This window comes from Nitratireductor kimnyeongensis (assembly GCF_019891395.1).
In the GTDB taxonomy this organism is placed as follows: domain Bacteria; phylum Pseudomonadota; class Alphaproteobacteria; order Rhizobiales; family Rhizobiaceae; genus Nitratireductor; species Nitratireductor kimnyeongensis.
In genome coordinates this window covers 111917-168712 of record NZ_CP078144.1, presented here as the reverse complement: position 1 = coordinate 168712, position 56796 = coordinate 111917, and the positions used below count along the sequence as shown (strand labels likewise).

Genomic DNA, 56796 nt, shown 5'->3' with positions numbered 1-56796 from the left:
AGAACTCGCCAGCAATGACCGTGTACGCCAGTCCTATCTGGGGGTAGCGGCATGAGCCAGTATCTGTTTCAGCAGATTATCAACGGGCTGGCGCTTGGCAGTCTCTACGCCCTTGTCGCCATCGGCTTTTCGATGATCTACGGCATCGTTCGGCTGATCAATTTCGCCCATGGCGATCTCGTGATGATCGGTGCTTTCTCTACTCTGGCACTCGTAACCGCCGGTGTGCCCTGGCCGCTGATTCTCGTTTTCGTTCTCGCAATCGGCGCCATCGCCGGCATGACCATTGAAACCATCGTCTTCCGCCCAATACGCGGCTCGAGCCAGGTGACGGGCTTTATCGCGACCCTCGCAGTCTCCATTGCCATTCAAAACAGCGCGCTGATGATCCTCTCTGGGCAGCCGAGGAATTTCCTCTTCCCCGCCTTCATGCGTCAGCGGGTGGGTTTCGGCGGTGTGAACGCATCGCTGACGGACATCGCCATCATCGTTCTGACGCTTTTTCTCATCGGCGGCCTGTTCCTCGTGGTCTATCGAACGCGGCTCGGGAGAGCGATGCGCGCAACCGCCGAGAACCTGACGGCAGCCCGTCTGATGGGCGTTGCGGTGAACCGAACCATCCTCGCAGCCTTCGCCATTGGCAGCGCGCTTGCCGCTGTTTCGGGCCTTTTCTGGGGTGGCAAATTCGGGCAGATCGATCCGCTTCTCGGCTTCGTGCCGGGCCTCAAGGCTTTTGTCGCCTGCGTGATTGGCGGTGTCGGATCGATCGGCGGAGCAATGATGGGCGGGTATATTCTCGGTCTTTCGGAAGTTCTGTTCGTCGGCCTTCTGCCGCAGGAATTCTCCGGCTATCGGGATACATTCGTCTTCCTGCTTTTGATCGTGATCCTGCTGGTTCGCCCCTCCGGCCTGTTCGTTCGCCAGACCGAGGAGCGCGCCTGACATGCAGACCAGCCCGCAGACCACATCCGTGACGGAAACCGCATCGGCTCCGGCAACGCCCCGCAGCGGCTTCGTTGCTGCCATTGTGACCGTCATTGCAGCCGCTGCGGCTGTCTGGGCCGCGCAGCAGGGGCTGAACAGTTATCTCGTCACACTGCTCGCGCTTCTGTTCATCAATGCGGCGCTCGCCGTCTCCCTGACACTGACCAATGGTCTCACCGGACTGTTCTCGCTCGGGCATCCCGCGTTTATGACGATTGGAGCCTATGTGGCCGCGATTCTGACCTTCTCTGCGCGGCGCAAGGGATCGATGCTGCCGGGACTGCCCGACTGGCTGGCTTCGACGGAACTTTCCATGTTCCCTGCCCTGCTGATCGCGGGCCTGGTCGGTGGACTGGTGGCGCTGGCCATCGGCTGGGCCGTGTTGCGTCTCAAGGGGCACTATCTCGCGGTTGCAACGCTGGGGCTCATCATCGTTGTGCAGGGTCTCGCCACCAATTGGGATGGCATCACGCGTGGCGGCGCGGGCCTCAGTGGCCTGCCGCGTCATGTGAACATCTGGTGGGCGCTGGGCTTCCTTGTCATCGTTGTCGCGATCACTTGGCGGATCAAATATTCCTCGCTCGGACGTGCGATGATGGCGGTGCGGGAGAATGAGCTCGCTGCCTCCTGCAGCGGCATCAATGCCGCGCGATTGAAGATCCTTGCCTTTGTGATCGGTGCCGTCATGGCGGCCATGGCAGGCGCTTTGCTGGCCCATCTCATCAGTGTGGTCACACCGAAAACCTATTCCGTCCTGCTTGCTTTCAACATCGTGGTGATGGTCGTGATCGGCGGATCGGGCAGCATCACCGGGGCAGTGGTTGCGGCAACGGCCATCACGGTTCTCTCCGAGGCGCTGCGCCCGGTGGAAGAAAGCATCGGCCTCTATGGCATGAGCCAGGTCATCGTCGCGCTCTGCTTGATCGTTGTTCTCTATCTCAAGCCGGGCGGGTTGTTCGGTAGCGGCGAACCCGCTTTCGTGCGGCGCCTCTTCAGCGGAAGGAAAACGCAATGAGCGCACCGCGCCAAAGGGATGTTTACGAGACGCGGGCGCAGCCGCTGCGCCCGGAGCGCGTCGGACTTCTGGTCATCGATGTCCAGAACTGGGTGATGGACGAGGCAAACCGCCAGCCGCGCCCCGAGTTCTACGACGCTGCCCGGAGTCAGGTCATTCCCAACATTGCAAGGCTCATAGATGCGTCCCGCACCCATGGCGTTGAAGTGATCTACACGGTGATGGAGAACTTCACCGAAGACGGACGCGACCGCAGTCTCGACTACAAGCTGTCGAACTTCTTCATTCCCAAGGGATCGTTGGATGCAAAGGTGATCGATGAGGTTGCCCCGCAAGGCGACGAGATGGTCATACCCAAAACCTCCTCGAGCCTCTTCAACTCGACAAACTTCGAGTATCTGATCCGCAATATAGGGCTCGACACGATCACCGTGACGGGGTTCCTGACCGATCAGTGTGTGGACCATACAATCCGCGACGGTGCCGATCGCGGTTTTCACATGATCTGCGTTTCCGATGGTTGCGCGACCGACACGCAGGCGCGGCATGACGCGGCGCTCAACGCGTTCAAGGGCTATTGCCGCATGGAGACCACGGACAGCCTGATTGCCGCGATGAAACGCGATTTCGCCTGAATTCGGCCGGCATTACACGCCCGTGCTAAAGGGGAGATGCTCTACACCTCCCCCCGCACGCCCGAGCCTCAATAGGCCTGCCGATACTTCGCGCATTGGTCTTCGGGCGAAAGTTCTTTCATCAGCTCTGCCTCGAACCGCTTGTGTGCGAGATAAGCCGAAACCAGCTCCTCCCCGAAAAGCGGACGTAACGCCGCCTCGCCTTCGAAGAGGTCGAGCGCGGCCTGCAGAGATTGCGGCAATCTGACAACGCCCAGCGCCTGCCGGTCGCTTTCCGTCATATGCTGGGGCGGCTTGCGACAGACCTGAGGCTCGGGCAAGCCTGCATCCAGGCCGTGAAGGCCGGCGGCCACCAGCGCGCCCAGCACCATGTAGGGGCTGGCCGCCGCATCCGCCGCACGGAATTCGAAATGGAACTGCTTTGCGATGTCGACGCCCGCGCCGGGAAACACGGGGCATATGCGCAGGCCGGCCTCGCGGTCGCGCTCGCCCAGATTGTTATAAGCCGCACTCCAGCGATCCGGCGTCAGGCGCAGATAGGAAATGGTCGAAGCAGCGGTTACCGCCGTGATAGCGGGCATCAGCGAGAGGATACCCGACAGGAAGCTGGCCGCTTTTGCAGAGACCGCATTCGGGGCTGAAGCATCGTGGTTGACCGGCGCGCCGCTCTCGGCGTCGAGGAGGCCGAAATGAATGTGAACGCCATTGCCCACGGCATCCGGTCGCAGGATCGGGGTGAAGCTGGCCCGGTGACCGAAATGCTGGGCGACGGCCCGCGCAATCTCGCGCACGGCGATAGCGTGATCGGCCGAGCGTTCATCATCGGCCGGCCCGACCGTTACTTCGTATTGCATGGGCCCATATTCAGGCATGAACGTGTCGATCTCCAGACCCGCTTCCTTGAGTGCACCCAGATAAGTCTCGGCAAACTGCCCCTGGCGGCGGAAGGAATCGAGCGCGTAGCTCGCATTCGGGCGCTCCTCCATGCCTTCCAGCATGAATTCGTGCTCGAAAGCCGCCTTGATCCGCAGCCCGTGCCGCTCCTCCAATTCACGCAGCATCCGCTTGAGAAATCCCCTCGGACACACACTCCAAGCCGTGCCATCCAGGTTCATGATGTCGCCCATCATGAAGTGGCTGGCAGCTGCATCCGGGCCGAAATCGACACGTACACGCGTGGCCGGGTCGGGGGTAAGCACCGTATCGCCATAAGGTCCCCAGGGCGTCGGCGCGATCGGGCCATGCGCGGTGATCATGCAGTTGGTGGGCGTCCAGCCGATCCCCTTGCGCAGCCGCGTGTCCAGATCCGAAGCCGGGAACCCCTTGCCCCGGACCTGTCCGGCCAGATCCGCGGTGCACAACATGATGATTTCTTCGCGTTTCATCGAACCCCTCATTTCCGTTTTGATTTGCCCCGTTCCTCACCGAACGTGCCTTCCGCAAGCCTGCTCCGCAGATCCTCGAGTGTCTCGAAGCGTGTGCGACCGGCTGTGTCCGCCTTGCTTGCCGCGGCGCCCACGAGCGCTTCGGCAACCCCCATTCCGACGGTCAGGACGTCGAAGATCGACGGCGATTCCACCGGAAAGGTCAAAACGAGGTCAGCCGAACGGGCGGCCGGCGATTGCCAGATATCGGTCAGGAGAATGACTATGGCGCCGCGCTTGGACGCAGCATGGGTGAACTGCACCACATCGTCTTGGTATCGGCGCACATCCAGCACCACCAGAACGCTGCCCCTGCCCATGTCGAGCAGGAACTGCGGCCAGGTCTGCGTCTGACCGCTGACCGGGTGAACGCGTCCACGTATTGCCGAAAGCAAATCGCCCATATAACGCGCCACATGGGAGGAATAACGTCCGCCAAGCAAATGGATGTCGCGCTTGGGGTCTGCCAGCAGAGCTGCCGCCCTATCGAATTCCTTTTCCGGAATGAGGTCGGGCAGGCTGCTGAAATACTCGGCCATCCGATCACTGGTGCGCGCTAGATACGATTTGTCGGTGGCCTCGTCGCGCACCTTCCGCTCCCCGAAACGGAGAAGCGGCGATTGCAGGCTCTCTTCTATATGGCTTCGCAACGCTTCCTGAAATTCCGCATAGACGGGAAAGCCAAGACGCTTGACCAGACGCAGGACCGTTGCCGTGCTGACACCGCTCTGTTCGGCAAATTCGGCAACCGTGGTCAGGCCGGCCATCGGATAATTGGCGATTAGGTGCCGGGCGGCGCGCGCTTCGCGGCTGCTGAGTTCGGGCAGGGCCCGCCGCAGATCCTCCAACACGTTCATAGCCGCCGCTCCGCTTCCCTTTGCGCATTTCTCGAATGTATCAAATCAGACAAAATTGCCATTTGGAAGAAAAAATGTATCATTCGATTGACGTTCTCCAATTGCAGAGTCATGCTGTTGACCAACGCATGAGCCTTCCCGGGGTACCTTGCGTCAGAGGGTGAAATTCAACAAGAAGCAGGGAGATTGCCATGAAACACTTGATTGCCGCATCGGTGGCCTTTGCCACCGCCATGGCCGCTGGCATGAGCGCCGCCAACGCGCAGGAAACCATCAAGATCGGCGCGCTTTACAACGTGACCGGCGGTATGTCGTCACTCGACGGTCCATCGCTCAAGGGCGCGCAACTCGCCGTCAAGCAGATCAATGCCGATGGCGGTCTTCTGGGTCAGCAGATCGAGTTGATCGCGCCGGACGGAAAGACGGATCAGCAGGAAACGGCGAAGGCTGCACAGCGCCTCATTTCAGAGGGCGTGGTGGCCGGCATCGGCGAGTCCGACACCACTTTCGTCATGGCCGGTGCACCGCTGTTCCAGGAAGCAGGCATCCCGTTCGTCACGTCTGGCGCAACACATCCCGAGCTTCCCCAGTGGGTTGGCGATTACATGTTCATGGCGCCGTTCGGCGACGATGATCAGTCATACGCCATTGCCGACTATGCCTATGACAAGCTCGGCGCCCGCAAGGTCGCGGTCTGGACCGACAATTCCATGGACTTCACCAAGGCGCTCAGCAAGTTCTTCGTCGAGCGCTTTGAAGAGCGCGGCGGTGAGATCATCGGCACAGACAGCTTCATGATGGGCGACACGGATTTCTCCGCGCAGATCGCGCGTCTTGCCTCCATCGATCCCGCACCCGATGCGGTTTTCGTTTCGGCGATCCCGTCTGAGGCCGGCCTCTCTGTCAAGCAGATCCGCGAGCAGGGCATCACCATGCCGATCGTGTCCGGTGATGGTTTCGATACCGAACTGGTGTCCACCGTACCTGGACCGGAGCTTGCCAATGATGTCTATTTCTCCACCCACACCTATCGTGCCGATGACCGCGAAGAGGTGAAGAAGTTCATCGCCGACTACAAGGCCGAATACGGGATTGACCCCGAAAACGCATTTGCTCCGCTAGGCTATGACGCACTGATGCTGGTCGCGGACGCGATCCGCCGGGCCGAGTCTGCAGAGCCGGCTAAGATCCGCGACGCTCTTGCCGAGACGCGCGGCTTCAAGGGTGTGACAGGCGAGATCAGCTACACGCGCGAGACCATGGTGCCGCCGAAGCCGGTATCGCTCATCAGCGTGCAAAATGGCAAATACTCGGTCGAGGAAATCTGGGAACCCGAGACCAACTGATCCAGCTAGGGGCAGCGGGAGAGCGGGGCTTCGGCCCCGCTTTTTCGTGGTGCTTTATGCGGCAGCCCCCTGCCGCCCCCTCTCGGAGCGCTTCTGAACAAACAACATCGGGCAGGCAAACTGGCCTTACCCGCCCTGCTCTCCCAAACGCAGCCGAGCTAACGCTTCAAGAATGCATTGCTGAACCAGGTCGAGACATCCGGCATTTCCTTAAGGCGCTTACCATCTGGATCGCGCATTACACCGGCTTCGAACATGAATTTCGTGATGTTGCCAAACATGTCGGCGTCGATCAGCCCCACCGGCTCGCCTTCGTCCTGAAGATAGCCGCCATCCACGATGGCCTTCATCGAGGCCCGCACCAGTTCGGGATTGGAGAGCATGCCGCCAGTTTCGGCGATCAGCATCTCCGCTGCTTCCTCCGGGTTTTCAGCGGCAAATGCGTAGCCGCGCTGTGCGGCCTGCACAAAAGCTTCAGCGATCTGGGCATTGTCCTTTAGCCAGGTGCCATTTGCCCCCAGATAGGTGGTGTGCTGATCGGGCACGCCATAATCGGCATACCGAAATGCGCGCTGCGGCCGGTTGAGAAGCACCGAGTTCACCCCCTCCCATGTGCTCACCTCAAGCGTGAAATCCACCGTCCCATTGGCAAGCGCCTCATAGGCAGACGTGCCGAGCGTGACGGTCTCGAACTCACCCTTGCCACCATCGTTCTGGATGATCGTTGAGATGAGCGCCTGCTCCCATGCGCTACCAAAACCCGCATAGGTCATGCCATCGAGGTCGGCAGGACGCTGAATGTTCTCACGCTCCCCATTGAAGACCAGGCGACCCGTCTCATGCTGCATGACCGCCATGACCACCGTTAGGTCGGCACCCGTAGCGCGCTGGCTGTAGAACCCGACGGAGCTCAGAATGCCGAGTTCAGCGACACCCGTCGCCACCAGCGTGCCAGACGAGGTATCCGTGTAAGGGAGAATCTCCACATCGAGGCCGGCTTCGTTGAACCAGCCCTTCGCCTGCGCAACATACAGCCCCACATGGTTGGTATTGGGCGTCCAGTCCAGCGCAACACTCAAGCGTTCCTGCGCCATTGCAGGCAGTGCCAGCGCGCCCAGCATCAGGGCGGCGGCTATCAGGCGTTTCATCGTCATTCTCCTGTCTGATTGAGCAAGGTGTGCAAAAGCTCTTCTTCCTGCGCGCGCGCTTCGGCCGGCAGAGCCGAACCGAGGCGCGGGCGCGGGGCGCGGATAACCACTTCCGAAATCACGCGGGCAGGACGACGCGACAGCACATAGATGCGGTCGGAAAGCGCCACCGCCTCCCGCACATCGTGCGTGACAAGCAGCGTGGTCCAGCGGGCAGCACGCCAACGGTCTTCCAGCCAGCGCTGCATCTGCGCGCGCGTCAGCGCATCGAGCGCGCCGAAGGGTTCGTCCAGAAGCTGAATGGGCCGCGCCTGTATGACCGTTCGCAGCAATGCAGCCCTCTGGCGCATCCCGCCCGAAAGTTCTGCCGGATACCGCTCCTCGAAACCCGCCAGTCCGAATTCGGCAAAGAGCGGCAGTGCTCGTGCGCGCGCTTCGGTGCGCGACACGCCCTGCACCTCAAGCCCGAGGATCACATTGTCGATGATGCGCCGCCACGGCATCAGCGCATCGCGCTGCGGCATGAAGGCGAAGGTCCTGCCGTCGCGTTTCAGCGCTGACCCATCCAGCATGATTGCCCCACGATCGGGTTCAAGCGCGCCGGTGAGCAGGCGAAACAGCGTCGATTTGCCGGCACCCGAGGGGCCGAGAATGGAAACGAACTCCCCCTGCCCCACCGACAGAGACACATCGTCTAGAACCTCTGTCTCACCAATCCTGACACCCACATTGCACAGTTCCAGAGCGCTCATTGTCCCTGCCCCGCTTCCCGCCAGCGCAGCAACACCCGCTGCAGCAAGGCGGACACGCCGAAGAGAAGCAGCGTCAGCGTCGAACTCACGACCACGGCTGCCAGCATGAGATCGGGACGAAAACTGTTCTTGGCATTGAGAATGACGATCCCAAGTCCGGCACGCGCGCCGACATATTCGGAAAATATCGCCGCCACCACCGCATAGGTGATGGAGATTCTGAGGCCTGCAAAGAAATAGGGCATCGCGGAGGGAAACCGCGCTGCGCGAAACACCTTCCAGCGCGATGCCCCCATGGAACGCATCAGCGTTTCGATCTCGGGATCGGTTGATTCATAACCGTCCACCAGTGCGACCAGCATCGGAAAGAAGGTGACAAGCGCAACGAGCAGGATTTTCGGCGTGAGCCCGAAGCCAAACCACAACACCGCCAGCGGTGCGATCGCCACCAGCGGCAAGGTCTGGCTCACCACGAAAATCGGGAACAGCGCGCGCCGCGCTTTCGGCAGAAAATCGAGCGCAACCGACAGCACAAACGCGATACTGACGGAGAACGCGAAACCCGTCAGCGTGGCACTCAGGGTCGGAAGCGTGTTGTCCCACAGCAGCGCCCGGTTCGTCCCCATCTGTTCCACGACACGTGAGGGCGCCGGCAGGACAAGCGGCGATATGCCCGACAGCCGGACGTAGACTTCCCAAAGGACGATGGAAGCGGCAACACTTCCGAGCGCGGGCAGACCGCCTATCAACCGTCCACCCGCCGAGCGGGGTAGACTATTCGGCATGGGGTCAGGCCGTGGAAGGGCTGTTGGCGGAAACTGTCAGGTCAATCGTAACATGGCCTTCGGGCGGGCCGAAGCTGCAGAACGCCTGTTCCAGGGTTGCAAAAACCGGACCCGCATCTCCCTTGAGGCGCGAACAGAAATTCTTCGAGCGGTCGAAGACGCCGCTCGCCTTCAGGAAGTCGATGCAGCCCATGATCTCCGCCATGTGGTCGCCGGCACCCATGACATAGAGTGAGAACTGCGCGCGTGCGATCTCCGACATGGTTTTGGCATCAGCCACCGCCGCAAGTGCGGCCTTCTGTCGGTCGGCAAGCGGTTCGGAAGGGTTGGCCAGAGCCGAAGTCGCGCAGATCGGATCATCCGGCTCTCCGGGACAGCCGCGCGAAAGCGTGGTGCGCATGACGACGTGATGCCGCGTGGATGCGGCAGCGACATAGAAATCGCGCAGGGCCGGAAAGAGCACTTCAGGCGGGCCGACAACCAAAGTCGAGATGTCGTCGGTTTCGATCCGCAAACGATCGCGCCAGGGGTCGAACGCAGAGAGCGACGACATGATGACATCAACGAAATCGTCGGTCATCGGATAAAGGGAAAGCTGCGCACCTGCGAACATGATCGTCCTCCTTGCTCCGCTGGCATTACCCAGATCAGCTTCTAGGGCCCGAAGGTTTGCACCTTCATCTCAGCCGCGGCCACGCGGCACCCCTGTGGATGTCGGGTACGAACCAAATCCCGTCTCGGAAAGCAAGCTGAATATTCAGGAAACGATGTTGCAGCAGAAAATTACCCGGCTATCCACAGGCGGTTACAGGCCGAAAATCCGGAATGATGAACGGCCAGAGAGTTCGCGCACCGCCCCAAAATGCTCAAGCCGCTCGAAGAGCCGCTTCGACGCCCAGCGGGAAAGATTGCATCCGGGCGCCGAGGCTGGCAGGGCATCTTCATCGAGCAGATGCTGCACGACCGTCCCCGCTCCCTTGGTGCGCAGTTTCGGAAGAACCGAAACAAGTGTATCGGCGCGGCGCGAGATGTCACCCGCTGATCGGAGCGCGCCTTCTGTACCGCGAACGAGCGCCAGGCACACCGCGCCTGAGAATTCGGCATCAGACGGGTCGATCCTCCCCCTGTCTCCACCCGCTCGGAAAGCTCGTCCGTAGCGTTCTGCCATAAGCAACGGAACAGGACGAGGCCAGCCCAGCATTGCTGCGATCAGCCCGTCAGCGAGCGCCCAAGCCAGCGGCTCGGCGTCCGCGCGCTCCCTCATTATCCGCTGTACGAGCTCCGCTGCCGCAAAGGGTGCTGCCCGCCCCGACTGAAGTACCGATTCCGCGTGATCGGCCACAACCTCGATCCCTGCGTCATTGCCCAGTCCGAGCAGGCCCGCAACTTCCGCAATTGAAGACGACGACACCGCAAAACGACGCGATGCCAATCGCCGATGGGCAAGGAAAATCTTGCCGGCAGGCCCCGGGTCATCTCCGACCGACGTCAGAAGCACGGCATCGCGCAGCCCCACTTCACTCTCACCGCGCCCCATAAGCCTCGATGCCGCCGCCGCACATTTCAAGGCCTGACGCGCGCGCCAGCAGCCCGACCACGCCGGTTCGCTGCGCACCAGATCATCCAGCGTCTTGAGCGCGATGCCTGCCGCAAACGCAGCATCACTCAAATGTGGATTGGCCGTGCGTGGCATTGTCCACTGGGGCAGGAAAAGGTTCGAGGGCGGTGCAGACGAAGACGGATCCATGTTCGGAACATAGGCGCTGTGTGCGGTTTATGCCAGACATCTCGCATAAAACCGCACAGCTTGTCATTTTAATATAATGTCCGATAAGATTGCATTATCGGACATCAAAAAAACAAGCCGAAATGACCTCTGATAACGAGCAAACTCCGCAAAGACACCGCTTGGAGAAGCCTGCAGCATCTGAGGAGCCTTTGGACTCGGAATCTCTCCCTTCAGAGGATACCGGTATTGGGTTAAAATCCCCCGAACCCGCCGCAGACAGTTCAGACCTGCCTGACATTCTCGACCTTGTGCTTGCGATGGATGAAGAGAGTCACTCCCCTCTATCGCCATCCTCAATCGATCCCCTCGTGGAAACCGCACGCAATTATGCCCGTGCGGCCCGATCCGAAGCCACGCAGCGCGCTTATGCGGCCGATTGGCGCCACTTCTCATCCTGGTGCCGCCGCTCCGGCTATTCTCCCCTTCCCGCTGACCCACGTGTGGTCGGCCTCTATCTCTCTGCCTGTGCTTCCGACAATCCGCGTCCGACAGTATCTACTCTGGAACGAAGGCTCTCCGGCCTGTCCCAGAGTTATTCCCAGCGCGGAGACAGGCTCGACCGCAAGGATCCACACATCGCCGAGGTCTTTGCCGGCATTCGCCGCAGGCATGGCCGCCCGCCCGTACAGAAAGAAGCTCTTCTTGCCGAAGACATCCTGGCCATGATCGAGACACTTTCCAACGATCTGCGCGGCTTGAGGGACAGGGCCATCCTGCTTGTTGGCTTCGCCGGCGGTCTGCGCCGTTCCGAGATTGTCGGGCTCGATCCCGGCCCCGACCAGACCGAGGATGGCAGTGGCTGGGTGGAGATCTTCGACAAGGGCGCCCTGATCACCCTGCGCGGCAAGACGGGCTGGCGCGAAGTTGAGATCGGGCGCGGCTCGGCCGACCGCTCCTGCCCCGTGGAGGCGCTGAAGACGTGGATGCGGCACGGGCGCATCGCCCACGGCCCGCTCTTCCGCGGGATTCGCGGCCAGAGCACGGTTGAGGGAAGCCGGCTTAATGACAGGCATATTGCCCGCCTGGTAAAACGCGCCGCATTCGATGCGGGCCTGCGCCCCGACCTTCCCGAAAAGGAGCGGGAGAAGCTGTTCTCCGGCCACTCCCTGCGGGCTGGCCTCGCCTCTTCAGCGGAAGTGGATGAGCGTTTCGTCCAGAAGCAGCTCGGCCACACGAGTGCGGAAATGACCCGCCGCTATCAGCGACGGCGCGACCGGTTTCGTGTCAACCTTACCAAGGCGAGCGGTCTCTGATCGATCAGCAACGTGAATCGGTTGCCGGCAATCGATTCACGAAATGCGTTGGACGCACACGCCCCTTCCAGGCAACCGTCACGGCATGGCTATCCACCCGCATCAATGCTCCCTGAGACGCGTCGATCCCGCCCGCAACATGGCGCGCTATTACACGCTTTCCGTCGAGCCGACACTGTTCGGTGATGCCGCGCTTGTCCGGCAATGGGGACGGATCGGCACGCGCGGGCAGTTCAAGATCAATCTTTTCGACAACACCAAGTCGGCAGAAGCCGCGCTCCTGCGGCTGAAGAAAATCAAGGAGCGCCGCGGATATCGCTGACTAAAGCCAGGATGCAGCATCCTTTGGCAGCCGGTGCTCGGGGTCGGTGACGGAAAGAACCGGCCTCCCCTCCCCGTTCCATTGCCACAGCGCCACACAGCTTCCGCCGGGTGACATGTAGGACGGGTAAATGACCCCGTGAAAGCCTTTTTCCATAAGGGTTTCGCGCACACGATGTGTTTCTGGCACACGGCCGTCATCCATTTCGGCCCGCCACTCGCATTGATGAATCTCAGTCGAAACGCCGTGAACCGCCATCACCGCGGCGTTGGTCAAATCCGCCAGCCGTGCTTCAGAGAGTGTCAGCTGCGCAATAAGCGCAGGATGCTGCACAAAGCCCTGATTATACTCGGCCCAGGCTGTTGAAAGCTCGCGCGCAGCATAGATCGCCTCAGCTCCAACCGGGTTCCAGCGCCCACCAAACCGTGCTGCCCCCTTGCCTGAAAGGGGTGCGTGGGCCCAGCGCGGAACATAGGCGCGCCAAAGGGTTTCGGTCCGTAGATTCTCAGGCATAAACGCCGGCGCGCACCGCTTCGAGATAGGTGAGAACCTTGTCGGCCTTGCCCTCGCCGACCAGATCATAGGCGGTCTTGCCCGCCCAGCCCGGGATCGGCTGGTGTTTGAACCAGATCACCGCTCGGTGCTCGTTGCCCGCCATCTCCGTGGCCATGGCGAGAATCCGCACGACGGGGCTCAAGGCCTGATCCACCTTGCGCTGGCCGGATTTCGCCGTCAGCGTGTTGCGCGCCACACCAATTAGTCGGGATAGCTCGACCATGGTCACGCCAAGCAATTCCGAAACCCGGCGGGCGGAAAGAAAGGGGGCTTTTTCGTCGGCAAAATGCTCCGCCGCGAAATCAAAATCCGTCGCTGCCATCACATGTGCCTCCATAACTCGACACAATATTGAACGCCAATTGAGCACATTGCAATAAATTTGTGCGCAAAAAATGGCTCCCAGAATTCTCCAGAACGCCTATTTTTCGGCCAAAACCGCCTTTTGACGCGCTGAAATCAGCGCATTCAGCATCGGTTTTACCGAAAACGCGCCCGAATTCGCCCGCTCCGTCAGCCGTCTGAGATAGCCGCCGGGCGAGCGAATGACCTCCGCGCGTTCCAGCATCGCCGCAATCGTGATTGCCGCATTGATGTCGCCCATTTGGGCGCGCGCCTCCGCCCAGGCATCGGGTGAAACCCCGAGCATGGAGCGCACGGTTTCTGCCGCCTTCATCAGGTCCCGCCAATCCGAGAGACCGCCCGGCGCATAATCGCGCATCTGGGGGCAGGCAGAGGTCACCGTTTCAAACCCGACCGATGGCTTCTGGCCGCTTCCTTCGGCTTCCCGCTTTCCGCGCCCTCCTCTTTGGCCGGATACACCATCGTGATCGCTTCCAACCGCCGATTTGGTTTCAAGGTTGGGCGGCATCGGCCCCGCTTCAACCTTTTCTTGGTATGTTTCAATTTGGGAGTCTGTGTTTGAATTATGAATATGGCGCTCATTTTGACTGTCATTGGCGCTCATATTTGTATTTTCATTAACCATAAGCTCTGCATCGCGGGTCTGCAGTTCCGCTTCGCTGAGGCCTTCCAGATAGGCTTTTTCAACGTCAGTGCGCAGCGCCAGGAGGGCGTCGCGGCGGGCCTTGAGCGTTTCCCAGTCGGTGTTGCGGCCAAGCCGGCCGGAAAGAGCGGCCAGGCGCTCGGCATAAGGTCCGAAGCAACGCCCCCTGCCCTCTTCAGCGGCAGCCTCGACGATCGCAGCAATGTCGCGCAGATGGATCGTGATTTCGCTTCTGAGCGCCCTGATGGCACGCGCCAGACGTCGTGCCTCGGCCGCATGGGTCTCGATCTCGGAAGCCCGCATGACGAGTGGCGCAAGATCGAAACCGAAGGCCTCCTCGATCTGACCCTCTTCGCTGCGCCGCGCATAGCGCTTACCATTGGCACTGTCGCGCCGCAGGATGAGCCCGGCCTTTACGAGCGCCGCCAAATGCCGCCGCAGCGTCGCCGGCGCCATGCCGCGGGCTCGGAGGGAAAGCTCAGTATTCGAGGGAAACACCACCAGATCGCCGGCTGGATCGAGCTGGCGTTCGATGCTGAAGCTTGCGAGCGCCTCCAGCACCACAATCGTTCTGTCCGAAAGCCCGAGCACCAGCCGCGCTTCGGTCACGGCGCGCAGCAATTGCCACTTGTCTACAGCATTCTGTCCTGATGCCTGGGCATGTTCAGCGCCGGTATCCAGCGCCTTGCGCGCTCGCCGCACCTGTTCATTGACCAGAAATTGGGCACGCGCCAACCCCTTCCCGCCGAATGGCGAGATTGCAAATCTATCCGTCATTGTCTTACCTTGCTTCAGGCAAGAAAAAGACGCTCACCGAAACGTTCCGATGCTTGACTTTGCACGACGGAAGTGATTCTTTCAGATTGCTACATCGAAAGGGGCTTCCGGAATGGCAACGTTCTGGGGGCCTTTTTTCTTGCGGTTTTTCCTCTAGCTCAGTCCTCTTTGCTCCACATGATCCGGCCTGTGGGCCGGGATGACGTCGCCGCCATGGGCGGCTGATCGGTTATTTCTCTTGTGACCGCTCCTTGTCGAAGCGCTCGGCAAGCTCCGGCAAATGCTCGGCCAGATAGTCCGCGAAGCCCGGAAGGGCCTTGTCGTCGAAATCGAATCGCGGCTTCGCGCCGAGTGTGACCCGCGCCAGTGTGCGCCCCTTCCCGTCCTCGATGGCGCGAACCTTCTCCGCCTTCTTGCCACGCGCTGCAGCGCGCTTGGCCAGCCGCTCATAGAGCCTGCGAAAACGCTCGTCGGAATCGGCAGCCCGAAACGCTACAGAGGTAATTTCATCCTGGGCGATGACGACCGCCGCCTCGCGCTTCAAGAACTCTGCCAAAGCCATCCAGCGCGGCCGGCCGGCCTTCGGAGCGGGGCCAATGGCATTGGCGATCTGCGCGGGGACGGCCTCGGCCACCTGAAGCAGACGGGTCATCTCGGCCTTGTGCAGGGACAATGCACGCTGGACGACGCCGCGATCGAAGCCATGACGCATCAATGCATCGGCGAAAAAGGCCCGCTCGATGAAGGAGAGATTGCGCCGCTCCGTGTTTTCCTTGCCTTGCGCGAGCACCAGCTCATCATCGTTGAGCGTGCGCACGATGGCCTGAACCGGACGCTTGAGGCGCGCGGCTGCCCGAACGCGGCGATGGCCATAGGCTACCTGAAAGCGTCCGCTCTCTGTCGGGTGAGGGCGCAGAAGAACCGGCACCTGCTGGCCGTTTTCGCGCACGCTCTCCACCAATGCGTTGAAATCCTCGTCGCCGTCATCCTCACGGCTCAGGCGATCCCGCACCAGCGAGGGATCGATCAGCTCCGGATCGACCTCGACAATGCGCTCCCCCTTGGCAAGGCTTTCACGAATGGCGCGCGCATCTTCCACTTCGCGTGTCATCGAAGACAGCGTCAGCCCCATCGCCTTGACGGCTCCTGAGGAGCTGCGCGGCGGTGGGTCAGACTTCACCGGAGAAGGGGCGGATTTCGCCTCCGGTGCGCGTGGCGCCGGCTTGCTTTCCGGAACAGGCGAGGGCGCCTCGCCCTCTCCCGATCCGCCAAACAGCGCTTTCAGATGGTCCTTGCGCTTGCTCATGCGGCGTCTCCCGCCACATTGCGGCCCCAGGCCGCTTCCACCAGCGCCTCGACCTCGGCGTTGACAGATGTCAACGCTTCCATCGCGCGGTCATAGGTGGACCGTGTGAAATTGTCCCGGCCGACTTCGTAAAGCGTCTGCTTGGTAAGACCGGCGTCGGAAATTGCCGTCGACTTCACCATGGGAGCCGTCAAAACCCGCTCGCCGAACTGTGACCGCAGGAAGCCCACGATCTGGGTCTGCGGTCCATCATTGGGCTCATAGCGCGTGACGAGGTAGCGCAGGAAATCGAAGTTCAGCGAACCGCCGGCCTCCCGCACCACAGAAAGCAGATCCGCCGTCATGTAAAGAAACTGGCTCATGGAGGCGACATCGAGCATCTGCGGATGCACGGTGACGATCACAGAGGTGGACGCGCAGAGCGCAGAAAGGGTGAGGAAGCCGAGCTGCGGCGGGCAATCGATCACCACCACATCATAATCATCGGCGACCGAGGCGAGGGCGGACTGGATGCGAGCAAAGAAGAAATCGTCCGCACCGCCGCCTGCCTGACGCTCGGCCAAGACGCGCGGGGTCGTGTGTTCGAACTCATGCAGTTCCAGATTGCCGGGCACCAGATCGAGCCCGTCGAAATAGGTTCTGCGGATGATTTGGGATAGCGGACGGCGCTCTTCGTCATAGCGGATCGCGCCATAGAGCGTGTCATTGCCGGACAGATCGATTTCCGGCTGATAGCCGAAGAGCGCGGAGAGCGACGCCTGCGGATCGAGATCGACCGCCAGCACGCGATAGCCCGAAAGCGCCAAATGCTGCGCCATGTGGGCGCTTGTCGTGGTCTTGCCCGAACCACCCTTGAAATTGGTGACGGATATGACCTGCAAATGCTCGCGCTCGGGATCACGCCATTTCACATAGGACCGTGCCTTGGCAAGATTGCCCTTGGCGCGCGCCTGTGCCGCAAGATGATGGCGCAGAGCATTGATGTCGGCGAGCGAATAATAGCGCCTGCCGCCCGCGCCGGTTTCCGGTTGCGGCCCCTCTCCGGCAATGGAGAGCTGGCGCAGATAACCATCGGACACGCCGATCAGCTTCGCCGCCTCGCCGCTGGAAAACGTGCGAAGTGTCTTTTGTGCTGCCGGGGGAAAGAGCCGATCGCGCATGACACGCAATTGCTCGGACAGCCGCGCAGCATCCGCCGCGATGGCCTCATCGGCCGCGAGCACGCCCTGCCCGTCCAAGCCCCCCATCGCTGCCTCCGCCGCCTTGTCCAACTCCCGTTCTCCTTCATGGTCGCTGGCGATATCCATGCCGCGCTGCTCCTCGTTCGATCCTGCCGGGCATCGGTTGACAGCTGTCAACCCGGATGCATTCCATTGGCGACGTGCAGCGCGTCATGCTCACTTTGATTGACAGCGCTCCTGCCGATCTGACATCTGCGGAGCCTGACAATCTGCCAGCAACGTAACCCGATTCGCAGCCGCGGGGCGAGAGGCCTACGGCTGGGGGCAAAGATACGCTCAAAAAGCCAACGCACTGCGCTTTCATCAAAAATCGGATATAACCGCAATTTACAGAGCCACATGCCGGTTACGCCGATTCAAGACAATCGCCACCAATGCCGTAACCAATGCCACAGGGAGCCCGGCCAGCGTCAAGAAGTTTTTGGTTAACAAGGAGTTAACGCGCACGAGGCAGCGCGCTCTAATACAGCGCTCCCGATGCAAATAGCCTCACACTTACCGCCACTTAGAGCGAAACGGGGGCCCAACGCCCTGCCAAACGCACACCCAACCGGGCCTTCAGTTTCTTGCCAAGACCGGTATCCAAAAGCCTCATCCGCGCACCGAAGGAGCCCCACGGGGCTGGTTTCGAGAATCAGACGTGGGCCCAAATGTTGCCGTGAGCAGGGTTCTCGAAAGCGCTCAACGAGCACTCTGCACCAGCCCCGGACGGGCCGGTTGGGACTGGAAGAGGCGAGGGGGCCTTCCAAAACCGCGGGCGAAGAGGTTTCCGCGGTTGCGAGTTATAACCGGTTGATTGCGCCGGCGGCCTCGCCGGCGAGTGGCGCGAAGCGACGGCAAAATCCTTCCACATCCCACTCACTCAGGGAACCCGCAATGTGAATGGCGCCCAGCGGCGTTCCGTCGGGCGCGATAAGTGCCGTGGCAATCGCGATCTCGCCCTGGAGAATTTCCTCCAGCGCCAGCGCATAGCCATTCTCACGCGCTTCCTGAACCTTGGCGCGTATCGCGGCAGGATCGGTGATTGTCTTGGGGGTGATCTCGCGGCGCACCGAACGTTCGATGATGTCATCCACTTCCGCGTCGCTCATATGCGCCATGACAGCGCGGCCACCCGACGTGCAGTAGATCGGCACGCTCTGCCCGACCAGCGTGGCGAAAAAGGTCTCGCGCTTGCTCTGAAGGCGCGCGGCATAGACGAGCCTGAGCCCGTCGCGCAGGCTGAGGTCCACACGCTCGCGCACATTGCGACGCAGTTCCATCAACACCGGCGAAGCGCGCGCGACGAGGGGGTTCATCCGCAGATAATCACGTGTGTGATCGAGGATGCGAATGCCCGGTACATAGCCGCGATCATCCGCATCACGGTCTATATAGCCAAGCTGGCGCAGTGTATGGACCACGCGCTGGGCAGCGCTCTTGCCCATGCCGCCGGCAGCGGCGATCTCGTTGAGGGTCAGCGGCTTGCCCGCTTCGTGAAACGTGGACAGCACCTGCATCGCCCGCGCAATGGCCTGAACGAAGAGAGGATCCTCCTCGTCAAGGCGCGTGCTTGGCGGCACACCATACTCCGCCTTCTGAATATCACGCACACACACCTCCGCACGCCGGGCAAAATTTGTTTGACTCCCGAACCGCTGCACATCTATCGTATTAACGATACGAATGTATCGTACAGCGATACCTTGTCCTTCACCCTATCATGCATTTTCAGGCCGTCGACCCGAAAATGCAGACCTGCAAAGCGGGACGTGAAAATGCGACGTTGTATCTGGACCGGCGGTCCGAATGAGGAAGCGGCGACATGACAAAGAGGGTCGCGCTCGCCGGTTTTCTGCACGAGACCAACACGTTCGCGCCCTCACGCGCCACTTATGCAAATTTCGAACAGGGGGGCGGATACCTCCCCATATCGCGCGGCGATGAGATCCTGAAACGCTGTCCGGGTGTCAATCTGGGAATCTCGGGCGCTGTGGCCCATGGGCAGAAGGCGGGCTGGGAACTGGTTCCCATCCTTTGGACCGGGGCGATCCCTTCCGCCCATGTGACGCGCGAGGCGTTTGAGCGCATTGCCGGCGAGATCGTCGACGGCATCGCGGCAGCCGGGCCGCTCGACGGTGTATGCCTCGACCTCCACGGTGCCATGGTGGCCGAGCATCTGGATGACGGGGAGGGGGAACTGATCGCCCGTGTGCGCACGGTGGTGGGACCGGATGTCCCGATCGCCGTCAGTCTCGACCTGCACGGGAATACAAGCCAGCTTATGGTGGACGAGGCCGATCTTCTCATCGCCTTCCGCACCTATCCACATGTGGACATGGCCGAGACGGGAAGGCGCGCCGCCGAGGGGCTCGACCGGCTGATGGCGCGCGACAGACCCTTTGCGCATGCCTTCCGGAAGTTGCCCTATCTGACCTCCATTCCATGGCAATGCACCTTCATCGAGCCGGCAAAAAGCCTCTACGAGCACGTGGCGGCTCTCGAAACGGGCGATGTTGCGAGCGTTTCCTACTGGATGGGTTTTCCTGCCGCCGATATCCCGGACTGCGGACAGACAGTGATCGCCTATGCCGAGACGCAGGCAGTGGCGGACCGGGCGGCAGATCGGCTCTATCAGAGCATCATGGACGCGGAAGCGGCCTTCGCCGGCCGCGCCTTCGACCCCGATGAAGGGGTGCGCGAGGCGATGCGCATTGCACAGACGGCAACGCGGCCGGTGGTCATCGCCGACACGCAGGACAATCCGGGTGCGGGGGGTGATTCCAACACGATGGGCATGCTGCGGGCACTGTTGCGAAACGGTGCGGAACGTGCCGCGATCGGCATGATCGTCGACCCGCAGGCCGCACGCGCTGCCCATGCGGCGGGGGAGGGGGCTGAGATCACCATCCCGCTCGGAGGGCAATCCGGCATTCCCGGCGACGAGCCTTTCAAAGCCCGGTTCCGCGTGGAGAAGCTTTCCAATGGCGACCTGCATGCGACCGGCCCCTATTACGGCGGCACGCATATGAATGTCGGGCCTTCCGCCTGCCTTGCGATCGACGGGGTGAAAATCGTCGTGGCCACGCACAAGGCGCAGATGGCGGATCTTGCCATGTATCGTTTCGTCGGCATCGAACCGACGGAAATGGCCATTCTGGTCAACAAGAGCTCGGTGCATTTTCGCGCCGATTTCGATCCCATCGCCGAGACGGTTCTGGTGTGTACGGCACCGGGACCGATGCCGCTCGACCCGGCGGACCTGCCGTGGACGAAGCTTGCCGAGGGAATGCGCCTATCGCCCAACGGCCCGGCCTTTCGCCGGACGACAGGGGAAGCGCTGGCGATGGGAGGATAGCGGGAGACAAATCAGGCGCGGCAGGAGAACCGCGTTCAAGACGTTACGACGACCGAAACTTCATTCTCAACAATAAGAGGGAACATCATGTCGCGTCTTCAGGATAGACTTCAGCACTTAAGGAACCACGCTCGTGGCGTGTCGCTTGGCCTTGTCGCCGGCGCCGCACTGATGGCCGGACTTGGCACCACCACACCAGCACTTTCGCAGGACAAGACGATCACCGCCGTCATGCATTCGGGCCTGCGCGTGCTTGACCCGATCATCACCACCGCCCACATCACCCGCAATCATGGCTATATGGTCTATGACGTGCTGGTGGCGGTGGACGAAAACTTTGCGCCGCAGCCGCAAATGGCCGACTGGACCATTTCCGACGACAATCTCACCTACACGTTCACCTTGCGCGACGGGCTGAAATTCCATGACGGCGCGCCGGTGACCGCGGCCGATGCCGTGGCCTCGCTCCAGCGCTGGGGCAAGCGCGATTCGGGCGGCCAGCTCATCTTCGACGTGACCGAGAGCCTTGAGGCATCCGACGACAAGACCATCGTCTGGAAGCTCAAGACCCCGTTCCCGGCGCTGCTTGACACGGTGGGAAAACAATCGGCCGTGCCGCCCTTCATCATGCCCGAGCGGGTGGCGGGCGGCTCCGCCGACGAGACGATCACCGATTACACGGGCTCCGGCCCCTTCGTGTTCGTGGCGGATGAATATCAGCCGGGCGTTTCCGTTACCTATCGCAAGTTCGAGGATTACGTGCCGCGCGAGGGCGAGGCGAGCTGGATGGCCGGCGGCAAGAACGTGAAGGTCGACGTGGTGAAATGGGTGACGATGCCCGACGCCCAGACCGCGATCAACGCGCTGCTTTCGGGTGAAATCGACTATATCGAGCAGGTGCAGATCGACCTTTTGCCGCTGCTTGAAACCAGCGAGGACGTGACGGTCGAGACACGCGATGATCTGGGTTACCAGACGATCGGGCGCATGAACTTCAAGCACCCGCCCTTCGACAATCCGAAAATCCGCCAGGCGGCGCAGATGGCGCTCAGCCAGGAAGCTGTGCTTGCCACGCTGATCGGCAATCCCGACTACTACAAGGTGTGCGGCGCGATCTTCGGCTGCGGCACGCCGCTGGGCGACGAAGCGGGCTCCGACACGCTGACCTCGGGCGGCGACATCGAGGGCGCGAAGAAGCTGCTTGAAGAGGCGGGCTACGACAACACGCCAATTGTCTTGATGCAGCCGACCGATGTGGTGAGCCTGACGGCACAGCCTGTCGTGGCCGCACAGGCCATGCGCGAGGCCGGCTTCAATGTCGACATGCAGGCGATGGACTGGCAGACGCTCGTCACCCGCCGCGCCAGCCAGTCAAAGCCGTCCGAAGGCGGCTGGAACATCTTCTTCACCAACTGGATGGTGCCGGAAATCAATTCACCGCTCATCAGCCCCATGTTGAACGGCCGTGGCGACGATGCCTGGTTCGGCTGGCCCGAAGACGAGAAGGTGGAGGAATTGCGCGCCGCCTTCATCGCCGCCGACACACCGGAGAAGCAGAAGGAAGTGGCGGTCCAGATCCAGAAGCATACGCTGGAAAACGTCCTCTATGTGCCGCTCGGTCAGTACATCATGCCGCAGGCGCGCAGCAACAAGCTGACCGGGATGATCCCGTCGCCCGTGCCGGTATTCTGGAACATCGAAAAGGCGGAGTGATCGCCTGAAAGACCACCCCGCCTGGTTGCCGGGCGGGGTCACCTCCGGGGCATTCGGGCCTTGCCCGGCGCGTTTCCCTCGATCTCCCTGACGGGGATCGCGCGCCCCGTTTTTTATTCAAAGCGCGTGTCAAAGGACATCACGTTTCGATGTTAGGTTACATCACCAGGCGCATCCTGGCCGTCATCCCGGTCATGACAATCGTCGCCATCTTCGTTTTCCTCCTGCTGCGGCTCACTCCGGGCGACCCGGCGGCAATCATCGCCGGTGACATGGCCACACCCGCGCAGCTTGAACGCATCCGCACATCGCTGGGCCTCGCGGACCCCTTGCACGAACAGTTCATCACATGGGTGGGGTTGCTTCTTCAGGGCGAGCTTGGAACCTCGCTCATTTCCAGCACGCCCGTCACCCAGATGATCGGGCAGCGCATCTGGCCGACGGTCAACATCGCAGTTCTGACGATCCTGCTTTCTGTGCTGATCGCCGTTCCCATGGGGGTGCTCGCCGCCTGGCGGCATCGCACCTGGGTCGACTATGCTGTGATGACCTTCTCGGTTCTGGGCTTTTCCATTCCCGTCTTTGTGATCGGCTACATCTTCATCAAGATCTTCTCGATCGAGATGCGCTGGTTCCCCGTTCAGGGTTATGTCGCGCCATCGGAGGATTTTGGGAAATTCCTCTCCCGCGCCATTCTGCCGTGTCTGACGCTGGCCACCATCTATGTGGCTTTGATCGCACGCATGACGCGCGCCTCCATGCTGGAGGTTCTGGGCGAGGATTACATTCGCACCGCGCGCGCCAAGGGCGTGAAGGAAACGGTGGTTCTTTTCCGCCACGCGCTCGCAAACGCCGCCGTGCCGATCATGACGATCATCGGCACTGGGTTCGCCCTCCTGATCGGCGGCGTGGTGGTGACGGAAAGCGTGTTCAACATTCCCGGCATCGGCCGCCTGACCGTCGATGCCATTCTGGCGCGCGATTATCCCGTCATTCAGGGCATGATCCTTCTGACGAGCGGTCTCTACGTTCTGATCAACCTGCTTATCGACCTTTCCTACACCTTCTTCGATCCGAGGATCCGCTACTGATGGCCGTTTCTCCGCAACCCGCATCCCGCATGCAATGGCTTTTCGGCGCCATTGCCCTGCCGCAAGGCTGGCGTATCGGTGCCGGCCCGATTGTTGCTGCCATCGTGCTTGCCATCATTATTCTTCTGGCAGCTTTCGCGCCGCTGATCGTGCCGCATGATCCCATGGCCATCGACGCCCTCCAACGCCTCAAGGGGCCGAGCGAAACCTATCCGCTCGGCACCGACGCCTATGGCCGCGACGTGCTTTCGCGCGTCATCACGGGCGGACAGGTGTCGCTGTTCATCGGCATTTCGGCGGCGATTGTCAGTGTGCTGATCGGCCTTCTGATCGGCCTTGTCTCCGGCTTTTTCCGGCTGGCGGACGCCATCATCATGCGCATCATGGACAGTCTGATGGCCATTCCCTCCATTCTGCTCGCCATTGCGCTGGTGGCGCTCAACGGGCCGAGCATCTGGTCGGTGATGGGCGCGATCACCATTCCCGAAATCCCGCGCGTGGTGCGGCTGGTGCGCTCGGTGGTGCTATCGGCGCGCGAAGAACCCTATGTGGAAGCGGCTATCGCGCTCGGGTCCTCCATGCCGAAAATCCTGTGGCAGCATTTGATGCCGAACACGCTCGCCCCGCTCATCGTGCAGGGCACCTATATCTGCGCATCGGCCATCCTCACCGAAGCAATCCTGTCCTTTCTGGGGGCTGGTGTTTCGACCGAGATCCCCACATGGGGCAACATCATGGCCGAGGGGCGCGTCTACTTCCAGCTTAAGCCGTCGCTCATCTTCTGGCCCGGCCTCATGCTTTCGCTGTGCATCCTGTCGATCAATCTTTTGGGCGACACCGCGCGCGACATGCTGGACCCGCGCCTCAAGAAGCGGGAGGGGTGACATGAAATTCAAGACCCGCAATTTCGACGATGCTCCAAACGTTCTGGAAATCGAAAACCTGACTGTGCGCCTTTCAGGCAACGAGAAGGCGGCACCCGTGCTTGACAGCGTGTCGCTCACGATCCGGCAAGGCGAGACCGTTTGCCTCGTGGGTGAATCCGGCTCGGGAAAATCCGTCACCTCGCTCTCCGTCATGGGGCTCCTGCCGCGCGGCGCGTTGGAAGCGACCGGCGGGCGGATCGGCCTTGAAGGCAAGAACCTGCTCGAGCTCGGGCCGCAGGCCATGCGCGACATGCGCGCGCAGAAGATCTCCATGATCTTCCAGGAGCCGATGACGGCCCTCAACCCGGTGATGCGCGTGGGGGAACAGATCGAGGAAGTGCTCAACACGCACACCAAACTCTCCGCCCGGGAGAAAAAGGCGCGTGTGCTCGACATCATGAACCAGGTGCATCTGCCGGATGTGGAACGTATCTACCGTTCCTATCCGCACCAGCTTTCCGGCGGCCAGCGACAGCGCATCATGATCGCCATGGCGCTGATCCTCGAACCGCAGCTTCTGATCGCCGACGAGCCGACGACCGCGCTCGACGTGACGACGCAGCAGCAGATCCTGAGCCTGATCGCCGAGTTGCAGGAAAAGCATGGGACCGCCGTGCTCTTCATCACGCATGACATGGGCGTGGTGGCGGAGATTGCCGACACGGTGCATGTGATGAAGCTTGGCCGGATTGTGGAGCAGGCGCCTGTCGAAGAGCTCCTGCGCCGGCCAAGAGAAGAGTACACGCGCGAACTCCTTCAGGCCGTGCCGAGCCTGACCCCGCGTGCCGCGCGAACGGCACCGGGTGGCGCGCCCGTGCTTGCGGTCGACAGGCTGCAAAAGATCTATGGCGCGCATGGGGTCTTCAAGCGCACGGAACCGACGCAAGCGGCAACCGACGTGACCTTCACCATCCCGCGCGGGCGCACCTTGGGCATTGTCGGGGAAAGCGGCTCCGGCAAATCCACCGTTGCGCGCTGCATTATGCGGCTGATCGACCCGACTGAAGGCGAGATCCGGGTGGCTGACCGGGAGATCGCCACACTGTCACGCCGGGCACTAAGGCCGCTGCGCCGCCACATCCAGATCGTGTTTCAGGACCCCTTCCGCTCTCTGAACCCGCGCTGGACGATCGGGCGAAGCCTTGTCGAAGGGCCGCTCAACATGGGAACCGACAAAAAGGCGGCGCTTGAACGCGCCCGTGAACTCTTGAAGCTGGTCGGCCTGCCCGATGATGCGGTGGACCGCTATCCGCACCAGTTCTCGGGCGGCCAGCGCCAGCGTGTCGCCATTGCCCGTGCCATCGCCATGGAGCCGGATGTTCTGGTGGCCGACGAGGCTGTTTCCGCGCTCGATGTTTCCGTACAGGCGCAGGTGCTCGACCTGCTCGACCAGCTTCAGCAGAAACTCGGCATCGCCATTCTGTTCATCACCCATGACCTGCGGGTCGCGGCGCAGATCTGCGACGACGTGGTGGTGATGCAGCATGGCCGCGTGGTCGAGCATGACAGCGCGGCCAATGTGCTTGCCGCGCCAAAACATGCCTATACGCGGGCGCTGATCGAGGCAGCGCCGGGGCGCCAGTGGGACTTTGCCAATTTTCGTGCGCTGGACAATGTGTGAGGCGTGTTTCGTGACCGATGCTGCAGCCGCTCCCGCCTCCGCTCGCCCCTCACCCTTACCCTCTCCCCGCACGCGGGGAGAGGGGGACGTCAGCGCATTTACCTGCTTTCGAACGACTGTGTGCCCGCTTCCCCACCGCGTCCTTCTCCCCGCAGGCGGGGAGAAGGTGCCGGCAGGCGGATGAGGGGCATGCGCCTTGCCCGCCAATTACTGTTCAACACTGGAGACCATCATGCCCGTACTACCCAAAATCGCCGACTATGCGGACGAACTCACCGAGATCCGCCGTGACTTCCACCAGCATCCCGAGATCGGTTTTGAGGAAGTGCGCACATCGGGCATCGTGGCGGAGCTCCTGAAGAAATGGGGCGTAGACGAGATCCACACCGGGCTCGGCAAGACAGGGGTGATCGGGGTCATCAAGGGCAAGAAGGAGGGCGGCCGGACCGTGGGGCTGCGGGCCGACATGGATGCGCTGCCCATGGACGAGATGACCAATCTGCCCTACGCCTCGAAGAACCCCGGCGCGTTCCATGGCTGCGGCCATGACAGCCACACGACCATGCTTCTGGGGGCGGCACGCTATCTGGCCGAGACGCGCGACTTTGCGGGCCGTGCGATCATGATCTTCCAGCCGGCGGAAGAGGGGCTCGGCGGCGCGCGCGCCATGCTGGCGGACGGGTTGTTCGACAAGTTTCCCTGCGACGAAGTCTATGGCATGCACAATAACCCGCTTGCCGAGCCAAACCAGTTCGGCGTCAAGCCGGGGCCGGCCATGGCGGGCGCGACCTTCTTCGACATCACCATCAACGGCGTCGGCAGCCATGGCGCGATGCCGCATCACGCGCGCGACCCGATCGTGATCGCTACGGCGCTGGTGCAGAACCTGCAATCGATCGTCAGCCGCAATGTGCAGCCGACACAGCCGGCGGTGCTTTCGGTGACTCAGATTCATTCCGGCTCGGCTTACAATGTGGTGCCGGACAAGGCGGTGATCTCCGGCACAATCCGCTATTTTTCCGACGAGGTGCGCGACCTGATCCACGACCGGGTGGCCAAGCTCTGTGCCGGATTTGCGGCGAGCTACGAGGTGGAGATCGTGCCGGACCTGCGGCCCGTCTTCGACGTGCTGATGAACGATGCCGATCTCTCGGAAGCCTATCGCGAGGCAGCGGCGGAGATCGTTGGCGAGGAGAACGCGACCATTACCAAGGAATTGGTCACCGGAAGCGAGGATTTCGCCGACATGTTGAAGGCTGTTCCCGGCGCCTATTGCACGCTTGGGCACAAGGGCTCCATTCCCGTTCACAATCCCGGCTTCATCCTCGATGACGACATGCTGCCGGTGGGCGCAAGCATCATGGCGAGGATCATTGAGAGGCGCCTTCCGCTCTGAGCCAGACACGACAACGTTTTCGCTGAAATGCGAAAACGCTCCAACCCGTCATTTTGCGCAATTCAGGACGGAAATCCGGTTTCCAACTTTCCTGGGATTGCTCCAGTTCAGGACACATACCATGAACATCAAAGACCTGCCGTTCGATACGGACACCATGCTCGCAGGGCTCAAACCCTGGATACTCTGCGAGAGTCCGACATTCGACGCCGCCGCCGTGGACCGCATGATGGATCTTGCGGCCTATGAGCTGGCGGCGACCGGCGCAGAGATCGAACGCATTCCGGGCCGGATGGGCTTTGGCGGCTCCGTGCGGGCGCGCTTTCCGCACAGGGATTTCGGCAAGCCGGGCATTTTGATCTCCGGCCACCTCGACACGGTGCATCCCCTTGGCACGATTGCGAAGAACCCTTGGCGCATCGAGGACGGTCGCTGCTACGGCCCCGGCATTCAGGACATGAAGGGCGGCAATTATGTGAGCCTAGAGGCGATCCGCCAGCTGATCCGCGCCGGCATCGAGACGCCGCTGCCGATCACCGTTCTGTTCACGCCCGACGAGGAGGTGGGCACGCCCTCGACGCGCGAGCTGATCGAGATGGAAGCCCGCAAGAACAAGGTGGTGCTCGTGCCCGAACCCGCACGGCCCGACGGCGGCGCGGTGACGGGCCGCTATGCCATTGCGCGCTTCAACGTGAAGACAGCGGGGCGGCCGAGCCATGCCGGCTGGGCACTCAAGGATGGGCGCTCCGCCATCGCCGCCATGGCACGCAAGGTGCTGGAAATCGAGAGCATGACGGGCGAGGACTGCACCTTCTCTGTCGGTGTGATCCATGCGGGGCAATGGGTGAACTGCGTGTCGTCTACCTGCGATGCGGAGGTGCTTTCCATGGCCAAGCGCCAGGCCGATCTCGACCATGGCGTGGAGCGCATGCTGGCGCTTTCGGGCGAGGAAAACGACGTGGTGATCGAGGTGACGCGCGGCGTGACGCGGCCGGTCTGGGAGCCGGATGCCGGCACGATGGCGGTTTATGAATTGGCGCGCGGGATTGCCGGCGAAATCGGCTTCGAACTCACTCATGCCAGCGCCGGCGGCGGCTCGGATGGCAATTTCACCGGCGCGCTCGGCATCCCCACGCTCGATTCCATCGGCGTGCGCGGGGCGGGGCTGCACACGCTCGGCGAACATATCGAGACCGACAGTCTGGTGGAGCGCGCGCAGCTCATGGTCGGGCTTTTCACGCGGCTGACATAAAACCCTTTCCGCGCAGCAACGCCGCAGCCGCCTCGCCGGCGCTGCTGATATAGGCCGTGTCGTGATGCACGAGCATGGTGGAAAAGGCGCCGTCGAGCAGAAGCAGGACATGGCGCGCGAGCTGCGGCGCGTGGTCGGGCTGTTCGGCGGCGATCACCTCGGCAAGCCAGGCCTCAAGCCGCTTCTTGTGGGCCGAGGCCTGCTTCACCGCCGGGTGACCCGGTGTCTCGACCAGTTCGGCCGCCGTGCGCAGGAAACCGCAGCCCTTCCAGCGGCGGCTTGCTGCCCCCTCGGCGATGTTTTCGAAGATGGTGCGGATGCGCTCGGGAAGCGGCCCGTCCGCTTGCGCAAACCATTTGGCGAAGAGGTCGAGATTGGGCTGGTCGCGGGAGGCGAGATAGGCGGTGACCAGATCATCCTTGCTGCGGAAATGATAATAGAGCGTCTTCTTGGTGAGGCCCGCTTTCTCCGCCACGATATCCATGCTGACAGCGCGAATGCCCTTGGCATAAAACAGGCGACTGGCCGTTTTGACGATTTTCTCCCGTGTATGTGCGGCGTCTCTCGGCATAGCAATCTATACTGACCAGTGAGTTTATATGATTGACGTCTGATGTTAGCCCCGATGCAGGTTTTTGCAAAGGCATCGGAGGATGACATGTCGACCAGCACAGTGCTCTTTGAAAAGCGCAGCCAGATCGCGCTGCTGACGCTCAACCGGCCACAAAAGCTCAACGCCCTGGATTATGCGACCAATGACAGGCTCATGGAGCTGCTGGATCGGATCGAGCAGGAAGAGACCATCAAGGCGGTGATCCTGACAGGTGCCGGCGACCGCGCCTTTTCAGCGGGCGGCGACATCCATGAATTTACGCGAAGCATCAAGGACGGCGTGGATGTGGCGGTGCGCGAATTCGTGCGGCGCGGGCAGGCAATGACATCGCGCATGGAGGCGTTCCCGAAGCCCATCATCGCGGCGGTGAACGGGCTTGCCTTCGGCGGCGGGTGCGAGATCACCGAGGCTGTTCATCTGGCACTCGCGAGCGAGCGGGCGCTTTTCGCCAAGCCGGAGATCAATATCGGCATCCCGCCGACCTTCGGCGGCACACAGCGCCTGCCAAGACTGGCCGGGCGCAAGCGAGCACTCGAATATCTGCTGACGGGCGATCCCTTCAGCCCCGAACGGGCCTGCGAGATGGGCATTGTCAATCGGGTCGTGCCGCATGGAAAACTTCTCGATGCGGCCTTCGAACTGGCCGAACGCATCACGCGTCATCCACCGCTGGCGAGCGCGCGGATCCTCCATGCGGTGACGCGCGGCCTCAACACCACGATTGCAGAGGGTCTGCAGATCGAGAGTGAACAGTTTGCCAGAATGGCAGCGACCCGCGATGTGCATGAAGGCCTCGGTGCGTGGATCGAGCGGCGGACGCCGCGCTATGAGGGGCGGTGACGCTGAGGTTCAGGTGGCGCGCGCACACTCGGTGATGATCCATTGCCGGAAACGCGCCATCGCGCTGGTCTGGGGGCGATCCGAGTGCCACGTCAGATGATAGCGGCCGGCGGAAACCGTGGTGCCGAACGGCTGAGTCAGCCGTCCCTCCGCGATCTGTCGGGCAAACATTGCGACCGGCAGAAGCGCGACGCCCGCGCCCTCAGCGGCAAGCTGCGCCAGGGCGATGGAGGAATCCAGCACGGGACCGGTGACGGGCGGACAGGGTGTGCCCGCCGCCTCGAACCAGCCAGGCCATTCGGCACTGCGATAGCTTCTTAAGAGAACCATCTGGGCCAGATCCGCAGGCTCCGATAGACGCAGCGCGAGGGACGGCGCGCAAAGCGGCGCCATGGGTGCTGCGACAAGGGGGACCGCATCATTTCCGGTCCAGCTTCCATTGCCGAAGCGGATCGCCATGTCGAGCCCTTCACGCAGAATGTCGACGCGGTTGTTGTTTGTGGAGATGCGCAGGTCGACCTCCGGATGGGCGTTCTCGAAGGCGGCAAGCCTGGGCAACAGCCAGCCGAGCGCGAAGGTGGTGTTCACGCCGATCTTCAGGAGCTCCACATCGCGCCGCCCGGTGATGCGGGACAGCGTGCGGGCAATGCCGTCGAGCCCGTGTTCCAGCACGGGATAGAGGAGGCGCCCCTCATCGGTCGGCACCAGCCCGCCGGACGCCCGCAGGAACAGGGCGACACCGAGCCTATCCTCCAGCCGGGCGATCTGGTGGCTGACGGCGGCCTGCGTGACCCGCAACTCCTCCGCCGCCCTGGTGAAACTGCCCTGCCGCATGGCAACCTCGAACACGCGCAGCGCATTGAGCGGAATATCGGCTCTGTCCATTGATATTACTTTATCTAATGATACCCCTGATCATTTGTCGTTTGCGGCGCGAACGCAAGCCGAAATATAGGATTGTCATGACATTGACTGATGTCATGCAAGGGCATAGCGGGGCTCCTCCGCCGGCTGACAGGCAAATGCCAGCCGGCATGAACAAGGAACAAGACATGCGTAAACTGACATCTGTTCTGTCGCGCTTCGCGGCAGGGCTCGCGCTCGGCCTGTCGCTTTTCGGCCCCGCCAGCGCAGAAGAGGGCGCCGCGACGCTCTCCCAGACAGTCGAGCGAATTGAAAGCACGCTTGGCGCACGGGTGGGCATCGTGATCCGCGACACCGGTTCGGGCTGGCGCTGGAGCCACCGGGCAGAGGAACGCTTCCTGATGAACAGCACGGTGAAGGCGCTGATTTGCGGCGGCGTGCTTGCGAAGGCGGATGCCGGGGCGCTCGCTCTCGATGAGTCCCTGCCCATTCGCCAGTTCGATATCGTTTCTTATTCGCCGGTGACGCAGAAGCATGTGGGCACGGCCATGTCGATCGCAGATCTTTGCCTTGCTACACTGGACATAAGCGACAATGCGGCAGCGAACCTCCTGATCGGGCGGCTGGGCGGGCCGAAGGCGGTCACCGCCTTCCTGCGCAGCATCGGTGATCCCGTCAGCCGCCTCGACCGGCTGGAGCCGAAGCTCAACGCCTTTGCGCCCGGTGACCCGCGCGACACGACAACGCCGGCAGCCATGACCGAAACCTGGCATGCCCTGCTCCTGGGCGATGTGCTGAAACCCGCCTCGCGCACGCAACTCATCGAATGGATGAGCCATGGCGGCGTGACTGACGCCCTGATGCGCGCCTCCCTGCCGAAAGACTGGGCGATCTCCGACAAGTCCGGCGCGGGAAGCCACACGCGCAATCTGGTGGCCATGGTGACGCCACCCGGCCGCGCACCCTTCCTTGTCTCGATCTTCATTTCCGACACGGATGTGGATTTTGAAACGCGCAATGGGGCGCTGAAGGATGTCAGTGCAGCCATCGTGAACGTGCTGAAAAGCCGATAGGAACGATACGGACGGTGCTGCGCTCAGAAATCGAGTGCAGCGCCGTCCACCACCTCCTTCATCACGAAAAAGGTGCGCGTCTGGCGCACGCCGGGCAGGGCGATCAACTGGCTGCCGTGCAGCCGGTTGAAATCGGCCATGTCGCGCACCCGGATCTTGAGGAAATAGTCGAAATCGCCAGCCACCAGATGGCAATCGAGAATGAAGGGCAATTTGCGGATCGCCGCTTCGAAGGCGGAAAAGCTCTCCGGCGTGGAGCGGTCGAGAACCACACCGACCATGACCAGAGCCCCGCGCCCAACATGCTTTGGTGCGACCGCCGCATGAACGCCGCTTACATAGCCCTCCCTGAAAAGCCGCTCGGTGCGGCGGTGGCAGGTGGCGGCACTGACGCCGACCAGTTTCGCCAGATCGGCATTGCTCAGCCGGCCATCGCGCTGGAGATGGCGGAGAATGCGCATGTCCGTACGGTCGAGATTGCTTCCGGTGGAAGATTCTTCCATTCAAGACCCAAAATGCTCAGAAAATAATCCATCCATTAAGCCATAGCTACGAGTTTACTGCAATTACGTGCTCAAATATGAAAGCACATTCCGGCCTTTCTCGGCTAGGTTCGCCTTGGACCAGACATCATCGAAAGGCCTGCCATGCTGGAGAAATTCGAACGCTATCCGCTCACTTTCGGCCCTACCCCCATCGAAAAGCTGGAGCGCCTTTCCGCGCATCTGGGCGATGGGGTTTCGCTTTATGCCAAGCGGGAGGACTGCAATTCCGGCCTCGCCTTCGGCGGCAACAAGCTGCGCAAGCTGGAATATATCGTGCCCGATGCGATTGCTTCGGGTGCCGACACGCTGGTTTCGATCGGCGGCGTGCAATCGAACCATACCCGCATGGTGGCGGCGACGGCGGCGAAGATTGGCTTCAAATGTCGACTGGTTCAGGAAAGCTGGGTACCGCATGAAGATGCTGTTTATGACCGGGTCGGCAATATCCTCTTAAGCCGTGTGATGGGCGCGGATGTCGAGATGGTGGACGAGGGATTCGATATCGGCATTCGCGAAAGCTGGGAAAACGCCTTGAAGGACGTGGAAGCGAAAGGTGGAAAGCCCTATGCGATCCCTGCGGGTGCCTCGGTGCATAAATATGGCGGGCTCGGCTATGTGGGATTTGCCGAAGAGGTGCGCGCGCAGGAAGAAGAGCTTGGCTTCACCTTCGACTATATTGTCGTCTGCACCGTGACGGGCTCGACCCATGCCGGCATGCTGGTCGGCTTTGCCGCCGACGGGCGGGCGCGCAAGGTGATCGGTATCGACGCCTCCGGCACGCCGGGCCAGACCCGCGCACAGGTGCTGGAGATCGCGCACAACACGGCGAAGCTGGTGGAGCTTGGCCACGAGATTGCCGATGACGATCTGGTGTTGATCGAGGATTACGCCTACCCCGCCTATGGCGTGCCCTCGGAAGAGACGAAGGACGCCATCCGGCTTTGCGCGCGGCTTGAAGGCATGATGACCGACCCGGTCTATGAGGGCAAATCCATGCAGGGCATGATCGACCTCGTGAAGAAGGGCTTCTTTCCCGAAGGCTCCAGAGTGCTTTATGCGCATCTCGGCGGTGTGCCGGCCATCAATGGCTACAGCTACGCCTTCCGCAACGGGTGAGGGAGGGGACCGTTCCGGAATTGAAGCCATGCAACCTGCCTGTGTGGCCCGGCCGCAACCGGGATGCCTCCGCGCATCACCGCGGCGCGTGCAGGGCACGGAAAGGAATTCCGATCTCGCTGCAAAAGATTCCGGCATGCTTCTCAAAACGATCCCGGTCACGGTCTCACCCCCGGGCCGGGGCTGCGACAAGAAATCAAATAATACCAGTTCAAAACCTGTGAAAAATTTGGCATGATCCTCTGGCAAGTACAGGCCAGAGGAAGAGAGATGGAAGAAGCGGCACTTCTTGACTTCATGCGTGGGCACATCGCGCGCGGCAACAGCGCCGAACCGCTCTATCGAAGGGTGAAGATGGCGCTGGCGGAAGCCATTCATTCCTCGCGGCTGAAACGGGGGGCGGTGATCCCCAGCGAGCGCACGCTGTGTGCTGCCCTTTCCATGTCGCGCGTCACCATACGCCGCGCCATCGAGGACCTGGAACGAGAGGGGCTGCTGCATCGCCGGCACGGGGCGAAGACCGTGGTTTCCTCGCGTCTGGAGAAATCGCTCTCAACCATGACCAGCTTTTCCGAAGACATGCGCTCGCGCGGGCTGGAGCCCGGCTGCATCTGGATTTCCAAGGAAACTGCACGTCCTTCTCCTGCCGAAATGATGGCGCTCGGCATTTCAGGCGGCGAGGAAATTGCGCGGCTGAAACGGATCCGCACCGCTGACGACACGCCCATCGCCATCGAGACTGCGGCACTGCCCGTGCGGTTTCTGCCCAGACCCGCAGCAGTGGGTGCATCGCTCTATCAGGCGTTGGAGGCGCGCGGAGCCATGCCGGTGCGCGCGGTTCAGCGCATGCAATCAACGCCGATCACGCCGGAAGAGGCGCGCCTGCTCGAAGCGCCGCCGCACACCAGCCTGCTTGTGGTGGAGCGCCGCTGCTTTCTGGAAGACGGGCAGATCGTGGAGTTCACCCAGACCAAATATCGCGGCGACGTGTATGATTTCGTGATCGAGCTGCATCGCTGATAATACCAGTTTGAAACTGGTTGTTATCTGGTATTTCTTCTGCCTATGATGCCCCCTTCAAACGGGGGAACAAGCGTGACAGACAGCATTCAGTCGCTTGAGAACGGTCTGATCGTCTCCTGCCAGCCGGTGACGGACGGGCCGATGGATGCGGCACCCTTTGTCGTTGGCTTCGCGCTGGCCGCCCTTGCCGGCGGCGCGCAGGGATTGCGGATCGAATCTGCCCCTTATGTGGAGGCCGTGCGGGCGGCGACCGATGCCCCCATTATCGGGCTCGTGAAACGGGATCTCGACAACTCGCCCGTGCGGATCACGCCATGGATCGAGGATGTGGAGGCGCTGGCGGCGGCGGGGGCGGATGTGATCGCCTATGACGCCACGCAGCGTGAACGCCCCGTGCCGACGGCCGAGCTCGTAAGCCGCATTCACGCGGCAGGCAAGATCGCCATGGCCGACTGCTCCATCGTCTCCGACGCGCGGCAGGCGCTGGATGAAGGAGCCGAAATGGTGGGCTCCACGCTTTCGGGCTATACGGGCGGGCCGGAGCCGACAGAGCCCGATCTCGACCTGATCCGCGCCATGCGCGCGCTGACGCCCTATGTGGTGGCGGAGGGCTGCATCCGCCAGCCGCACCATGCGCGTGCGGCATTGAAGGCCGGTGCGCGGCTGGTGGTGGTCGGCTCGGCGATCACCCGGCCTGAGCATGTGACATCATGGTTTCGTGCCGACATGGACGAGGCGGCGGGAGCGGGCGCATGAGCGACAAGGAAACGGTTCTGGCGCTCGATATTGGCGGGACGAAAATGCTCGCCGCCCTCGTGCGCGGTGAGACCGTTGCCGATAGCCTGACCATGCCGACCCCGAAAGGAGACGGCGGCCCGGCCGAATGGCTGGAAGCGCTGTTTGCCGGAATCGCGCACTGGCAGGGAACCTACGAAAGTGTTGGCGTGGCGGTGACAGGCATTGTCGATGACGGACTGTGGTCGCCGCTCAACCGCAAGACGCTCGACATTCCAGACCGGTTTCCACTGTTGCAGACGGTGGTTGGCCTTTCGGGAAAACCGGCCATCGCCGCCAATGATGCGCAGGCCGCCGCCTGGGGCGAATATCGATATGGTGACGGTGAGGGGGATCTTGTTTTCCTGACGATCTCTACCGGGATTGGTGGCGGCGTCGTTCTGGACGGCAAATTGCGGGCCGGGCTCGCCGGCCATTTCGGCCTCACGCAGGGGCAGGATTTCGACGGCGCGCTTGAAGATCATGTCTCGGGCAATTTCATTGCCGCCGAGGCGGCGGCGCATCAGCCGGGTGCGAGTGCACGCGAGGTTTTTACCGCAGCGGAGAAAGGCGAAGGCTGGGCCGATGCCATTCTCGACCTCTCGGCGCGGCGCGCGGCCATTCTGTGTCGCAACATCAAACTGACACTCGACCCGGCGCGCATCGTGATCGGCGGCGGCATCGGGCTGGCGCCGGGCTACCGGGCGCGCATCGAGGCGCATCTTGACGATGTGCCCGAAAGGCTGAGGCCCCGGCTTGTGCCGGCCAGGCTCGGCGACAAGGCCGGCGTGGTGGGGATCGCCGACCTGGCACGCAATACCAAGACCCAAAACCAGACAAACCAATAAATGGGAGAATGACCATGAAACCTGTTGCACGATTTGCCGCCGCCCTTCTGGGCAGCGTTTTCGCCGCCGGCCTTTATGCCGGAGCGGCCAATGCGGAAGTGACCGTGCTCGGCTGGCCGGGCGGCCCGGAAGAAACGGCGCTGCGGGCTGCCGCCGACGCCTATAACGCCAAGGACGATGTGAGCGAGGAGAACAAGGTCGAGCTTCTGTTCTTCAACCGCGATGGCTTCTGGGACAAGCTGCAGGCGGATCTGGCCGCCGGCTCGGACGCATTCGACCTGAACCTGCTCGCCACCTATTCGATCGGCCGCTACGCGCCCTTCATGGAGCCGGTGGAGCTTTCGGATGAAGCGCAGGCGCTTTATGGCGATGCGGTGCTTTCGACCATGCAGTTCGACGGCAAGCAGTATGGCGTGCCGACCGACCTTTCGCTGCACTTCATGTATTACCGCAAGGACCTGATCGACGCGCTGATGAGCGACGACGACGCCAAGGCGCGCTATGCGGACATCAGCGAGGAGCATCTGGGCACGGCGATGGAGCCGAAGAACCCGGATGAATGGACCTGGGACGATTATGCCGCGACCGCGCTCTATTTCACCAAGGCGGTGAACCCCGACAGCCCGACGCGCTATGGCACGGTTCTGCAGATGAAGAACCTGCTCTTCAACATCATGGTGTGGCAGTCCACCGCGCGCTCCTATGGCGGCGACTGGATGGATGCCGATGGCAAGATCACGGTCGACTCGGAAGCTTTCCGCAAGGGACTGGAGCTCTACAAGAAGCTCTATGATGCTGGTGCGACGCCGCGTGATTCCCTTTCCTATGAGTTTGCCGAAGCCAACGCCGCCTATGCGGCGGGCCAGGTGGCGGCCATGGTCCAGTGGAATGCGGCGGCAGCCGATCTGACCAATGCAGAGAAATCTCCCGCCGTGGGCGAGGTGACGGCGACGATTGCGCCGCCTTCCGGCCCTGAAGCGCGTGCCACGCATATTCATGGTCTGGGCCTTGGCCTCAACAAAAGTGCAGAAAACAAGGAAGGCGCGAATGCCTTTCTGAAGTGGCTTTCGACCGAGGAAGCAGCCCTGATCTACGCGCGAGCGGGCGGTGCGCCGGCGCTTTCCGCGGATGCGGTTTCGTCGGTTGCAGACGAGCGGCCCGATCTGGTGCAGCTTGGTGAATATGCCGGTGCCTATGGCTATGTCATGAATGGCGGGGCTTCGGCCAATGCGCTTGCGATCTACGAATTGCAGGCGAAGGAGTTCACCGGTTACTGGTCGGGCCAGCAGGATCTCGACACGGCGCTCGCCAATGTCGAGAAGGGCATGGCGGACTTGCTGAAGTAGCACTGACGCAGGCGCTCGCCCCTCATCCTCCCCTTCTCCCCGCTCGCGGGGAGAAGGGGACATAGACGTCGCCGCTTCTTCCTTCTCCCCGTATGCGGGGAGAAGGTGCCGGCAGGCGGATGAGGGGCGGCGCCAACCATCGAACCGAGCTGAAAACCAGACCAAGAAGCCCAATGGAAACGACCCATCGCCTTGAATGGACGCTGCTTGCGACGCCGCTGATGGTGTTTCTGCTGGTATGTCTCGGCTTTCCGGCCATCGTGAACCTGATCTATTCCGTCTCCGACATCAGCTTCGAGACGCTGCGCAACCCGGAGATTTCCGGTTTTGGCAATTTTGTCGCCGTGTTGACCGACAGCGGGTTCTGGCGGGCCAACTGGTTTTCGCTGCGCTTCGGTCTTCTGACGGCCATTCTCGAATGTCTTATCGGGCTGGGGCTTGCGGTTTTCCTCGCGCCGCTTTTCAAGGACCGTAGCTGGCCGATTGCCATTTTGATGCTGCCGCTGATGGTGGCGCCGGCGCTGATGGGACTGATGTATCGCCTTGTGCTGCACGAGTTCGCCGGGCCCGTGCCGCATTATCTCTGGGCATGGTTCGGCAACAGCCCGGCCTTTCTCGGACCGAACTCCGCCTTCTGGACGCTGGCGGTGGTGGAAACGCTGCAATGGACGCCATTCGCCTTTCTGCTTTTTCACATGGCCTACCAGGCGATACCGGAAGAGCTGCGAGAAGCGGCATCGATTGACGGCGTGATGGGCCTTGCCCGGTTCTGGCGCATCGAACTGCCCCTGATGCTGCCGACGCTGGCGGCAGCACTACTGATCCGCTTCATCGACGGGTTCCGCGTGTTCGACAATGTCTATGTGCTGACGGGAAGCGGGGCAGGGGGCTCCACCACGTCGCTGTCGATCTACATTTATGAAGCCTTCTTCAAACAGGCAGCCATCGGCAAGGCGGTGGCGGCGTCGGTGATCCTGTTTGCCGCGTCATTTGCCGTGCTTTACGGCCTCAACCGCCTTGCAAGGCGCAGGAGACGATGATGCTCAACGCGATCCGCTGGGCCGTGTTTGCCCTTGCCGCCTTTGCCATGAACTTTCCGCTGATCGTCACGCTTGTGACCTCGTTCAAGAGCGCGCGCGAGATTTCCACCAATCCGGGGCTTTGGATCAACGCGCCGACGCTGGAAAACTACGCGACCGTGCTGACGGTTTCCGACCGCCTGAATATTTTCCTATACCTCGCAAACAGCTTTGCCGTGGCGGCCATGGGCACGCTTCTGGCCGTGGCGCTGGCGCTGCCGGCGGCCTATGCGATCGTGCGCGGGCGGTTCGGCGAAAAGACGCTTCTGCCGCTGATCGTGAATCTGCGCGCCGTGCCGCTCGTCATCTTCGCCATACCCATCTACATGATGTTCCAGTTCATGGGCCTGCTCGACACGCGGTTGGGCCTGGGGCTGGTGATGACCATCGTCAACATTCCGCTGGTGCTGATCATTCTCGTCAACGCCATTTCGGACGTGCCGTTCGAGCTGGACGAGGCGGCGATGATCGACGGGGTGAGCCGCACAGGCATTTTGTTCAAGATCGTCGGCCCGGTCTGCCGGCCGGCCCTTGTGACGAGCATGATCTTCGGTTTCATCACCGCGTGGAACGAATTCCTGTTCGGCCTGATGCTGACCACCTCGAAGGCGGTTCCGGTGACGGTCGGCGCATCGTTCTTTTTCGCCGCGTCGGGTGGCGGCGTTCAATGGGGCGTGGCCGCGGCGGTGATGATGGTGGGCGCCCTGCCGCCCATGCTGCTCGGGCTTTTCATGTATCGCAAGATCAGCGGCACGATGATGGCCGGGGCGGTGAAGGGGTAGGGTCAGGCCCCGCTCTTTACCCGGTGGTAGGCGACAAGCGCATTGGCATGGCCGTGGCCGAGGGCATGCTCCGATTTGAGCTCCGCCACCATCTCCATATGTTTCTTGCCGACCATTCCATCGATGATGGACAGCCAATGATCGATTGGCTGCCCATAGGTCTTTTCGATAGACGGGAAGTAGGAAGCGGGGCCTTTTACTTTTGATTGCTCCGACACGGCGGTTCTCTCCTGCAGCCTGATTTGCAAAGCCTATCTGCAGGACGGTCAAAGAGACCAGTTTCCGACAAGGCCTGTCAAATCTATCCGATCCGCTCTTGCGTCTGCGGATCGAACAGCACCGCCTTGTCGAGATTGAAGGCGAGGCGGGCGGTCTGGCCGGCGGAGATGGGCGCATCGGCGCGCAGGCGGGCGACGATCTCGCGCCCGCCGAGCCGGGTGACCGCGAATGTGTCGGAACCGGCGGGCTCGATCACCTCGATCTCGCAATCAAGCTCGCTGATGCGGCTGGCATTGCGGTCGGCACTGTCGGGGTCGGTCAGCGCTTCGGGCCGGATGCCGAACACGACCTCCTTGCCATTGCGACTTGCAAGCGCGCCATTCATTCCCGCCATGGGCAGGGTGAGGGGCGCGCCATCCTCACGCTCCATGATAATGGCGACATCGCTGCCATCGGCTTTCACCTTTGCCGGGATGAGGTTCATGGAAGGCGAACCCATGAAATCGGCCACGAAGAGATTGTTGGGCCGGTTGTAGATTTCCGCCGGCGTGCCGAACTGCTGGAGAACGCCGTCCTTCAGAACCGCGATCTTGGTGGCCAGCGTCATCGCCTCGATCTGGTCATGTGTGACGTAGACGATGGTGGTGCCCATCCGCTGATGCAGGCGCTTGATCTCGGTGCGCATATCGACGCGCAGCTTGGCATCGAGATTGGAGAGCGGTTCGTCGAACAGGAACACCATCGGATCGCGCACGAGCGCCCGACCCATGGCGACACGCTGGCGCTGACCGCCGGAAAGCTGGCTCGGCTTCCGGTCGAGCAGCGCACCGATCTGCAGCGTTTCGGCAACCTTGGCAATCGCCGCGTCGCGCTCGGATTTGGCGACGCCGCGGATCTCCATGCCGAAACCGATATTCTCGGCCACCGTCATGTTTGGATAAAGCGCATAGGACTGGAACACCATGGCGATGTCGCGCTGCGAGGGGTGCAGATCGTTGACCACCTTGCCATTGATGCTGATCGAACCGCTGGTGATGGGCTCCAGCCCGGCGATCGTGTTGAGCAGGGTCGACTTGCCGCAGCCGGACGGGCCGACGAGCACCAGGAACCCGCCCTCTTCGATTTCGAGGTCGATGCCCTTCAGGACATCCACCTTGCCGAAGGATTTTCTGAGATTGTCGATCTTGAGAAAGGCCATGGGCTTATCCTTTGACGGCGCCGGCCATGAGGCCGCGCACGAAATAGCGTCCGGAGACGACGTAGACGATCAGGGTGGGCAGGGCGGCGAGGATCGCGCCGGCGAAATGGACATTGTATTCCTTCACGCCGCCCGACGAGGACACGAGATTGTTGAGCGCAACCGTCATCGGCTGGGAATCGAAATCGCCGAAGGAGACACCGAACAGGAAGTCGTTCCAGATATTGGTGAACTGCCAGATGACCGTGACCACGATGATGGGCGCGGAGGAGGGCAGCAGTATGCGCCGGAAAATCTGGAAGAAACCGGCGCCATCAATCTGCGCCGCACGGATCAGCTCCGTGGGGAAGGCCGCATAGTAATTGCGGAAGAACAGCGTGGTGAAGCCGAGGCCATAAACCACGTGGATCAAGACCAGCCCCTGTGTCGTGCCGGCAATGCCCAGAAGCCCCAAGATGCGCGCTGCGGGAATGAGCGCGATCTGAAACGGGATGAAGCACGACAGAAGAATGAGGCCGAAGACGATGTCATCGCCCCGGAAGCGCCACTTGGTGAGCACGTAACCATTGAGCGCGCCCAGAATGGTGGAGATGGCCACCGCCGGCACCACCATGAGGATGGAGTTGAAGAAATAGGGCTTCAGACCCGTTGGCTGTACGCCCACCTGCGCGCTCGACCACGCCTTGGCCCACGGCTCGAAGGTGAAGACATCGGGCAGGGCCAGCATGTTGCCCTGGCGGATTTCGTCGAGCGGCTTCACCGAATTGACCAGCATCACGTAGAGCGGCAGAAGGTAATAGACCGCAAAGACGATCAGGACGGAATAGAGGAGGGCGCGGGCAAGCTTGTTGCCGCTGACGCCAGCGGTTTTCTCGGCGCTCATCTTTGCCTCCCCGGCTTCAGTTCGGAATAAAGATAGGGAATGATGATCGAGAAGATCATCACCAGCATGATGATGGCCGACGATGCGCCGATGCCCATCTGATTGCGGGTGAATGTATAGGAATACATGAAGGTGGCCGGCAGTTCGGTGGCCTGTCCGGGCCCACCGCCGGTGAGCGCGATGACGAGGTCGTAGGACTTGATCGCCAGATGCGCGAGCACCACGAACGCGGACAGGAAGACCGGGCGCATCATGGGAATGATGATGCGGCGATAGATGGTGACATTGGAGGCGCCATCCATCTGCGCGGCCTTGATGATCTCGCTGTCGACGCCACGAAGGCCGGCAAGAAACATGGCCATGACAAAGCCGGAAGACTGCCAGACGGCGGCGATGACCACCGTGTAGATCGCCAGCGTGCGGTCCTTGATCCACGAAAACTCGAAGCCGGTCCATCCCCATTGATGCATGGTGTTTTCAAGCCCGATGCCGGGATCAAGAAACCATTTCCACGCCGTGCCGGTGACGATGAAGGAGAGCGCCATCGGATAGAGATAGATGGGCCGCAGAAAGCCTTCGCCACGGATCTTCTGGTCGAGCAGGATCGCCAGGAAAAGGCCGAGCACCGAACAGATGATGATGTAGAGTGAACCGAAGATTGCCAGATTGGTGAGCGCGCGCCACCAGTGGCGCAGATCCCACAATTTTGCGTAATTCTCGAACCCGACAAACCCGTAGGACGGCAGCATGCGCGAATCCGTCATGGACAGGTAAAGCGTGTAGAGGATGAAGGCGTAGACGAAGATCACAATCAGCGCCATGCTCGGACTGAGCACCAGGCGCGGGATGATCTCCTGCAGGCGATTCCGGTTCATGCTGATTTTCCGTTTTCAACGGTGTGGCTCATCGCTTCCCCTCGGCTCATAGGCAGAGGGGATCACGATGATGCGCCAGAGCGATCAGCCCGGCTCGGAAAGTCCGAACCGGGCACTCACTCCGCTTTTACTGCGCGGCAGCGACGGCGTTCTGAAGCTCTTCGACGGCCTCTTCGGACGTCAGCTCGCCATTGAAATGCTGGGTCACAACGTCGTTCACCGCATTCTTCACGGCAGCCGGTGCGCCGTGGCCATGGGCCATGGAGCCGAACAGGCCACCGCCCGCATTGGCTTCAGCAAGATCGGCCATGCCCTTCTTGCCGCAATCGTCGAACGCGTCGTTCGGCACGTCAGTACGGGCCGGAACCGAGCCCTTGACCACATTGAAGGCGGACTGGAACTCGGGGTTCATGACAGCGGAAGCCATCAGCTTCTGAGCCTTCTGCTTGTCTTCGCCCACCTGGAACATGACGAACTGGTCGGAGTTGAAGGTCACGGAGCCCTGCGTTCCGGGGAAGCGGATGCAGACGAAATCCTCGCCCGGCTTCTTGCCGGCCTTGAGGAACTCGCCCTTGGCCCAGTCGCCCATCATCTGCATGCCGCCGGTGCCCTCGATGACCATGGCCGAGGCCAGGTTCCAGTCACGGCCGGAGAAGTTGTCGTCCACGTAGGTGCGCAGCTTCGCCATGCGGTCGAAGGCTTCCTTCATCTTGTCGGAGCCGAGCGCCTCGGGGTCGAGATCGTTCAGCGCGGCCTTGTAGAAATCATTGCCGAGCGAGAGAACGACCGCCTCGAACACCGTGGCGTCCTGCCAGGGCTGACCGCCATGGGCGAGCGGCGTGATGCCGTTTTCCTTCATCTTGTCGAGAACGGCGACGAGCTCTTCCCAGCTCTCCGGCGCCTTGCCGCCAGCGGCATCGAGCGCGGCCTTGTTGATCCACACCCAGTTGGTGGAGTGCACATTCACTGGCGAGGCGATCCAGTTGCCGTCATATTTGGAGAAGTTCTGCAGGGCTGCCGGCACGACATCGGCCCAGCCTTCTTCCTCGGCGACATCGTTGAGATTGGCAACGACGTCCTGCTCGGCCCAGTCAACGATGTCGAAGCCGAGCATCTGAACGGCGGTCGGCGCATTGCCTGCCGTGACGCGGGCGCGAAGTGCCGTCATGGCCGCCTCACCGCCACCACCGGCCACCGGCATGTCCTGCCAGGTGACGCCCTTGGATTCCAGATCTTCCTTGAGAACGTTGAGCGCGGCAGCCTCACCGCCGGACGTCCACCAATGCAACACCTCAACGCTGTCTTCGGCCATGGCATTGCTGCCGGCTGCGAGGGTAAGAAGGGCTGTTCCCGCCGCAAGCGCGGCGAATTTGCGAATGGTCATGATAATCCTCCCAATAGGATCGCTTGCTCCTTTGCGATCTATCTATTTATAACGTTATAAATCCCATGGAGGTCAATCAGATTCTTGCCTGATTGAAGGGAGGAGATAAAACATTGAAAACCAAAGGGAATTTTTGCTCGTCTTTCGGTATCTCTATCTGTAAGGGTAAATTTATATCGATTGAAATGACGGTTTTTGGCGAATCCGGCGCCATGCAGAGCCGTTCAACGGCAACCGGGAGGAGATGACATGGCGCGCCGATCGGACCGCCCCACATTGCGTACAATTGCAGAGTTGACCGGCCTTGCCGTCACCACCGTTTCGCGCGCATTGCTCGACGCGCCGCAGATCGCGCTCGAGACCCGGCAGCGTGTTCAACGCGTCGCGCATGAGATCGGTTATCAGCCGGACCGGGCCGCGCGTCACCTGCGCACCGGCCGCACGAATGTGATCAGCTTCGTGCTCGATCCGCATGACGAATTGCTGGGCTTCAGCACCTCGATGATCAGCGGCCTGACGCGCGCGTTGCGCGACACGCAATATCATCTGGTAATCACCCCGCATTTCGCTGAAGCACCAACGCTGGACCCGATCGAATACATCCTGCGCAACCGCATGGCCGACGGGGTCGTCTTTTCAAGAACCGAACCAAAGGATCCGCGCGTGAAGCTGCTGATGGAGAACGATTTTCCTTTCGTCTCTCATGGTCGCACGGATCTCGGGATCGAGCACGCCTTTGTCGACTATGACAATGCGGCCTTCGCGCGGATGGCAGTCGAACGTCTTGTCTCGAAGGGGCGGCGGCGGCTGGCGCTGATCCTGCCGCCGGACCGTTTCATGTTCCGTCGTCATCTGCTTGACGGATTTCAGGAGGCGGTGGAAAGAGCCGGGGTCGCGTCGGAATTGCCGGGGGATGTCAATCTCGACAGTGACGCAGCCGACTTATACGCATGGCTGACCTGGCGGCTGCGGCAGCCGGACCCGCCAGACGGCATGGTGTGTGCCGGCGAAGTTTCGGCCCTGTCGATCATGGCCGCCCTGAGCGATCAGGGCCTGACCGTGGGCAAGGATTTCGATCTGGTCGTCAAGCAGACCTCGCTGCTCTACGATGAAGTCCGCCCGCGCATTGATGCCGTCTACGAAGACATCTCCGAAGCCGGCGAAACGCTTGGAAAATTGCTGATCCGCAGGATAGCCGGCGAAAAACCGGACGCATTGCAATGTCTGCAGGAACCGGTTCCGCGCTTCACCGATCGCGGCCACGGCACCCGGGCGGCCATCGGCGCGCGCCAGTCCGCATAAGCCCATTCATCCGGTCTTCGAAGTGCCAGCTTCCAAGAGACCGCGCAGTGCGCTCAGCATGTCGGACATTTCCTGGCTGTCCACCACGTTGATGGACAAGAGTTCCATGGCGCGTACCCCGTGCACCACCAGAAGAGCGATGACGGCAAGGGACGGATCGCTTGCACCGGTCTTCATCTGGTCCAGCACCTCGCGTTCGTATGTCTGCACCGGCTTGAGGAAATCCGGGTTCTCGGCCAGAGCGGCGAGCAGGCCGGAGGGCGGCGGCTGACACTTGTTTCGCTCTTCGACAAACAGGTCGATATAGGCCTGCACAATGCCGTTTGGGCTCTTTTCATGCGCCTGTTTGCGCTGTTCGAATTTCTCATACTCTTCACAGATGAAGCCCTCGACCAGCGCCTCGAACAGCTTCGCCTTGCTGGAAAAGTGATAGAGCAGCCCCCCTTTGGAGACCCCCGCACGCGCGGCCACCGCATCCAGCGACATGCTTGCGGCACCTGCCTCGCGGACAATCTCGGCCGCTGCTGCGAGGATTTTCTCCCGCGCGCCGGTACTCTGCCTCACCATTCCTGACATCCTGAACCTTGACAATACCGTCCAGACGGTACAGTAGAGCGCCAACATTTGGCAAGCCACGATAGAGATGCACCTTGTCCGAAGGCATCAGCATCGCTATCTGCGCCACTCTTATGTAAGTTAATCGATATAAATTTGAACGCCTCCGGGGTCTGACGACATGATCAAGCGTCTTCTCATTGCCATTGTCCTGCTCGCAATCGTTGCGGGCGGCATAATCGGCTTCAACATGTTTCGCGATCAGGCGATCCAGCAATTCTTCGCCAACATGCCGGTTCCCACCGTCACTGTTTCGACCGTCGAGGCGGAGGAGGGGAAATGGACCCCGTCGATTGAGGCCATCGGCACGGTCAACGCCAATCAGGGTGTGGATCTGACAGTGGAGACCACCGGCATCGTCACCGATGTGCGCTTCGAGGCCAACCAGCAGATCAATGCCGGCGACGTGTTGCTTCAGCTGGAAGACAACATCCAGCAGGCCGACCTCAGCGCATCGCGCACCCAGGCCGCCCTCGACCAGCAATCCCTCGATCGTGCGCGCGAACTGCGCAACCGCGGCGTGAGCTCGGGCGTGTCGCTCGACAATGCGGAAGCGGCCGCACAGGCCTCCGCTGCCCAGGTGCAGCGCGCAGAAGCGGTGTTGCAGCAGCGCCAGCTGCGCGCGCCCTTCTCCGGCACGATCGGCATTCCGCGCGTCGACAAGGGCCAATATCTCTCGCCGGGAACGATCGTCGCCACGCTGCAGGACATCGAAACCATGCGCGCCGACTTCACCGTTCCCGAACAACAGCTCGGCAATCTGAAGATCGGCCAGCCCGTGCGCCTTTCGCTCAACAATGACAGCGAAGAGTTTGAAGGCGAGATCACCGGTATCGATCCGAAAGTCGATCCGTCGAGCCGCCTTGTCTCGGTGCGGGCGCGCATCGACAACACCTCCGGCAAGCTGACCCCCGGCCAGTTCGTTCAGGTGAAGGTCATTCTGCCTGAAGAGGACGGCGTGATCTCGCTGCCGCAGACAGCCGTCGTGACCAGCCTTTACGGCGACTATGTGTTTGCTGCACGCAAACCTGAAAACGCCGAGCAAGGCGAAGATGGTGATGAGAAGCTGGAAGCACGGCAGGTGTTCGTTCAGGTGGGCCGCCGCTCGGGCAGGCAGGTCGAGATCCGTTCTGGCCTCAAACCAGGCGACATCATCGTGACGGCCGGGCAGAACCGGCTTTCGAACGGCACGCCTGTCGCGATCGACAACACGATCAACCCCGGTGCACCGGCAACGTCCACGCCCGACGGCGCAATGGCGTCTGAATCCGATCAGGCTCCGGCCGGCGATGATTCCGAGACGGGAGAGGCGGCAGCCCAATGAGTTTTTCCGACATCTTTATCCGCAGGCCGGTCCTTTCGACCGTCCTCGGCCTGCTGATCCTGCTGCTTGGCTTTCAGGGTCTCTTCAACCTGCAGGTCCGTCAGTATCCGGAGGTCGAGGAGACGGTCATCACCGTCACGACCGTCTATCCCGGTGCAAGTGCCGATCTGATCCAGGGTTTCATCACGGCTCCCATTGCCCGTGCCGTGGCGACCACTGAGAATGTCGATTACGTCACCTCTCAGAGCCGGCCGTCGGCCAGCTCCGTGAGCGTGCAGATGCGCCTGGGTTCCGACCCCGACGTGGCTTTGACCGAGGTCATGTCGAAGGTACAGCAGGTGCGCAGCGAACTGCCCACCGATGCCAAGGACCCCACCATCGTCAAGGGCACGGGCATGCAATTCGCCACCATGTATCTGGCGATGCAGAATCCGAACATGTCGAGCGAGCAGCTCACCGAATATATCGAACGCGTCATTCGTCCGCGCATGTCGACCATTCCTGGCGTCGCCGAGGTGGAAATCATCGGCGCGGCCAATTATTCCATGCGCGTGTGGATCGACCCGGTTCGGCTGGCCGCGCGCGGGCTGACGGCAGCCGAAGCGCTGGCCGGCATCAAGGCGTCAAACTTCCTCGCCGCTCCCGGCAATACGGAAAACGAATATGTCGCCTATGCGATCTCGATGGAATCCACACTTCAGACCCCGGAAGCCTTTGGCGCTCTCCCGCTGAAGGCAACGGGCGATGATGTGGTGCGGCTGCGCGACGTGGCCGAAATCGAGCTGGCTGCCGAGAGCACCGACATGGTCGTCAGCTTCAACGGTCAGCCGGGCACGTTCATCGGTGTTTTCCCGACACCGGGCGCAAACCCGCTCGACATGGCCGGCGCCGTGACCGCGGAACTGCCGGAAATCCAGTCGAGCCTGCCCGAGGGCATGAGCATCGAGGTCCTTTACGACGCCACCGAGTCCATCAGCGCCTCCATCGAGGAGGTCTTCAAGACCATCATGGAAGCGGTGTTGATCGTTATCGTCATCATCCTTCTGTTCCTTGGCTCCTTCCGCTCGGTGCTGATGCCGATCGTGACGATCCCGCTTTCGCTGATCGGCGTTTGTTTCGTCCTGTTCGCGCTCGGTTATTCGATCAACCTTCTGTCGCTGCTTGCCATGGTTCTGGCGATCGGCCTCGTGGTGGATGATGCCATCGTGGTGGTGGAGAACATTCACCGCCACATCGAGGAAGGGCTTTCGCCGCGCAAGGCAGCCTTTGTCGGCATGAAGGAAATCACCGGCCCAGTTGTCGCGATGACGATCACGCTGGCAGCGGTGTTCGCGCCGCTGGCGTTTACAGGCGGATTGACGGGTTCGCTCTTCCGCGAATTCGCCATGACGCTCGCCGGCGCCGTGGTGATTTCCGGTGTCGTCGCGCTTACCATCACGCCGATGATGTCGGCCCGCATCCTCAAGGCAGGCAATCACAGCCGATTCCAGGTGATCGTCGACACGACGTTCGAGAGGCTTGCCAATCTGTATGAAAGACTGGTGAGCGGATCGCTGAAATACCGGCCGGTCACCCTGTTGATGGTACTGGTGCTGCTCGGTCTCACCGGGTTCATGTTCATGAACACGTCGAGTGAGCTGGCGCCGGAAGAAGACGGGGGCGCGCTCTTCTCGCTCGTCACCGCGCCATCCTATGCGACGACCGACTACACGACGCTCTACACATCGCAGATGCGTGAATTGACAAAGGACCTGCCGGAACTGAAGGCGAACTTCTCCATTGTCGGCTTTGGCGGACAGACCAATTCGGGCATCGCGCTCTGGGCCTTCAAGGACTGGGCCGATCGCGAAAGGTCGCAATCGGAAATCCAGCAGGATATCCAGGCGCGGCTTTCCAAGGTCGCCGGTGTCCAGGCGCTCGTCTTCGCGCCGCCTTCGCTGCCCGGCGCAGGTGGCGGCCTGCCTATCTCTCTCGTCGTCCAGTCGACCAGCCAGTCGGCGCGTGTGTTCGAAGTGGCCGAGCAGATCAAGGAAGAAGCGCAGGCTTCCGGCCGATTCATCGTGGTCCAGAACTCGCTCGCCTATAACGCGCAGCAGGTTGTGGTTACAGTGGACCGGGACCGGGCGGCAGCCCTCAATCTTCCTGTCTCCGATGTGGGCACGACACTCAGCCTGCTTGTCGGCAGCGGCTCCATCGCGCAGTTCGATCGCGATTCGAACAGCTACGACATCATCATGCAGGTGCCGCAGGAATATCGTGAGAATCCCGAACGGCTGGGCGATTTCTTCGTGCGCAGTGCCACGGGCGAGATGGTGCCGCTTTCGGCGGTCATCACCGTGTCGACGGATGTTTCCGCGGCAGCGATCGAGCAGTTCAACCAGTTGAACTCGGCAACGATCTCGGCCCTGCCGGTGCCCGGTGTTTCGACGGGCGACGGCCTTGCCGTGATCGAGGATATTGCCCGCAACACGATACCCGATGGCTTTTTCATCGAGTATTCGGGCCAGTCGCGCCTTGAAGTGGAGCAGGGCAACACGATCCTGATCGCCTTCACGCTCGCCGTGGTGGTGATCTATCTGGTGCTCGCGGCACAGTTCGAGAGCTTCCGTGACCCGCTCATCATCATGATGACGGTGCCACTATCGATCTTCGGCGCGATCCTGCCGCTCAATCTGGGTCTGTCGACGCTGAACATCTATACTCAGGTGGGTCTGATCACGCTCATAGGCCTGATCACCAAGCACGGCATCCTGATGGTCGAGTTCGCCAATCAGCAGCGCGAGGAGCACGGCATGTCGCGCTTCGAGGCGATTGTTGCCTCGGCCAAGGTGCGCCTGAGACCGATCCTCATGACCACGGCTGCCATGGCGCTCGGCGTCGTGCCGCTGATCATGGCGGCAGGCGCGGGTGCTGCGGCGCGCTATTCGATGGGTCTGGTCATCTTCACCGGTCTCATCATCGGCACCTCGTTCACCCTGTTCGTGGTTCCCATGTTCTATACCTTCATTTCGAAGGAGACATTGGAGCACGAAGAGGAAGACGATCATCCGAGCGCCCATCCGCGGGCCGCACCGGCCGGGGAATAAACCACAGAGAAACCCCGCTTCGGCGGGGTTTTTCGTGCGCGGTCATAATATGTTTTTCCCGGCAATCCGATTTGATCGTGGCCGGATGACACTTTCTCCCTTCTCGCCACATTCATCATGAGTGTGGCACCCGGGATGAACCCGGGGTCGGGCATTTCGAAACCCGAAAGGAAGGAGTTCCTCATGATACTACGCAACAGATTGCGCATGGCCGCAACCGCGGTTGCCGTAAGCGCCAGCGCGGCGATGCTTTCACCGGCACTGGCCCAGGACGCCGTTCCCTCGCCGTCACCGGCACCGCAGGCGCAAACCCAATCGTTCGACGACCAGAAGCTGGAGGCCTTCACGGTCGCCTTTCTCGCGGTCAGCGACGTGAAGGAGCAATATACCGAGCGCTTCCGCCAGGCGCCTTCCGACGATGAAAAACAGCAGGTGCAGGTCGAAGCGACCAAGCAGATGGAGCAGGCCGTCGATCAGACGGATGGGATCTCGGTGGATGAGTACAACCAGATCATCCAGACAGCCCAGACCGACGAGGCTCTGGCCCAGAAACTGAACGGCATGATCGGCGAAGCCGCCAAGACGCAGAATTGATGCGATCTCATGGAAAGGGGCGCAGTCAGGCGCCCTTTTCCAGTTCCTCGAACAGCGCCACCACGGCATCCCGGGCCACGGCAATGTGATAGCTCAGCGCGCCGCGCAACTCTTCGCCATCGCGCTTCCGCACGGCCTGCATGATGGGCTCATGGGTCTCTGCCATGCGCTGCGGATCGTCATAGATCTTGCCGATCAGCGTGATGCCGGCGCGCATTTCGGTCGCCAGCTCGTCATAGACGCGCAGGAGACGGGCATTCCCGCTTGCCTTGCAGAGCATGCGGTGGAAAGCAAAATCCTCGAAAATCTGTGTCTCGATCGAAGCCTGACCTGCGGTGCCGTACAAGCGGCCGAGTTGCGTCTCCAAAGCCGCAATGTCGGCGTCGGTTGCCCGCTCCACCGCAAGACTGGCCGCGTGCAGTTCAAGACCAATGCGCAATTCGTAGATGTCGCGCATCTCGGTGGCGCTGAAGGTGCGTACGAAAAAACCTCGGCGCGGGGAGAAGGTGACAAGACCCTGGCTTTCCAGAAGCCTGGCCGCCTCGCGAACAGGCGCGCGGCTGGTGCCGAACTGGCGTGACAGCTGAAGTTCCGTCAGCCGTTCTCCAGGCTTCAGATGCCCCGTGACAATCGCCTCGGTGATCTGCCGGGCGATCTGCGTCACCAGATCCATCGTGGACACTTCCGAAAACACGCTCACCGAATCGTTCCCAAGCCATTCCCTCAAGCACTCTGGCACATATTCAACCGTCGCAACAAAGCAGGTGCCGAACCACTATGACAGTCAGAATGCCGATTGTCGACAATTGACAGTCCGTCGGCGCTGTGCTTGCCTGTCTTTCAACAGACAGCTCTGAGGGGAGCTGCGCAAAATGAGACGAGCACCGTTTCAGGAAAAACGGTTGGCGCAAGGGAGATGTTGATGAACGTGCAATCCCAACCGGTGACCTCTGCCGATGCCGGTCAGCCGCGCGAACGGGTCGAACTGGCAGCGGCCTATCGGCTGATCGCGCATTATCATCTGGACGACAGCATCTTCACGCATATCTCGGCCCGCGCACCGGCGGAGGAGGGTGAACACGCCTTCCTGATCAACCCGTTCGGTCTGCGCTTCGACGAGGTGACGGCATCGAGCCTCGTCACCGTCGATATCAATGGCGACATCCTGCGCGACAATCATGGCGCCGGGATCAACAAGGCCGGCTTCACCATCCACAGCGCCGTCCATGCCGCCCGGCCCGATGTGCATTGCGTTTTGCACACCCACACGGTGGCGGGCGTTGCCATTTCCTCCATGGAGGAGGGCATCCTGCCGCTGAACCAGTGGTCGCTGCAGTTTCACAACCGCCTCGCCTTCCACGATTATGAGGGCATTGCGCTGGATCTGGGCGAGCGCGAGCGGCTTGTGGCCGATCTCGGCGACCGGAATGTCATGATCCTGCGAAATCACGGGCTTCTGACCTGCGGGCGCACGGTGGGCGAGGCCTTCGCGCTGATGTTCAACATGGAGCGTGCCTGCCGCGCGCAGCTCGCCATCATGTCGTCGGGCGGCAGGCAGATCCGCATTTCCGAGGACCTGGCCGAGAAAACGGCGCGCCAATATGAGGGTTGGGACACCCACCACACCGGCAACAAGCCCGACCCGCAATGGGAGGCCTTCCAGCGCCTCGCCATCAAGCACTATCCCGATCTCGTGGAGTGAGACCGAACTGAAGCAAAGCCAATTGTCCGGCAGGATCAAGGGAGAACGATCTTTCGCCGGGCGAACAACAAGGGGAACGAAAGCCATGCTGAAACGACTGACCACACTTGCCGCCGCCATGCTGGTGTCGACGGCGCTCCATGCAGAGCCCGTCTCGGGCGGGCGCGCCAATGTCGTGATCCAGCCCGAACCGCCAAGCCTGATGATGGGTCTGGTGCAGAACGGCCCGACACAGATGGTCGCGGGCCAGATCTATGAAAGCCTGCTGCGCTACGACGAGAAGCTGCAGCCCGTGCCGCAGCTCGCAAAGTCCTGGGAAGTTTCGGAAGACGGCCTGACTTATACGTTCAAGCTGCATGACAATGTCAAATGGCATGACGGCGAGCCGTTCACCTCTGCCGACGTGGTGTTTTCCGCCGATGTCTTCCTGCGAGAGACCCATGCGCGCCTGCGCACCTCGCTGGAGCACGTGGACTCCATCACCGCGCCCGACGACACCACGGTCGTCTTCCAGCTGAAACAGCCCTTCGGCCCCTTCCTCGGCATTTTCGAGGCCGGCACGATGCCGATGGTGCCCAAGCACATCTATGAAGGCACGGATTACAAGAACAATCCGGCCAACAACACGCCGATCGGCACCGGTCCGTTCAAGTTCACCGAATGGGTGAAGGGTTCGCACATCCTGCTCACCAAGTTCGAGGATTATTATGAAGACGGCAAACCCTATCTCGACGAGATCTACTGGCACGTGATCCCGGATGCGGCTTCGCGCGCGGTTGCCTATGAGACGGGCGTGGTGGACATCCTGCCCGGCGGCTCGGTGGAGAATTTCGACGTCCAGCGGATCACCGAGATGGACAACACCTGCGTGACCGACAAGGGCTGGGAATATTTCGGCCCGCTCTCGTGGATGTGGCTCAACAATCGCGAAGGCCCGACCGCCGACAAGCGCTTCCGCCAGGCGGTGATGTACGCCATGGACCGCAATTTCGCCCGCGATGCGCTGTGGAACGGCCTCGGCAAGGTTGCCAAAGGCCCGGTTTCCTCGTCGACGCGCTTCTTCACCGACGACGTGACCGCATACGACTACGACCCGGAGAAGGCGAAGGCCCTGCTCGAAGAGATGGGCTATGACGGCGAGACCGTGCGCCTGCTGCCGCTGCCCTATGGCGAGACCTGGCAGCGCTGGGCCGAGGCCGTGAAGCAGAATCTCGGTGAAGTGGGCATCAATGTCGAGATCGTCTCCACCGATGTGGCCGGCTGGAACCAGAAGCTGGCCGAGTGGGACTACGACATGGCCTTCACCTATCTCTACCAGTATGGCGATCCGGCGCTGGGCGTGGCCCGCACCTACATTTCCACGAACATTGCCAAGGGCTCGCAGTGGAACAATGTGGAAGGCTACGACAACAAGGAGGTCGACGATCTCTTTGCCAAGGCCGCGGTGGCGGTGACGGCGGAAGAGCGCCAGAAGCTCTACACCGAAGTGCAACAGAAACTGGTGGATGACGTGCCGGTGGCATGGCTGCTCGAACTCGGTTTCCCGACCATCTATCGCTGCAATGTGAAGGATCTCGTCACCACGGCCATCGGCGTGAATGACGGCTTCAAGGACGCCTATATCGAAAAATAGGCCAACAGCCTGACCCGGATGCGCGGGCAAATATCCCGCGCATCCCTGCCTTGGTTCTGATCCTGCAGGGGCCCGATGCTACGCTTCATACTCATGCGACTGGGCAAGGCGGCAATCATCCTGATTGCCATCCTGACGCTCAACTTCTTCCTGATCCATGCCGCGCCCGGCGACCCCGCCGCGGTGATGGCAGGCGAGGCGGGGGCCGCCGACGCGAAGTTCATCGCGCAGCTTCGCGAGCAATTCGGCCTGGACAAACCGCTGCTGACCCAGCTCGGGATTTACCTCAAGGGCGTGCTGCAGTTCGATCTCGGCTTTTCCTATCGCCAGCAAATGCCGGTGGCCGACCTGATCCTCGACCGGCTGCCCGCCACGCTGCTCCTGACCATGACGGCCTTCGTCATCTCGCTGCTGCTCGGCACGCTGGCCGGTGTTCTAGCCTCCGCGCGGGTGGGCAAATGGTCGGACACGGCGATCTCCACCCTGGCGCTGCTCTTCTACGCCACGCCGCTTTACTGGGCAGCACTGATGGCGGTGCTTCTGTTCTCCGTCTATTTCAACTGGCTGCCGGGTTTCGGCTATGAGACGGTGGGGGCGAACTACACGGGCTTTCGCCGCGCGCTCGACATCGGCCAGCATCTGATCCTGCCGGCCACCACGCTCGGCCTCTTCTTCATGGCGGTCTATATGCGCATGACGCGGGCCTCCATGCTCGAAGTCAGCCAGCTCGATTTCGTCAAGACGGCGCGGGCCAAGGGGCTGAAACCCGGCATCATCCAGCGCCGCCACATTTTCCGCAATGCCATGCTGCCGGTGGTGACGCTGGCCGGCCTTCAGGCGGGCCAGCTCGTGGGCGGCGCGGTGCTGACGGAGACCGTTTTCGCGTGGCCGGGCATCGGGCGTCTGATGTTCGAGGCGCTCGCCCAGCGCGACTACAATCTGCTTCTTGGCGTGTTCTTCGTGTCCGCCGCCATGGTGCTCCTGTTCAACCTTATCACCGACATTCTCTATCGGTTCGTTGACCCAAGAATCCGGGTGGCATGATGGCTGATTTCTGGAAACGCTTCTCCCGCAATCGTGGCGCCGTGATCGGCCTTGCGATCCTCGCCATCGTGGTTCTTGTTGCGCTGCTTGCGCCGCTGATCTTTCCGCAATCGCCGTGGCGCATGGTGCAGCGGCCCTTCCTGCCGCCGTTTTCCATGGATCAGTATCCGCTGGGCACCGACGCGCTTGGCCGAGACGTGATCTCCGGCCTTGCCTATGGGGCGCAGGTCTCGCTTCTGGTCGGTCTCGTCTCGACAGTCGCCGCCCTTTTGATCGGCATCCCCATCGGTGCGCTGGCCGGCTATTTCGGCGGTTGGGTGGACGACGCGCTGATGCGCTTTACCGAGTTCTTCCAGACCGTGCCGAGCTTTGCGCTCGCCATCGTTCTGGTGGCGATCTTCCAGCCCTCGATCGAATCGATCATTGCGGCAATCGCCATCGTGAGCTGGCCGCCCGTCGCCCGCCTCGTGCGCGGCGAGGTGCTTTCGCTGCGCTCGCGTGAATATGTGGAAGCGGCGATCCTTTCGGGCCAGACGAGCCTGACGATCATTCTGCGGCAGGTTCTGCCCAACACGATCTCGCCCATCATCGTGCTTGCCTCGCTGATGGTGGCAACGGCGATCCTTTTGGAATCCTCGCTCTCCTTCCTTGGGCTCGGCGACCCCAACCTCATGTCGTGGGGCTACATGATCGGCGCGGCGCGAACGGTGATCCGGCAGGCCTGGTGGCTTTCCTTCTTCCCCGGCGTTGCCATTCTACTCACCGTTCTGGCGCTGAACCTGATCGGCGAAGGGCTGAACGATGCGCTCAACCCGCGCCTTGCGCGGCGCGGCAAATAGGAGGGCGCGATGACAGAGCCCGTTCTCAAAATCAGGAACCTGAAGATCGCGCTGCCGGAGGGTGCCGACCGCGACTTTGCCGTCAACGATGTTTCCTATGATCTTCATGCCGGTGAAATTCTCTGCATTGTCGGAGAATCGGGTTCCGGCAAATCCATGTCGGCCAATGCGGCCATGGGGCTTCTGCCCGATCTGGTGCGACCGGTGGGCGGTGAAATCCTCTTCGAGGGCATGGATCTTCTAAAACTCTCGGAAACCGAGATGATGGACCTGCGCGGCAAGAAGATCGCCATGATCTTTCAGGAGCCCATGTCGGCGCTCAACCCGCTGATGCGGGTGGAAGACCAGATTGCCGAAGTTTTCGAGGCGCATGGTCTGCTGACACCGAAGGAACGCGCAGCGCGCGCCATCGAACTCCTGACGGAAGTGGGCATTCCCGAGCCGGAAAAGGCGGCGCGCGCCTATCCGTTCCAGCTGTCGGGCGGCCAGCGGCAGCGCGTGATGATCGCCATGGCGCTGGCGCTCGAACCGCGCATGCTGATCGCCGACGAGCCGACCACCGCGCTCGACGTGACCACGCAGGCGCAGATCCTGGAGCTGATCCGCAATCTGCAGGAAAAGCACGGCATGGCGGTGATGTTCATCACCCATGATTTCGGCGTCG

General features: G+C 61.6%; 55 protein-coding genes and 1 riboswitch (2 of these 56 only partly in view). Of the genes, 32 read left to right on the top strand and 23 right to left on the bottom strand.

Going from position 1 to position 56796, the window contains the following annotated elements:
- The 4 genes in view from KW403_RS18855 to KW403_RS18840 are tightly spaced (at most 1 nt apart) and all read left to right on the top strand, a layout consistent with a single transcriptional unit that may run on beyond the window.
- Nucleotides 1-55, top strand: the 3' end of a protein-coding gene (locus KW403_RS18855) for an ABC transporter ATP-binding protein (RefSeq protein WP_223022780.1). 668 nt of this gene lie to the left of the window's left edge; only the last 55 of its 723 coding nucleotides appear in the window; the start codon falls outside the window, past its left edge; the stop codon is at nt 53-55.
- Complete coding sequence (locus tag KW403_RS18850; RefSeq protein WP_223022779.1) at nt 52-942, top strand: branched-chain amino acid ABC transporter permease; 891 nt, start codon at nt 52-54, stop codon at nt 940-942. Before KW403_RS18855 ends, KW403_RS18850 begins: the two co-directional genes overlap by 4 nt.
- A gap of 1 nt (nt 943) precedes the next feature.
- Nucleotides 944-1999 carry a branched-chain amino acid ABC transporter permease gene (locus KW403_RS18845; protein WP_223022778.1) on the top strand — a complete coding sequence of 352 codons (1056 nt, stop codon included), beginning with the start codon at nt 944-946 and terminating at the stop codon, nt 1997-1999.
- On the top strand, nt 1996-2634 hold the full coding sequence (locus KW403_RS18840; protein ID WP_223022777.1) for a cysteine hydrolase family protein: 639 nt from the start codon (nt 1996-1998) through the stop codon (nt 2632-2634). Before KW403_RS18845 ends, KW403_RS18840 begins: the two co-directional genes overlap by 4 nt.
- A 68-nt stretch (nt 2635-2702) precedes the next feature.
- On the opposite strand, the gene KW403_RS18835 is transcribed toward KW403_RS18840, so the two are convergent.
- Entirely contained in the window at nt 2703-4019 is a 1317-nt protein-coding gene (locus KW403_RS18835; protein ID WP_223022776.1) for a type I glutamate--ammonia ligase, read from the bottom strand.
- 8 nt (nt 4020-4027) lie between these two features.
- On the bottom strand, nt 4028-4915 hold the full coding sequence (locus KW403_RS18830; protein WP_223022775.1) for a MurR/RpiR family transcriptional regulator: 888 nt from the start codon (nt 4913-4915) through the stop codon (nt 4028-4030).
- A 191-nt stretch (nt 4916-5106) separates the two neighbouring features.
- Between KW403_RS18830 and KW403_RS18825 the strand changes: the two genes are divergently transcribed.
- Nucleotides 5107-6261: an ABC transporter substrate-binding protein gene (locus tag KW403_RS18825; protein WP_223022774.1), complete on the top strand. Its 1155-nt coding sequence runs from the start codon at nt 5107-5109 to the stop codon at nt 6259-6261.
- 158 nt (nt 6262-6419) lie between these two features.
- Here KW403_RS18825 and KW403_RS18820 read toward each other — a convergent pair whose 3' ends face one another.
- The 5 genes from KW403_RS18820 to KW403_RS18800 form a co-directional block, all read right to left on the bottom strand.
- Complete coding sequence (locus KW403_RS18820; protein ID WP_223022773.1) at nt 6420-7409, bottom strand: ABC transporter substrate-binding protein; 990 nt, start codon at nt 7407-7409, stop codon at nt 6420-6422.
- 2 nt (nt 7410-7411) lie between these two features.
- Complete coding sequence (locus KW403_RS18815; protein ID WP_223022772.1) at nt 7412-8161, bottom strand: ABC transporter ATP-binding protein; 750 nt, start codon at nt 8159-8161, stop codon at nt 7412-7414.
- Nucleotides 8158-8946, bottom strand: a complete 789-nt coding sequence (locus tag KW403_RS18810) for an ABC transporter permease (protein WP_223022771.1) — start codon at nt 8944-8946, stop codon at nt 8158-8160. Before KW403_RS18810 ends, KW403_RS18815 begins: the two co-directional genes overlap by 4 nt.
- 4 nt (nt 8947-8950) lie before the next feature.
- Nucleotides 8951-9559 carry a Ykof family thiamine-binding protein gene (locus tag KW403_RS18805; protein WP_223022770.1) on the bottom strand — a complete coding sequence of 203 codons (609 nt, stop codon included), beginning with the start codon at nt 9557-9559 and terminating at the stop codon, nt 8951-8953.
- Nucleotides 9553-9663, bottom strand: a riboswitch (TPP riboswitch). (Overlaps the previous gene by 7 nt.)
- Before the next feature lie 88 nt (nt 9664-9751).
- Entirely contained in the window at nt 9752-10693 is a 942-nt protein-coding gene (locus KW403_RS18800; RefSeq protein WP_223022769.1) for a DUF1403 family protein, read from the bottom strand.
- 122 nt (nt 10694-10815) lie between these two features.
- Between KW403_RS18800 and KW403_RS18795 the strand changes: the two genes are divergently transcribed.
- The gene (locus tag KW403_RS18795; RefSeq protein ID WP_223022768.1) at nt 10816-11988 is read left to right on the top strand and encodes a tyrosine-type recombinase/integrase; all 1173 of its coding nucleotides are present in this window, start codon (nt 10816-10818) and stop codon (nt 11986-11988) included.
- Nucleotides 11989-12031: 43 nt separating this feature from the next.
- Complete coding sequence (locus KW403_RS18790) at nt 12032-12310, top strand: WGR domain-containing protein (RefSeq protein WP_343224068.1); 279 nt, start codon at nt 12032-12034, stop codon at nt 12308-12310.
- Here the strand turns inward: KW403_RS18790 and KW403_RS18785 are convergent, their stop codons facing one another.
- The 6 genes from KW403_RS18785 to KW403_RS18760 form a co-directional block, all read right to left on the bottom strand.
- The gene (locus KW403_RS18785; protein WP_223022767.1) at nt 12311-12823 is read right to left on the bottom strand and encodes an RES family NAD+ phosphorylase; all 513 of its coding nucleotides are present in this window, start codon (nt 12821-12823) and stop codon (nt 12311-12313) included.
- Nucleotides 12816-13187 (bottom strand): MbcA/ParS/Xre antitoxin family protein, encoded by a 372-nt coding sequence (locus KW403_RS18780; RefSeq protein ID WP_223022766.1) that lies wholly within the window; start codon nt 13185-13187, stop codon nt 12816-12818. The genes KW403_RS18785 and KW403_RS18780 overlap by 8 nt, the downstream gene beginning before the upstream one ends.
- 99 nt (nt 13188-13286) lie before the next feature.
- Complete coding sequence (gene repC / locus KW403_RS18775) at nt 13287-14648, bottom strand: plasmid replication protein RepC (RefSeq protein ID WP_223022765.1); 1362 nt, start codon at nt 14646-14648, stop codon at nt 13287-13289.
- A gap of 229 nt (nt 14649-14877) precedes the next feature.
- Nucleotides 14878-15954, bottom strand: a complete 1077-nt coding sequence (repB, locus tag KW403_RS18770) for a plasmid partitioning protein RepB (protein WP_223022764.1) — start codon at nt 15952-15954, stop codon at nt 14878-14880.
- Complete coding sequence (gene repA, locus KW403_RS18765; protein WP_223022863.1) at nt 15951-17201, bottom strand: plasmid partitioning protein RepA; 1251 nt, start codon at nt 17199-17201, stop codon at nt 15951-15953. The genes repB and repA overlap by 4 nt, the downstream gene beginning before the upstream one ends.
- Nucleotides 17202-17977: 776 nt before the next feature.
- Nucleotides 17978-18787: an IclR family transcriptional regulator gene (locus tag KW403_RS18760; protein ID WP_223022763.1), complete on the bottom strand. Its 810-nt coding sequence runs from the start codon at nt 18785-18787 to the stop codon at nt 17978-17980.
- A 212-nt stretch (nt 18788-18999) separates the two neighbouring features.
- Between KW403_RS18760 and KW403_RS18755 the strand changes: the two genes are divergently transcribed.
- The 7 genes from KW403_RS18755 (at nt 19000) to KW403_RS18725 (ending at nt 28531) form a co-directional block, all read left to right on the top strand.
- Complete coding sequence (locus tag KW403_RS18755) at nt 19000-20532, top strand: M81 family metallopeptidase (protein ID WP_223022762.1); 1533 nt, start codon at nt 19000-19002, stop codon at nt 20530-20532.
- A gap of 87 nt (nt 20533-20619) precedes the next feature.
- Nucleotides 20620-22245 carry an ABC transporter substrate-binding protein gene (locus KW403_RS18750; protein ID WP_223022761.1) on the top strand — a complete coding sequence of 542 codons (1626 nt, stop codon included), beginning with the start codon at nt 20620-20622 and terminating at the stop codon, nt 22243-22245.
- Nucleotides 22246-22394: 149 nt separating this feature from the next.
- Nucleotides 22395-23336 carry an ABC transporter permease gene (locus KW403_RS18745; RefSeq protein WP_223022760.1) on the top strand — a complete coding sequence of 314 codons (942 nt, stop codon included), beginning with the start codon at nt 22395-22397 and terminating at the stop codon, nt 23334-23336.
- The gene (locus KW403_RS18740; protein ID WP_223022759.1) at nt 23336-24220 is read left to right on the top strand and encodes an ABC transporter permease; all 885 of its coding nucleotides are present in this window, start codon (nt 23336-23338) and stop codon (nt 24218-24220) included. Before KW403_RS18745 ends, KW403_RS18740 begins: the two co-directional genes overlap by 1 nt.
- A gap of 1 nt (nt 24221) precedes the next feature.
- Nucleotides 24222-25883: an ABC transporter ATP-binding protein gene (locus tag KW403_RS18735; RefSeq protein WP_223022758.1), complete on the top strand. Its 1662-nt coding sequence runs from the start codon at nt 24222-24224 to the stop codon at nt 25881-25883.
- A gap of 232 nt (nt 25884-26115) precedes the next feature.
- Entirely contained in the window at nt 26116-27279 is a 1164-nt protein-coding gene (locus tag KW403_RS18730) for a M20 aminoacylase family protein (RefSeq protein ID WP_223022757.1), read from the top strand.
- Between the two features lie 121 nt (nt 27280-27400).
- A complete protein-coding gene (locus tag KW403_RS18725) occupies nt 27401-28531 on the top strand; it encodes a M20/M25/M40 family metallo-hydrolase (protein WP_223022756.1) in 1131 nt (376 codons plus the stop codon).
- Here KW403_RS18725 and KW403_RS18720 read toward each other — a convergent pair.
- Nucleotides 28515-29102, bottom strand: coding sequence for a TetR/AcrR family transcriptional regulator (locus tag KW403_RS18720; protein WP_223022755.1), 588 nt, complete (start codon nt 29100-29102; stop codon nt 28515-28517). The two genes, KW403_RS18725 and KW403_RS18720, sit on opposite strands and share 17 nt — an antisense overlap.
- Nucleotides 29103-29189: 87 nt before the next feature.
- Between KW403_RS18720 and KW403_RS18715 the strand changes: the two genes are divergently transcribed.
- A complete protein-coding gene (locus KW403_RS18715) occupies nt 29190-29984 on the top strand; it encodes a crotonase/enoyl-CoA hydratase family protein (protein WP_223022754.1) in 795 nt (264 codons plus the stop codon).
- 9 nt (nt 29985-29993) lie between these two features.
- Here the strand turns inward: KW403_RS18715 and KW403_RS18710 are convergent, their stop codons facing one another.
- Entirely contained in the window at nt 29994-30869 is an 876-nt protein-coding gene (locus tag KW403_RS18710; protein WP_223022753.1) for a LysR family transcriptional regulator, read from the bottom strand.
- Between the two features lie 167 nt (nt 30870-31036).
- Here KW403_RS18710 and bla point away from each other — a divergent pair, with 167 nt between their 5' ends.
- Nucleotides 31037-31921 carry a class A beta-lactamase gene (gene bla, locus KW403_RS18705; RefSeq protein ID WP_223022752.1) on the top strand — a complete coding sequence of 295 codons (885 nt, stop codon included), beginning with the start codon at nt 31037-31039 and terminating at the stop codon, nt 31919-31921.
- Nucleotides 31922-31944: 23 nt separating this feature from the next.
- On the opposite strand, the gene KW403_RS18700 is transcribed toward bla, so the two are convergent.
- Nucleotides 31945-32424: an Lrp/AsnC family transcriptional regulator gene (locus KW403_RS18700; RefSeq protein WP_223022751.1), complete on the bottom strand. Its 480-nt coding sequence runs from the start codon at nt 32422-32424 to the stop codon at nt 31945-31947.
- A gap of 144 nt (nt 32425-32568) precedes the next feature.
- On the opposite strand from KW403_RS18700, the gene KW403_RS18695 reads away from it, so the two are divergent.
- From KW403_RS18695 to KW403_RS18670, 7 genes are all read left to right on the top strand, one after another.
- Nucleotides 32569-33582, top strand: coding sequence for a 1-aminocyclopropane-1-carboxylate deaminase (locus KW403_RS18695; RefSeq protein ID WP_223022750.1), 1014 nt, complete (start codon nt 32569-32571; stop codon nt 33580-33582).
- A gap of 270 nt (nt 33583-33852) precedes the next feature.
- Nucleotides 33853-34602 carry a GntR family transcriptional regulator gene (locus tag KW403_RS18690; protein ID WP_223022749.1) on the top strand — a complete coding sequence of 250 codons (750 nt, stop codon included), beginning with the start codon at nt 33853-33855 and terminating at the stop codon, nt 34600-34602.
- Nucleotides 34603-34677: 75 nt separating this feature from the next.
- The gene (locus tag KW403_RS19535) at nt 34678-35361 is read left to right on the top strand and encodes an N-acetylmannosamine-6-phosphate 2-epimerase (RefSeq protein ID WP_378597119.1); all 684 of its coding nucleotides are present in this window, start codon (nt 34678-34680) and stop codon (nt 35359-35361) included.
- Nucleotides 35358-36227, top strand: coding sequence for an ROK family protein (locus tag KW403_RS19530; RefSeq protein WP_378597121.1), 870 nt, complete (start codon nt 35358-35360; stop codon nt 36225-36227). The genes KW403_RS19535 and KW403_RS19530 overlap by 4 nt, the downstream gene beginning before the upstream one ends.
- A 14-nt stretch (nt 36228-36241) precedes the next feature.
- The gene (locus KW403_RS18680; RefSeq protein WP_223022748.1) at nt 36242-37573 is read left to right on the top strand and encodes an extracellular solute-binding protein; all 1332 of its coding nucleotides are present in this window, start codon (nt 36242-36244) and stop codon (nt 37571-37573) included.
- A 173-nt stretch (nt 37574-37746) separates the two neighbouring features.
- Nucleotides 37747-38613 (top strand): carbohydrate ABC transporter permease, encoded by an 867-nt coding sequence (locus KW403_RS18675; RefSeq protein ID WP_223022747.1) that lies wholly within the window; start codon nt 37747-37749, stop codon nt 38611-38613.
- A complete protein-coding gene (locus KW403_RS18670) occupies nt 38613-39434 on the top strand; it encodes a carbohydrate ABC transporter permease (protein ID WP_223022746.1) in 822 nt (273 codons plus the stop codon). Before KW403_RS18675 ends, KW403_RS18670 begins: the two co-directional genes overlap by 1 nt.
- 2 nt (nt 39435-39436) lie before the next feature.
- Here KW403_RS18670 and KW403_RS18665 read toward each other — a convergent pair whose 3' ends face one another.
- From KW403_RS18665 to KW403_RS18645, 5 genes are all read right to left on the bottom strand, one after another.
- Nucleotides 39437-39652, bottom strand: a complete 216-nt coding sequence (locus KW403_RS18665; protein ID WP_223022745.1) for a DUF4287 domain-containing protein — start codon at nt 39650-39652, stop codon at nt 39437-39439.
- An 83-nt stretch (nt 39653-39735) separates the two neighbouring features.
- Nucleotides 39736-40851, bottom strand: coding sequence for an ABC transporter ATP-binding protein (locus KW403_RS18660; RefSeq protein WP_223022744.1), 1116 nt, complete (start codon nt 40849-40851; stop codon nt 39736-39738).
- Between the two features lie 4 nt (nt 40852-40855).
- Nucleotides 40856-41734, bottom strand: a complete 879-nt coding sequence (locus tag KW403_RS18655) for a carbohydrate ABC transporter permease (RefSeq protein WP_223022743.1) — start codon at nt 41732-41734, stop codon at nt 40856-40858.
- Nucleotides 41731-42609: a carbohydrate ABC transporter permease gene (locus KW403_RS18650; protein ID WP_223022742.1), complete on the bottom strand. Its 879-nt coding sequence runs from the start codon at nt 42607-42609 to the stop codon at nt 41731-41733. The genes KW403_RS18655 and KW403_RS18650 overlap by 4 nt, the downstream gene beginning before the upstream one ends.
- A gap of 127 nt (nt 42610-42736) precedes the next feature.
- Nucleotides 42737-43993, bottom strand: coding sequence for an ABC transporter substrate-binding protein (locus KW403_RS18645; protein WP_223022741.1), 1257 nt, complete (start codon nt 43991-43993; stop codon nt 42737-42739).
- A gap of 249 nt (nt 43994-44242) precedes the next feature.
- Here KW403_RS18645 and KW403_RS18640 point away from each other — a divergent pair, with 249 nt between their 5' ends.
- Nucleotides 44243-45295, top strand: coding sequence for a LacI family transcriptional regulator (locus tag KW403_RS18640; protein ID WP_223022740.1), 1053 nt, complete (start codon nt 44243-44245; stop codon nt 45293-45295).
- A gap of 6 nt (nt 45296-45301) precedes the next feature.
- Here the strand turns inward: KW403_RS18640 and KW403_RS18635 are convergent, their stop codons facing one another.
- A complete protein-coding gene (locus KW403_RS18635) occupies nt 45302-45862 on the bottom strand; it encodes a TetR/AcrR family transcriptional regulator (protein ID WP_223022739.1) in 561 nt (186 codons plus the stop codon).
- 169 nt (nt 45863-46031) lie between these two features.
- On the opposite strand from KW403_RS18635, the gene KW403_RS18630 reads away from it, so the two are divergent.
- The 3 genes from KW403_RS18630 (at nt 46032) to KW403_RS18620 (ending at nt 50914) form a co-directional block, all read left to right on the top strand.
- Nucleotides 46032-47234, top strand: a complete 1203-nt coding sequence (locus KW403_RS18630; RefSeq protein WP_223022738.1) for an efflux RND transporter periplasmic adaptor subunit — start codon at nt 46032-46034, stop codon at nt 47232-47234.
- Nucleotides 47231-50320 (top strand): efflux RND transporter permease subunit, encoded by a 3090-nt coding sequence (locus tag KW403_RS18625; RefSeq protein ID WP_223022737.1) that lies wholly within the window; start codon nt 47231-47233, stop codon nt 50318-50320. Before KW403_RS18630 ends, KW403_RS18625 begins: the two co-directional genes overlap by 4 nt.
- Nucleotides 50321-50503: 183 nt before the next feature.
- On the top strand, nt 50504-50914 hold the full coding sequence (locus KW403_RS18620) for a DUF4168 domain-containing protein (RefSeq protein WP_223022736.1): 411 nt from the start codon (nt 50504-50506) through the stop codon (nt 50912-50914).
- 25 nt (nt 50915-50939) lie between these two features.
- Here the strand turns inward: KW403_RS18620 and KW403_RS18615 are convergent, their stop codons facing one another.
- Entirely contained in the window at nt 50940-51614 is a 675-nt protein-coding gene (locus tag KW403_RS18615) for a GntR family transcriptional regulator (RefSeq protein ID WP_223022735.1), read from the bottom strand.
- 222 nt (nt 51615-51836) lie between these two features.
- Between KW403_RS18615 and KW403_RS18610 the strand changes: the two genes are divergently transcribed.
- The 5 genes from KW403_RS18610 to KW403_RS18590 all read left to right on the top strand — a co-directional run.
- The gene (locus KW403_RS18610) at nt 51837-52616 is read left to right on the top strand and encodes a class II aldolase/adducin family protein (RefSeq protein WP_223022734.1); all 780 of its coding nucleotides are present in this window, start codon (nt 51837-51839) and stop codon (nt 52614-52616) included.
- Nucleotides 52617-52701: 85 nt separating this feature from the next.
- The gene (locus KW403_RS18605) at nt 52702-54249 is read left to right on the top strand and encodes an ABC transporter substrate-binding protein (RefSeq protein ID WP_223022733.1); all 1548 of its coding nucleotides are present in this window, start codon (nt 52702-52704) and stop codon (nt 54247-54249) included.
- Nucleotides 54250-54324: 75 nt separating this feature from the next.
- The gene (locus tag KW403_RS18600) at nt 54325-55293 is read left to right on the top strand and encodes an ABC transporter permease (protein ID WP_007007294.1); all 969 of its coding nucleotides are present in this window, start codon (nt 54325-54327) and stop codon (nt 55291-55293) included.
- Nucleotides 55293-56132 carry an ABC transporter permease gene (locus tag KW403_RS18595; protein WP_223022862.1) on the top strand — a complete coding sequence of 280 codons (840 nt, stop codon included), beginning with the start codon at nt 55293-55295 and terminating at the stop codon, nt 56130-56132. Before KW403_RS18600 ends, KW403_RS18595 begins: the two co-directional genes overlap by 1 nt.
- Before the next feature lie 9 nt (nt 56133-56141).
- A protein-coding gene (locus KW403_RS18590; protein WP_223022732.1) for an ABC transporter ATP-binding protein crosses the window boundary here: on the top strand, nt 56142-56796 show its beginning. The gene runs 968 nt beyond the window's last position; 655 of the gene's 1623 nt are visible here — the first part of the coding sequence; it begins with the start codon at nt 56142-56144; its stop codon lies off the right edge, out of view.

What these genes read in the sequence shown, in the direction of transcription:
- KW403_RS18850 (WP_223022779.1), top strand. Translation starts at nt 52, where the DNA reads ATGAGCCAGTATCTGTTTCAGCAGATTATCAACGGGCTGGCGCTTGGC.
- KW403_RS18845 (WP_223022778.1), top strand. Translation starts at nt 944, where the DNA reads ATGCAGACCAGCCCGCAGACCACATCCGTGACGGAAACCGCATCGGCT.
- KW403_RS18840 (WP_223022777.1), top strand. Translation starts at nt 1,996, where the DNA reads ATGAGCGCACCGCGCCAAAGGGATGTTTACGAGACGCGGGCGCAGCCG.
- KW403_RS18835 (WP_223022776.1), bottom strand. Translation starts at nt 4,019, where the DNA reads ATGAAACGCGAAGAAATCATCATGTTGTGCACCGCGGATCTGGCCGGA.
- KW403_RS18830 (WP_223022775.1), bottom strand. Translation starts at nt 4,915, where the DNA reads ATGAACGTGTTGGAGGATCTGCGGCGGGCCCTGCCCGAACTCAGCAGC.
- KW403_RS18825 (WP_223022774.1), top strand. Translation starts at nt 5,107, where the DNA reads ATGAAACACTTGATTGCCGCATCGGTGGCCTTTGCCACCGCCATGGCC.
- KW403_RS18820 (WP_223022773.1), bottom strand. Translation starts at nt 7,409, where the DNA reads ATGAAACGCCTGATAGCCGCCGCCCTGATGCTGGGCGCGCTGGCACTG.
- KW403_RS18815 (WP_223022772.1), bottom strand. Translation starts at nt 8,161, where the DNA reads ATGAGCGCTCTGGAACTGTGCAATGTGGGTGTCAGGATTGGTGAGACA.
- KW403_RS18810 (WP_223022771.1), bottom strand. Translation starts at nt 8,946, where the DNA reads ATGCCGAATAGTCTACCCCGCTCGGCGGGTGGACGGTTGATAGGCGGT.
- KW403_RS18805 (WP_223022770.1), bottom strand. Translation starts at nt 9,559, where the DNA reads ATGTTCGCAGGTGCGCAGCTTTCCCTTTATCCGATGACCGACGATTTC.
- KW403_RS18800 (WP_223022769.1), bottom strand. Translation starts at nt 10,693, where the DNA reads ATGGATCCGTCTTCGTCTGCACCGCCCTCGAACCTTTTCCTGCCCCAG.
- KW403_RS18795 (WP_223022768.1), top strand. Translation starts at nt 10,816, where the DNA reads ATGACCTCTGATAACGAGCAAACTCCGCAAAGACACCGCTTGGAGAAG.
- KW403_RS18790 (WP_343224068.1), top strand. Translation starts at nt 12,032, where the DNA reads ATGCGTTGGACGCACACGCCCCTTCCAGGCAACCGTCACGGCATGGCT.
- KW403_RS18785 (WP_223022767.1), bottom strand. Translation starts at nt 12,823, where the DNA reads ATGCCTGAGAATCTACGGACCGAAACCCTTTGGCGCGCCTATGTTCCG.
- KW403_RS18780 (WP_223022766.1), bottom strand. Translation starts at nt 13,187, where the DNA reads ATGGCAGCGACGGATTTTGATTTCGCGGCGGAGCATTTTGCCGACGAA.
- repC (WP_223022765.1), bottom strand. Translation starts at nt 14,648, where the DNA reads ATGACGGATAGATTTGCAATCTCGCCATTCGGCGGGAAGGGGTTGGCG.
- repB (WP_223022764.1), bottom strand. Translation starts at nt 15,954, where the DNA reads ATGAGCAAGCGCAAGGACCATCTGAAAGCGCTGTTTGGCGGATCGGGA.
- repA (WP_223022863.1), bottom strand. Translation starts at nt 17,201, where the DNA reads ATGGGGGGCTTGGACGGGCAGGGCGTGCTCGCGGCCGATGAGGCCATC.
- KW403_RS18755 (WP_223022762.1), top strand. Translation starts at nt 19,000, where the DNA reads ATGACAAAGAGGGTCGCGCTCGCCGGTTTTCTGCACGAGACCAACACG.
- KW403_RS18750 (WP_223022761.1), top strand. Translation starts at nt 20,620, where the DNA reads ATGTCGCGTCTTCAGGATAGACTTCAGCACTTAAGGAACCACGCTCGT.
- KW403_RS18745 (WP_223022760.1), top strand. Translation starts at nt 22,395, where the DNA reads ATGTTAGGTTACATCACCAGGCGCATCCTGGCCGTCATCCCGGTCATG.
- KW403_RS18740 (WP_223022759.1), top strand. Translation starts at nt 23,336, where the DNA reads ATGGCCGTTTCTCCGCAACCCGCATCCCGCATGCAATGGCTTTTCGGC.
- KW403_RS18735 (WP_223022758.1), top strand. Translation starts at nt 24,222, where the DNA reads ATGAAATTCAAGACCCGCAATTTCGACGATGCTCCAAACGTTCTGGAA.
- KW403_RS18730 (WP_223022757.1), top strand. Translation starts at nt 26,116, where the DNA reads ATGCCCGTACTACCCAAAATCGCCGACTATGCGGACGAACTCACCGAG.
- KW403_RS18725 (WP_223022756.1), top strand. Translation starts at nt 27,401, where the DNA reads ATGAACATCAAAGACCTGCCGTTCGATACGGACACCATGCTCGCAGGG.
- KW403_RS18720 (WP_223022755.1), bottom strand. Translation starts at nt 29,102, where the DNA reads ATGCCGAGAGACGCCGCACATACACGGGAGAAAATCGTCAAAACGGCC.
- KW403_RS18715 (WP_223022754.1), top strand. Translation starts at nt 29,190, where the DNA reads ATGTCGACCAGCACAGTGCTCTTTGAAAAGCGCAGCCAGATCGCGCTG.
- KW403_RS18710 (WP_223022753.1), bottom strand. Translation starts at nt 30,869, where the DNA reads ATGGACAGAGCCGATATTCCGCTCAATGCGCTGCGCGTGTTCGAGGTT.
- bla (WP_223022752.1), top strand. Translation starts at nt 31,037, where the DNA reads ATGCGTAAACTGACATCTGTTCTGTCGCGCTTCGCGGCAGGGCTCGCG.
- KW403_RS18700 (WP_223022751.1), bottom strand. Translation starts at nt 32,424, where the DNA reads ATGGAAGAATCTTCCACCGGAAGCAATCTCGACCGTACGGACATGCGC.
- KW403_RS18695 (WP_223022750.1), top strand. Translation starts at nt 32,569, where the DNA reads ATGCTGGAGAAATTCGAACGCTATCCGCTCACTTTCGGCCCTACCCCC.
- KW403_RS18690 (WP_223022749.1), top strand. Translation starts at nt 33,853, where the DNA reads ATGGAAGAAGCGGCACTTCTTGACTTCATGCGTGGGCACATCGCGCGC.
- KW403_RS19530 (WP_378597121.1), top strand. Translation starts at nt 35,358, where the DNA reads ATGAGCGACAAGGAAACGGTTCTGGCGCTCGATATTGGCGGGACGAAA.
- KW403_RS18680 (WP_223022748.1), top strand. Translation starts at nt 36,242, where the DNA reads ATGAAACCTGTTGCACGATTTGCCGCCGCCCTTCTGGGCAGCGTTTTC.
- KW403_RS18675 (WP_223022747.1), top strand. Translation starts at nt 37,747, where the DNA reads ATGGAAACGACCCATCGCCTTGAATGGACGCTGCTTGCGACGCCGCTG.
- KW403_RS18670 (WP_223022746.1), top strand. Translation starts at nt 38,613, where the DNA reads ATGCTCAACGCGATCCGCTGGGCCGTGTTTGCCCTTGCCGCCTTTGCC.
- KW403_RS18660 (WP_223022744.1), bottom strand. Translation starts at nt 40,851, where the DNA reads ATGGCCTTTCTCAAGATCGACAATCTCAGAAAATCCTTCGGCAAGGTG.
- KW403_RS18655 (WP_223022743.1), bottom strand. Translation starts at nt 41,734, where the DNA reads ATGAGCGCCGAGAAAACCGCTGGCGTCAGCGGCAACAAGCTTGCCCGC.
- KW403_RS18650 (WP_223022742.1), bottom strand. Translation starts at nt 42,609, where the DNA reads ATGAACCGGAATCGCCTGCAGGAGATCATCCCGCGCCTGGTGCTCAGT.
- KW403_RS18645 (WP_223022741.1), bottom strand. Translation starts at nt 43,993, where the DNA reads ATGACCATTCGCAAATTCGCCGCGCTTGCGGCGGGAACAGCCCTTCTT.
- KW403_RS18640 (WP_223022740.1), top strand. Translation starts at nt 44,243, where the DNA reads ATGGCGCGCCGATCGGACCGCCCCACATTGCGTACAATTGCAGAGTTG.
- KW403_RS18635 (WP_223022739.1), bottom strand. Translation starts at nt 45,862, where the DNA reads ATGGTGAGGCAGAGTACCGGCGCGCGGGAGAAAATCCTCGCAGCAGCG.
- KW403_RS18630 (WP_223022738.1), top strand. Translation starts at nt 46,032, where the DNA reads ATGATCAAGCGTCTTCTCATTGCCATTGTCCTGCTCGCAATCGTTGCG.
- KW403_RS18625 (WP_223022737.1), top strand. Translation starts at nt 47,231, where the DNA reads ATGAGTTTTTCCGACATCTTTATCCGCAGGCCGGTCCTTTCGACCGTC.
- KW403_RS18620 (WP_223022736.1), top strand. Translation starts at nt 50,504, where the DNA reads ATGATACTACGCAACAGATTGCGCATGGCCGCAACCGCGGTTGCCGTA.
- KW403_RS18610 (WP_223022734.1), top strand. Translation starts at nt 51,837, where the DNA reads ATGAACGTGCAATCCCAACCGGTGACCTCTGCCGATGCCGGTCAGCCG.
- KW403_RS18605 (WP_223022733.1), top strand. Translation starts at nt 52,702, where the DNA reads ATGCTGAAACGACTGACCACACTTGCCGCCGCCATGCTGGTGTCGACG.
- KW403_RS18600 (WP_007007294.1), top strand. Translation starts at nt 54,325, where the DNA reads ATGCTACGCTTCATACTCATGCGACTGGGCAAGGCGGCAATCATCCTG.
- KW403_RS18595 (WP_223022862.1), top strand. Translation starts at nt 55,293, where the DNA reads ATGGCTGATTTCTGGAAACGCTTCTCCCGCAATCGTGGCGCCGTGATC.